The 57671-nt window shown below is 46.0% G+C and carries 53 protein-coding genes and 1 tRNA gene (2 of these 54 cut by a window edge); 32 read left to right on the forward strand and 22 right to left on the reverse strand.

All coding sequences use genetic code 11. From position 1 onward, the window contains the following. The 3 genes from AC5SLM_RS00270 to AC5SLM_RS00280 all read left to right on the forward strand — a co-directional run. Positions 1 to 821: the end of an EAL domain-containing protein gene (locus AC5SLM_RS00270; protein WP_495248917.1), read on the forward strand. The gene continues 1198 nt to the left of window position 1, outside the view; 821 of the gene's 2019 nt are visible here — the last part of the coding sequence; the start codon falls outside the window, past its left edge; its stop codon occupies positions 819 to 821. Continuing rightward, complete coding sequence (locus AC5SLM_RS00275) at positions 818 to 1561, forward strand: substrate-binding periplasmic protein (RefSeq protein WP_495248918.1); 744 nt, start codon at positions 818 to 820, stop codon at positions 1559 to 1561. Before AC5SLM_RS00270 ends, AC5SLM_RS00275 begins: the two co-directional genes overlap by 4 nt. Positions 1562 to 1658: 97 nt before the next feature. Further along, the gene (locus AC5SLM_RS00280; RefSeq protein WP_495248919.1) at positions 1659 to 3026 is read left to right on the forward strand and encodes a class II 3-deoxy-7-phosphoheptulonate synthase; all 1368 of its coding nucleotides are present in this window, start codon (positions 1659 to 1661) and stop codon (positions 3024 to 3026) included. Here the strand turns inward: AC5SLM_RS00280 and AC5SLM_RS00285 are convergent. The 3 genes from AC5SLM_RS00285 to AC5SLM_RS00295 are packed head-to-tail and all read right to left on the reverse strand — an operon-like array spanning position 3023 to position 5863. Continuing rightward, positions 3023 to 4042, reverse strand: a complete 1020-nt coding sequence (locus AC5SLM_RS00285; protein WP_495248920.1) for a mechanosensitive ion channel family protein — start codon at positions 4040 to 4042, stop codon at positions 3023 to 3025. The two genes, AC5SLM_RS00280 and AC5SLM_RS00285, sit on opposite strands and share 4 nt — an antisense overlap. Beyond that, a complete protein-coding gene (locus AC5SLM_RS00290; protein WP_495248921.1) occupies positions 4039 to 4635 on the reverse strand; it encodes an ATP-binding cassette domain-containing protein in 597 nt (198 codons plus the stop codon). The genes AC5SLM_RS00285 and AC5SLM_RS00290 overlap by 4 nt, the downstream gene beginning before the upstream one ends. After that, positions 4610 to 5863 carry a glutamate-5-semialdehyde dehydrogenase gene (locus AC5SLM_RS00295; protein WP_495249386.1) on the reverse strand — a complete coding sequence of 418 codons (1254 nt, stop codon included), beginning with the start codon at positions 5861 to 5863 and terminating at the stop codon, positions 4610 to 4612. The genes AC5SLM_RS00290 and AC5SLM_RS00295 overlap by 26 nt, the downstream gene beginning before the upstream one ends. Positions 5864 to 6094: 231 nt before the next feature. On the opposite strand from AC5SLM_RS00295, the gene AC5SLM_RS00300 reads away from it, so the two are divergent. From AC5SLM_RS00300 to AC5SLM_RS00340, 9 genes are read left to right on the forward strand one after another with little or no spacing between them, the layout of a single operon-like run. After that, a complete protein-coding gene (locus AC5SLM_RS00300; protein ID WP_495248922.1) occupies positions 6095 to 7048 on the forward strand; it encodes an NAD(P)-binding domain-containing protein in 954 nt (317 codons plus the stop codon). A 3-nt stretch (positions 7049 to 7051) separates the two neighbouring features. Next, positions 7052 to 9256, forward strand: coding sequence for a coiled-coil domain-containing protein (locus AC5SLM_RS00305; protein ID WP_495248923.1), 2205 nt, complete (start codon positions 7052 to 7054; stop codon positions 9254 to 9256). Then, positions 9256 to 9945, forward strand: a complete 690-nt coding sequence (locus AC5SLM_RS00310; protein ID WP_495248924.1) for a tRNA1(Val) (adenine(37)-N6)-methyltransferase — start codon at positions 9256 to 9258, stop codon at positions 9943 to 9945. Before AC5SLM_RS00305 ends, AC5SLM_RS00310 begins: the two co-directional genes overlap by 1 nt. Continuing rightward, on the forward strand, positions 9939 to 10319 hold the full coding sequence (locus AC5SLM_RS00315; protein ID WP_495248925.1) for a YkgJ family cysteine cluster protein: 381 nt from the start codon (positions 9939 to 9941) through the stop codon (positions 10317 to 10319). Before AC5SLM_RS00310 ends, AC5SLM_RS00315 begins: the two co-directional genes overlap by 7 nt. Beyond that, positions 10289 to 11560, forward strand: a complete 1272-nt coding sequence (locus AC5SLM_RS00320; protein ID WP_495248926.1) for a tetratricopeptide repeat protein — start codon at positions 10289 to 10291, stop codon at positions 11558 to 11560. The genes AC5SLM_RS00315 and AC5SLM_RS00320 overlap by 31 nt, the downstream gene beginning before the upstream one ends. Continuing rightward, positions 11557 to 12345 carry an indole-3-glycerol phosphate synthase TrpC gene (gene trpC / locus AC5SLM_RS00325; protein WP_495248927.1) on the forward strand — a complete coding sequence of 263 codons (789 nt, stop codon included), beginning with the start codon at positions 11557 to 11559 and terminating at the stop codon, positions 12343 to 12345. The genes AC5SLM_RS00320 and trpC overlap by 4 nt, the downstream gene beginning before the upstream one ends. After that, positions 12345 to 12845 carry an HIT family protein gene (locus AC5SLM_RS00330; protein ID WP_495248928.1) on the forward strand — a complete coding sequence of 167 codons (501 nt, stop codon included), beginning with the start codon at positions 12345 to 12347 and terminating at the stop codon, positions 12843 to 12845. The genes trpC and AC5SLM_RS00330 overlap by 1 nt, the downstream gene beginning before the upstream one ends. Beyond that, a complete protein-coding gene (gene mnmH / locus AC5SLM_RS00335) occupies positions 12845 to 13834 on the forward strand; it encodes a tRNA 2-selenouridine(34) synthase MnmH (protein ID WP_495248929.1) in 990 nt (329 codons plus the stop codon). Before AC5SLM_RS00330 ends, mnmH begins: the two co-directional genes overlap by 1 nt. 6 nt (positions 13835 to 13840) lie before the next feature. After that, entirely contained in the window at positions 13841 to 14590 is a 750-nt protein-coding gene (locus AC5SLM_RS00340) for a pyridoxamine 5'-phosphate oxidase family protein (protein WP_495248930.1), read from the forward strand. Here the strand turns inward: AC5SLM_RS00340 and AC5SLM_RS00345 are convergent. From AC5SLM_RS00345 to AC5SLM_RS00380, 8 genes are all read right to left on the reverse strand, one after another. Then, complete coding sequence (locus AC5SLM_RS00345) at positions 14587 to 15735, reverse strand: TolC family protein (RefSeq protein ID WP_495248931.1); 1149 nt, start codon at positions 15733 to 15735, stop codon at positions 14587 to 14589. The genes AC5SLM_RS00340 and AC5SLM_RS00345 overlap by 4 nt on opposite strands. Next, entirely contained in the window at positions 15732 to 16430 is a 699-nt protein-coding gene (locus AC5SLM_RS00350; protein ID WP_495248932.1) for an efflux RND transporter periplasmic adaptor subunit, read from the reverse strand. The genes AC5SLM_RS00345 and AC5SLM_RS00350 overlap by 4 nt, the downstream gene beginning before the upstream one ends. Before the next feature lie 2 nt (positions 16431 to 16432). Further along, positions 16433 to 19513 carry an efflux RND transporter permease subunit gene (locus AC5SLM_RS00355; protein WP_495248933.1) on the reverse strand — a complete coding sequence of 1027 codons (3081 nt, stop codon included), beginning with the start codon at positions 19511 to 19513 and terminating at the stop codon, positions 16433 to 16435. A 187-nt stretch (positions 19514 to 19700) separates the two neighbouring features. Continuing rightward, positions 19701 to 20150 carry a YaiI/YqxD family protein gene (locus tag AC5SLM_RS00360; RefSeq protein ID WP_495248934.1) on the reverse strand — a complete coding sequence of 150 codons (450 nt, stop codon included), beginning with the start codon at positions 20148 to 20150 and terminating at the stop codon, positions 19701 to 19703. Between the two features lies 1 nt (position 20151). Beyond that, on the reverse strand, positions 20152 to 21393 hold the full coding sequence (locus tag AC5SLM_RS00365) for a DEAD/DEAH box helicase (RefSeq protein WP_495248935.1): 1242 nt from the start codon (positions 21391 to 21393) through the stop codon (positions 20152 to 20154). Between the two features lie 107 nt (positions 21394 to 21500). Further along, complete coding sequence (locus AC5SLM_RS00370) at positions 21501 to 23051, reverse strand: inorganic phosphate transporter (protein WP_495248936.1); 1551 nt, start codon at positions 23049 to 23051, stop codon at positions 21501 to 21503. A gap of 76 nt (positions 23052 to 23127) precedes the next feature. Continuing rightward, the gene (gene pdxA, locus AC5SLM_RS00375) at positions 23128 to 24063 is read right to left on the reverse strand and encodes a 4-hydroxythreonine-4-phosphate dehydrogenase (RefSeq protein ID WP_495248937.1); all 936 of its coding nucleotides are present in this window, start codon (positions 24061 to 24063) and stop codon (positions 23128 to 23130) included. Next, positions 24060 to 24839 (reverse strand): pyridoxine 5'-phosphate synthase, encoded by a 780-nt coding sequence (locus tag AC5SLM_RS00380; protein ID WP_495248938.1) that lies wholly within the window; start codon positions 24837 to 24839, stop codon positions 24060 to 24062. The genes pdxA and AC5SLM_RS00380 overlap by 4 nt, the downstream gene beginning before the upstream one ends. A gap of 65 nt (positions 24840 to 24904) precedes the next feature. Between AC5SLM_RS00380 and AC5SLM_RS00385 the strand changes: the two genes are divergently transcribed. The 5 genes from AC5SLM_RS00385 to AC5SLM_RS00405 all read left to right on the forward strand — a co-directional run bounded on the left by AC5SLM_RS00385 (position 24905) and on the right by AC5SLM_RS00405 (position 29254). Continuing rightward, positions 24905 to 25801 carry a Ppx/GppA phosphatase family protein gene (locus AC5SLM_RS00385; protein ID WP_495248939.1) on the forward strand — a complete coding sequence of 299 codons (897 nt, stop codon included), beginning with the start codon at positions 24905 to 24907 and terminating at the stop codon, positions 25799 to 25801. 94 nt (positions 25802 to 25895) lie between these two features. Then, positions 25896 to 27587, forward strand: coding sequence for an acetolactate synthase large subunit (locus tag AC5SLM_RS00390; protein ID WP_495248940.1), 1692 nt, complete (start codon positions 25896 to 25898; stop codon positions 27585 to 27587). A gap of 2 nt (positions 27588 to 27589) precedes the next feature. Continuing rightward, complete coding sequence (ilvN, locus tag AC5SLM_RS00395; protein WP_495248941.1) at positions 27590 to 28057, forward strand: acetolactate synthase small subunit; 468 nt, start codon at positions 27590 to 27592, stop codon at positions 28055 to 28057. Further along, the gene (gene lpxD, locus AC5SLM_RS00400; RefSeq protein WP_495248942.1) at positions 28058 to 29008 is read left to right on the forward strand and encodes a UDP-3-O-(3-hydroxymyristoyl)glucosamine N-acyltransferase; all 951 of its coding nucleotides are present in this window, start codon (positions 28058 to 28060) and stop codon (positions 29006 to 29008) included. 9 nt (positions 29009 to 29017) lie between these two features. Further along, complete coding sequence (locus AC5SLM_RS00405) at positions 29018 to 29254, forward strand: hypothetical protein (RefSeq protein ID WP_495248943.1); 237 nt, start codon at positions 29018 to 29020, stop codon at positions 29252 to 29254. Between the two features lie 42 nt (positions 29255 to 29296). Here the strand turns inward: AC5SLM_RS00405 and AC5SLM_RS00410 are convergent, their stop codons facing one another. The 11 genes from AC5SLM_RS00410 to murA form a co-directional block, all read right to left on the reverse strand. Continuing rightward, a complete protein-coding gene (locus AC5SLM_RS00410) occupies positions 29297 to 30466 on the reverse strand; it encodes a pyridoxal phosphate-dependent aminotransferase (protein WP_495248944.1) in 1170 nt (389 codons plus the stop codon). Between the two features lie 48 nt (positions 30467 to 30514). Further along, the gene (gene cysE / locus AC5SLM_RS00415) at positions 30515 to 31228 is read right to left on the reverse strand and encodes a serine O-acetyltransferase (RefSeq protein WP_495248945.1); all 714 of its coding nucleotides are present in this window, start codon (positions 31226 to 31228) and stop codon (positions 30515 to 30517) included. Beyond that, positions 31228 to 33078 carry a biosynthetic arginine decarboxylase gene (gene speA / locus AC5SLM_RS00420; protein ID WP_495249387.1) on the reverse strand — a complete coding sequence of 617 codons (1851 nt, stop codon included), beginning with the start codon at positions 33076 to 33078 and terminating at the stop codon, positions 31228 to 31230. Before speA ends, cysE begins: the two co-directional genes overlap by 1 nt. Before the next feature lie 8 nt (positions 33079 to 33086). Continuing rightward, on the reverse strand, positions 33087 to 34295 hold the full coding sequence (hisS, locus tag AC5SLM_RS00425; protein ID WP_495248946.1) for a histidine--tRNA ligase: 1209 nt from the start codon (positions 34293 to 34295) through the stop codon (positions 33087 to 33089). Beyond that, a complete protein-coding gene (gene tmk / locus AC5SLM_RS00430; RefSeq protein ID WP_495248947.1) occupies positions 34292 to 34870 on the reverse strand; it encodes a dTMP kinase in 579 nt (192 codons plus the stop codon). Before tmk ends, hisS begins: the two co-directional genes overlap by 4 nt. Next, positions 34854 to 35351: a pantetheine-phosphate adenylyltransferase gene (gene coaD / locus AC5SLM_RS00435; RefSeq protein ID WP_495248948.1), complete on the reverse strand. Its 498-nt coding sequence runs from the start codon at positions 35349 to 35351 to the stop codon at positions 34854 to 34856. The genes tmk and coaD overlap by 17 nt, the downstream gene beginning before the upstream one ends. After that, positions 35348 to 35872, reverse strand: a complete 525-nt coding sequence (locus AC5SLM_RS00440) for a UbiX family flavin prenyltransferase (protein ID WP_495248949.1) — start codon at positions 35870 to 35872, stop codon at positions 35348 to 35350. The genes coaD and AC5SLM_RS00440 overlap by 4 nt, the downstream gene beginning before the upstream one ends. Continuing rightward, a complete protein-coding gene (flgA, locus tag AC5SLM_RS00445) occupies positions 35869 to 36669 on the reverse strand; it encodes a flagellar basal body P-ring formation chaperone FlgA (RefSeq protein ID WP_495248950.1) in 801 nt (266 codons plus the stop codon). Before flgA ends, AC5SLM_RS00440 begins: the two co-directional genes overlap by 4 nt. Before the next feature lie 83 nt (positions 36670 to 36752). Next, positions 36753 to 36827, reverse strand: a tRNA-Gly gene (locus AC5SLM_RS00450). A gap of 48 nt (positions 36828 to 36875) precedes the next feature. After that, entirely contained in the window at positions 36876 to 38063 is a 1188-nt protein-coding gene (locus AC5SLM_RS00455; protein ID WP_495248951.1) for a molybdopterin molybdotransferase MoeA, read from the reverse strand. Between the two features lie 11 nt (positions 38064 to 38074). Further along, positions 38075 to 39337, reverse strand: coding sequence for a UDP-N-acetylglucosamine 1-carboxyvinyltransferase (murA, locus tag AC5SLM_RS00460; protein ID WP_495248952.1), 1263 nt, complete (start codon positions 39335 to 39337; stop codon positions 38075 to 38077). Between the two features lie 326 nt (positions 39338 to 39663). Between murA and AC5SLM_RS00465 the strand changes: the two genes are divergently transcribed. The 15 genes from AC5SLM_RS00465 to amt form a co-directional block, all read left to right on the forward strand. Beyond that, positions 39664 to 40173: a rhomboid family intramembrane serine protease gene (locus AC5SLM_RS00465; RefSeq protein WP_495248953.1), complete on the forward strand. Its 510-nt coding sequence runs from the start codon at positions 39664 to 39666 to the stop codon at positions 40171 to 40173. Beyond that, positions 40155 to 41972 carry a hypothetical protein gene (locus tag AC5SLM_RS00470; protein ID WP_495248954.1) on the forward strand — a complete coding sequence of 606 codons (1818 nt, stop codon included), beginning with the start codon at positions 40155 to 40157 and terminating at the stop codon, positions 41970 to 41972. The genes AC5SLM_RS00465 and AC5SLM_RS00470 overlap by 19 nt, the downstream gene beginning before the upstream one ends. Next, positions 41972 to 44149, forward strand: coding sequence for a sensor histidine kinase (locus AC5SLM_RS00475; RefSeq protein WP_495248955.1), 2178 nt, complete (start codon positions 41972 to 41974; stop codon positions 44147 to 44149). The genes AC5SLM_RS00470 and AC5SLM_RS00475 overlap by 1 nt, the downstream gene beginning before the upstream one ends. Positions 44150 to 44158: 9 nt before the next feature. Beyond that, positions 44159 to 44803 (forward strand): response regulator transcription factor, encoded by a 645-nt coding sequence (locus tag AC5SLM_RS00480; protein WP_495248956.1) that lies wholly within the window; start codon positions 44159 to 44161, stop codon positions 44801 to 44803. Between the two features lie 95 nt (positions 44804 to 44898). Continuing rightward, entirely contained in the window at positions 44899 to 46002 is a 1104-nt protein-coding gene (locus tag AC5SLM_RS00485) for a M20 family metallopeptidase (protein WP_495248957.1), read from the forward strand. Then, a complete protein-coding gene (locus tag AC5SLM_RS00490; RefSeq protein ID WP_495248958.1) occupies positions 45999 to 46922 on the forward strand; it encodes an ATP-grasp domain-containing protein in 924 nt (307 codons plus the stop codon). Before AC5SLM_RS00485 ends, AC5SLM_RS00490 begins: the two co-directional genes overlap by 4 nt. An 8-nt stretch (positions 46923 to 46930) precedes the next feature. Then, positions 46931 to 48346 (forward strand): ATP-grasp domain-containing protein, encoded by a 1416-nt coding sequence (locus tag AC5SLM_RS00495; RefSeq protein ID WP_495248959.1) that lies wholly within the window; start codon positions 46931 to 46933, stop codon positions 48344 to 48346. A gap of 10 nt (positions 48347 to 48356) precedes the next feature. Then, complete coding sequence (locus AC5SLM_RS00500) at positions 48357 to 50921, forward strand: M14 family zinc carboxypeptidase (protein WP_495248960.1); 2565 nt, start codon at positions 48357 to 48359, stop codon at positions 50919 to 50921. Positions 50922 to 50995: 74 nt separating this feature from the next. After that, entirely contained in the window at positions 50996 to 51811 is an 816-nt protein-coding gene (locus tag AC5SLM_RS00505) for a helix-turn-helix domain-containing protein (RefSeq protein ID WP_495248961.1), read from the forward strand. Between the two features lie 27 nt (positions 51812 to 51838). Continuing rightward, positions 51839 to 52732 (forward strand): DMT family transporter, encoded by an 894-nt coding sequence (locus AC5SLM_RS00510; RefSeq protein WP_495248962.1) that lies wholly within the window; start codon positions 51839 to 51841, stop codon positions 52730 to 52732. A 512-nt stretch (positions 52733 to 53244) separates the two neighbouring features. After that, a complete protein-coding gene (locus AC5SLM_RS00515; RefSeq protein WP_495248963.1) occupies positions 53245 to 53985 on the forward strand; it encodes an ion channel in 741 nt (246 codons plus the stop codon). Between the two features lie 105 nt (positions 53986 to 54090). Continuing rightward, complete coding sequence (locus AC5SLM_RS00520; protein ID WP_495248964.1) at positions 54091 to 56031, forward strand: DUF4365 domain-containing protein; 1941 nt, start codon at positions 54091 to 54093, stop codon at positions 56029 to 56031. 254 nt (positions 56032 to 56285) lie between these two features. Then, positions 56286 to 56597, forward strand: coding sequence for a hypothetical protein (locus AC5SLM_RS00525; RefSeq protein WP_495248965.1), 312 nt, complete (start codon positions 56286 to 56288; stop codon positions 56595 to 56597). 144 nt (positions 56598 to 56741) lie between these two features. Further along, positions 56742 to 57344 (forward strand): pseudouridine synthase, encoded by a 603-nt coding sequence (locus AC5SLM_RS00530; RefSeq protein ID WP_495248966.1) that lies wholly within the window; start codon positions 56742 to 56744, stop codon positions 57342 to 57344. Positions 57345 to 57429: 85 nt separating this feature from the next. Then, positions 57430 to 57671: the beginning of an ammonium transporter gene (amt, locus tag AC5SLM_RS00535; protein WP_495248967.1), read on the forward strand. The gene runs 1585 nt beyond the window's last position; the window shows 242 of its 1827 coding nt (coding positions 1-242); its start codon is at positions 57430 to 57432; its stop codon lies beyond the right edge, outside the window.

Consider the following 57671-nt stretch of genomic DNA (forward strand, 5'->3'; position numbering starts at 1 on the left):
CGATGACAGCACTGGGTTTTGCCAAAAAGACCAAACAAAAATTGGTTATTTTTAGCAAAAATTTACCCGTCATTGAAGAATACGGCACCAACTTAAAAATCACAAAAGTTATCAAACATGCCATAGTGGATGATCTTGTTTTTCCCTATTTTCAACCCATACAATGCCTTCGTCAAGAAAAAGTGGTCAAATACGAAGCGTTGATGCGCATCCAAGATGAAGAAGGAAAACTCTACTATCCCTTGGATTTTTTGGCCATCTCTAAACATACGGGCACCTACGATACCTTATCGAAAACCATTATCCAAAAAGCACTAGAGGCCTTTTGCGACACTGAATTCGATGTAACTATCAACCTCTCCACTAGGGACATTGAGTCTGAATACATCTATGCTTTTTTAGAGGAACTTCAAGCGCGTTACAACGTCATGCATCGGGTTGTTTTTGAAATCACGGAACAAGAGGGGATTTCCAACTTTGAAACGGTGCGCGAGTTTGCACAAAAAGTCAAGAAAATGGGAGCAAAAATTGCCATAGACGACTTTGGAAGCGGGTATTCAAATTTTGAAAATATCATCCATCTTGAGGTGGATTTTTTGAAAATCGACGGCTCACTGATTAAAAATATTCTCACAGACAAAAATGCCCAAATCGTTGTAGAAACCATCGTCTCTTTTGCTAAAAAACTAGGAATCGCAACCATTGCAGAATTTATCAGCTCCGAGGCTATTTACACCAAAGTTAAAGCCATGGGGATTGATTATGCACAAGGGTATTACATCGGGAAACCAGGCGCTTTTCCCTCAAAAAGGCACCCATGAAACTCCTTAGTCTATTCCTCTTGAGCGTTTCTTTGGTGTGTGCTCAAACCATCAAGATGACCTCACTGGAGTGGCCTCCTTATAGTGGAAAAGAGTTACCCGAACAAGGACTTTCTGTGGTGATTGCCAAAAGGGCATTTGCTGCTATGGGATACACCCTTGAGGTAGATTTTTACCCGTGGAGAAGGGCGTTATTGCTTGCAGGAAGTCAAGGAGAATACCACGGCTATTTGCCAGAATACCACGCGCTAGAATTAGACTCCGCGTGTTTTTTTTCTCATTCTATGGGAAAAAGTTTTTTAGGTATGGTTGAACGCAAAAACAAACCTCTTGTTTGGGAAAGTGTCGCTGATTTGGGTCATTATACGATTGGGACGGTGCAAGGATATGTAAATACCCACGCGTTTGACACCATGGCAAACCAAGGCCTCCTTCGCACGGAAGCGTCCGTGAGTGATGTGCTTAATATTAAAAAAGTGCTCTCCGAAAGAATCGATGCTGCCATCATAGACCGCGATGTTTTAGCCTATTTTTTAGCCACAGACAGTACCTTTGCCGACCAAGGCAACCTGCTTCAGTTTCATTCTAAATTACTGGAAGAAAAAGACCTTCATGCTTGTTTTCAAAAAAACGAAAAAGGCCGCCATTTGGCACACATTTTCAATCAAGGGCTGGAAAAAATAGACATCAAAAGCATCACAAAGGAATATTTCATCTCCCTTGGCTTGTCTTGGCCCTAGTGCTACCAAAAACCAATAATCTACCTTTCCTGAGAACTTCTACTCTTAAGTCAAGATTGACTATAATGGGCAAATTTTGACCAAAAGAGGATTGTGTATGAACCAATGGAGCCGCTCATCATGGCGTAATATGCCTATCAAACAGCAACCCACCTACCCCGATTTGGATGCGCTACGCTCCGTCGAAGCAGAGCTTTCCACCATCCCACCCCTTGTATTTGCGGGCGAGGTGCGTAGCCTGAAAGAGCAACTCGCTGACGTGCAAGCAGGTAAAGCGTTTTTACTTCAAGGAGGCGATTGCGCCGAGAGTTTTTCAGACTTTCGTGCCGATACCATTCGCGATATGTTTAAAGTCTTGATGCAAATGGCCGTTGTTTTGACCTTTGCAGGAAGCTGTCCTGTGGTAAAAGTAGGGCGCATGGCAGGCCAGTTTGCTAAGCCACGTTCTTCGGATTTTGAGGAAATAGATGGGGTGAAATTGCCTAGCTACCGTGGTGATATTATCAATAACATCGACTTCACAGAACTAGCGCGCGTCCCTGACCCTTCTCGCATGCTTCGCGCCTACAACCAATCCGCCGCAACACTTAACCTCTTGCGCGCTTTTTCACGGGGTGGTTTGGCGGATTTGCACCAAGTGCACCGCTGGAACATGGGCTTTGTTAAAGAAAGTGCCCTAGGAGACCGTTACGCACACTTGGCCAATCGCATCACAGAAACCCTTGCATTCATGGAAGCGTGTGGCATCACTTCGGCCAATACGCCCAATGTGCACCAAACCGCACTTTACACTTCCCACGAAGCCTTGTTGCTCAACTACGAAGAAGCCCTCACGCGCCAAGACAGTATCACAGGGGATTGGTACAATTGTTCGGCACATATGCTGTGGATTGGTGACCGTACGCGCGATGTGGACGGGGCGCACGTAGAATTTTTACGCGGCGTGAAAAACCCCATCGGCATCAAAGCAGGCCCCACGATGCAAGCAGATGATTTGCTGCGTCTTGCAGACGCGCTTAACCCTGAAAATGAAGCAGGGCGGCTCAATATCATCGTGCGTATGGGAGCAGATAAGATTGAAAAGAAATTCCCTGAACTGTTGCGCGCTATCAAAAAGGAAGGGTGCAATGTGCTGTGGAGTATTGACCCCATGCACGGCAATACCGTTAAAGCTTCTTCCAACTACAAAACCCGCGCTTTTGATCAGATTTTGGCCGAAGTAAAGGGCTTTTTCAATGTTCACAAAGCCGAAGGAACTTACCCCGGTGGCGTGCATTTGGAAATGACAGGGCTAGATGTCACCGAATGTGTGGGTGGGGCGCAAGCCATTACCGAAGAGGGGCTTGGTTCACGCTACGAAACCCAGTGTGACCCTCGCCTTAACGCTGACCAAGCCTTAGAGCTTGCCTTTTTGATTGCCCAATCGTTAAAAGAGGCGCGTCAAAACACTCCGCTTAGCGTTTAATGGGAGGAGAGCTTAGAAACCAGTTCGGCCTTTTTGGCACTGGTTTCTAAGTACATCGAAGCCCCCGTATACATCAAATGAATATCTTCTTCCGCACGCAAACGGCCAATGACTTGTTTGGTCAACTCACTTTTTAGCCGCAAAATCTCCCGATAGGGTGTGACATACCAAACCCCCATCGTGACACCATCGCCCTTAAAACTTGGGTAAAAAACAACTTTTGGGTAATTTGTCATGTTACGTAGTGTGTATTTATCCTTTAGCATATCATACTGACGCTTGGCCATGTCGGTGTATCTTCCGCTGATGGTTTCAACAATTTCAAAGGTAATGGCTTCTGCTTTTTCAATATTGGTATCAAAGGAAAGGTTGATTTCAACGAGGTCAATGATGGTTTTCATAGACAAATGCGTATAATTATACACATCGTGCGTGAGCATGAAATAATTGGGAACAAAGATGATGCGCCCCGCTTTTTTATGGTCCGTGATGGAATCATTCGTAATATTTTCATAGAGCGTGATTTTGGTTAAAGAGATATCAATCACATCACCAATAATAGGCTTCCCGTCCTTGTCAATCTTGATGCGATCCCCCAGACGAATAGACGAACTTGCCATCATCATCATCCATGAAACCATGCTCAGCACCAACTCTTTGAGTACAATGGTCAAACCCGCGCCAATGACCCCAAAAACAGCCATGCCTTGGGCTAGATTTTTCGTATACACAAGGGCGATGATGAGCACAGAAAAGATGACAAAAAGGATGTTTGAAAGTTTTTTAATAGCAAAATAACGTTGGCTTCGCTCTTCATTTTCCACTTGCGTTGCATACCGATAGGCCAAATGGCGCACCAACACCATAAACCCGTAGAGCAAACCAATGGACCCCGCGACCACGAGGGCGCGTTGAAGTTCTTGGGGGTGTGTGGTTATGTGCTTTAAAAGAGGATTTTCCTCGCCCGTTGCTAAAGCGGGAACGCAACACAACGCCGCTATAATGTACTTTTTCATGCCTTTAGCCTTATGATAGAATCGCTACACCACGACGCAAGTGTCTCATCATGGGTAATTAAAAGCAAACCAATCTCATCCAACAACCCCATGAGCAATTGCATCACTTCTAACTGAATGAGGTTGTCCAGTGCTGATGTTGGCTCATCCGCGAGCAAAAGCTTGGGTTTCATCAGTAGAGCCCGAATAATAGAGGCGCGTTGCAATTGCCCGCCGCTAAGTTCATGGGGCTTGCGACGCAAGAGTGCAGGGGAGAGGCGCATAGCGTCGCACAACCGTTCATGGTCTTGGATATCCGCCACTTCCGCCATTTGCTCTAAAAGAGAGTAAGTAGGGTGAAAGGAGGTGTAAGGGTCTTGAAAAATTTGGGAAAAAGCCTTACATGTAAGGCTTCCCGCTTGCGGTTTTAACGCGCCCGTAATGAGCTCAAACAAGGTGGTTTTTCCCGAGCCACTGGGCCCGACAATGCTCACCACTTCGCCTACATGTAAGGTGAGGGAAAAATCCTCATAAAGTGGTACTTCAGGGGTGTAGCCAAAGCGCAACCCTTCGATGCTTAGCACGGGTTCACGCACGCACGTTTCCTTTGCCATAGACCTTATATTTGTACGTGGTGAGCTCATTGATACCCATAGGACCCCTCGCGTGAAGCTTGTTAGTGCTAATGCCCACTTCCGCCCCAAAGCCAAATTCGCCCCCGTCGGTAAAGCGCGTGGAGGCATTCACGTACACGCACGCCGCGTCGACCGCGTTTAAAAACCACTCTGCGGTGGTGTAATTTTCGGTCAAAATCGCCTCAGAATGGGACGAGCCATAGGTGGTGATGTGGTGCAGTGCCTCTTGGACGTCCGCAACCACCTTGATAGACAAAGCATTGCTTAAGTGTTCGGTGTGAAAATCCTCAGGCGTGGCAAGGTCTACATGTATAAACTGTTGCGTTGTGGCGCATCCTTTGACTTTGGCACCCGCTTGGGTGAGTGCGGCGGCGATGCGTGGTATAAAGTCCGAAGCGATTGCCTCATGGACAAGCAACGTTTCAAGGGCATTGCACGCGCTAGGACGCTGGCATTTGGCGTTAAGAACAATCTCTAGGGCTTGGTCAAGATTGGCCTCTTTGTCCACATACGTGTGGCACACGCCTTTGTCGTGTTTAACCACAGCAACGGTGGCGTTTTGGGAGACAAAACGAATCAATCCTTCCCCGCCTCTTGGGATAATCAAGTCCACATAAGCGTCTTGGCGAATAAGTGTGGCAACCCCTTCGCGGGTCTCATCAGGAAGCAAGGATATGCACGCAGGGTCTACGCCGTGCGCCCTAAGGGTGTCTTGGAGTACCTTGGCAATAGCGTGGTTGCTATGGGTGGCTTCTTTGCCCCCTTTGAGAACACAAATATTGCCACTTTTAAAGCACAATGCCGCAGTGTCGCTGGTGACATTGGGGCGGCTTTCGTAAATGATAGCCACGACGCCAATAGGAATGCTCACTTTTTCGATGCGAAGCCCGCTAGGCACCACCCAACCTTCCAATACTCGGCCCACAGGCTCTTTCAGCGCGGCAATCTCGCGCACCGCTTGGGCCATCCCTCGTATGCGTTTGGGGGTGAGCTTAAGACGGTCCAATAGTGCAGCACTTAGGGTGTTTTTGACCCCTTCGTCTATGTCTTTGGCATTGGCCTTCAAGATAGCTTCTTGGTGGGCCTCAAGGGCATCTGCCATCGCTAAAAGGAGGGTATTTTTTTGCTGTGGCTCCATGGTGGCCAAGAAAGAGGTTAAAGATTTGGCCTTTTGCAAGAATGCGTCCACGTTTTCTTCCTTTTTAATGTAAAAGTGGGTAAATTAGGCTTCTTTTATAGCCCTCGAAACATAAAGAGTTTAAACAGAGTGCGTTAATTTTTTACACTCAAAATTGAGTCATAGCCAAAGCTATGGCGATGTTTTTAGTGTGAGAAAGTGACGTGCACTGTCTTGAATCTCTTGTTTCAATGGGTTACAAAAGAAGCCTATTTTATCTTTCTATCGCTTTAGGAGCGATTATAATCCAAGGAGAACCAAATGAATTGCGTGTATGATATGATCGTCATTGGCGGAGGCCCCGGAGGGATTAGCGCGACCGTAGAGGCAAAAATGCGCGGGTTGCAAAGTGTTTTGCTTATCGAAAAAGGGGAAAACCACTCCCAAACCATCCGCAAATTTTACAAAGACAACAAACGGGTGGACAAAGATTACAAAGGGCAGGTCATTGAACTCAAAGGCAGCGTGCAATTCGCGGATGGCTCCAAGGAAAGTACACTGGATTATTTTGACTCGCTGCTAGATAATGGTGAAATCGACACCGCCTTTAACAGTGAAGTGGAAAGCGTCAAAAAAGTAGGGGATTCTTTTCAAGTCGTCACCACCAAAGCGGGCTATGAAGCCAAAAATGTCATCATCGCTATTGGCAAAATGGGTAAACCCAATAAGCCTGATTATACCATCCCACCCTCCATCAAACAATTGGTGAATTTCAACCTTGATAGCTGTTCCCAAGGGGAGAAATTACTCATTGTGGGAGGGGGAAATTCAGCCGCAGAATACGCGTTAGAACTCTCCAAAACCAACACCGTCACCCTCAATTACCGTCGTTCTACCTTTGCCCGTCTTAATGACATCAACGAACAACAGCTCTACGCCTATGACGGCCAAGAATTGTTACGTTTGCGCCTTGGCGTGGACATTGAGAGCCTTGAAAACGCTTCAGGGAAAGTGCGCGTGAATTTTACTGACGGCAACTTTACGGTTTATGACCGCGTTGTTTACGCTATTGGCGGCACAACGCCTGTGGATTTTTTGAAAAAATGCGGCATTACGCTTGATGAAACGGGGCATCCTATTTTTGATGAAAATTATGAAACACAAGTACCCGGGCTTTACATCAGTGGCGATATTGCGGTGAATTCTGGCGGGTCGATTGCCATCGCATTAAACCACAGTTATCACATTATCGAGCACATCTTAGGTCAAAGGTAGTTCATGGAGCAAAAGAGACGTTCTTTGCCCATGCTTGCCCTAGGTGCAGCACTAGGCGGGGTGGTTGTTTTTGGAATAGGGACGGTTTACATGTATAGCCTTCCTGCTGGCGAACCGATTGGCAAAAAGGAGCCCCAGGTTTTTGCACGCTTTGAAGAGTTGCCTGCAACCATTCGGCAAGAGTACGTTCACAAGGATGACATTCAAACCATCGCCTCTTTGGGCGTTGTGCCCTCGCACACCAAAGAACTTGCTGTGGAAATAGAAACACCCATAGAAGGAACCCCTGAAGAATTAAAAGCGCAAGTGCTTACCCTGCGTCAAAAAAACCGCTTTTTATTTCAAGACAATATGGACTTGGCAAATAAAAATTGGGAGCTTGCCATCAAGCTTAATGATGAAAAAAAGGCCCTTGATGAAGAGCGTCAAAAACTCCAAACCCAAAACCTAGAAACCATGAACCAAGCCGAACAACAACACTACCAAAACATCAACGACCTCACCCGTCGCATCAACGACTTGCAACAAGAGTCCATGCGCGCTTCACGGGAGTACGAAACCAAGATTGTAGGGTTGGAAAATTCCTTGTACACGCTCCAAAAAGAGTTGCGCGAAAAATCCATGGAAGTCGACAAAGAAATCAGTGTGGCTACCAAAGAGCAACGCATCAGCAATTCGACCTTGGCAGAAAAAAACCGTTACTTGCTAGAACAACACAAAGCACTGCAAGAGAAGATGAGCGCCTTGCTTGATGAAAAAGAAAAGGCCTTACGCGAGAGCAAGAACGACACGGACCACCTGCGTAACGCACTGCGTGAAAAAGAGGCTGCGCAAAACGTGATTCTCACCAACCATACCCGTGAGATTTTAGCCCAAGAGCGCAAATACAACGAAGCGGTGCAAAAAATATTGCAAGAAATGGGCGCGTTAAAACAAACACACCAACAAGAAATGGCACAAAAAAACAGTGAAGTGGACACCCTGATGGCCACGTACGAGCAAACCCTCAATGGATTGCGCACTGAAGCCATTGAGCTTGAAGGAAAAGTGAGTCAAGAGCGCTTGGTCCGCGAAAAAATTCAAGAAGGGCACAAGGAAGCCTTGGCTCTCTTGCACGGGCAAATCAGCACCCTTGAGGCACAAAAAAAAGAACTCGAGGGAAATATCAAAGAGATTGAACGCATCGCCCAAGAGCGGGTTGCGCAAAAAGACAAAGTGTACGCTAAGGCACTTGAGGAAATCAAATCCCAAAGCTTGAACACCAAAGAGCGGGAAAATACGTACATCAATGAGTTAAAAGAGCAAATCGCAACCCACGCTAAAGCACTAGAAGCAGCGGAAGAAACAGAAAAAGTCTTACATGTAAAGATAGCAACACTGGAAGCTTCCTTGCAAAAAACGGGTGGAAATATTGCCCAAGCTTTGGCAACCAACGAAGACAAGCACGCTAAAAATTACCATACTCTAAATGAAAAAATCATTACCCTAGAGCGTGAGCGTAGCCTCATTATCACCAAAGCGACGACCCATATTGATACCCTTGAGAGCAAGCACCGCCAGCAAATTGCGGCACTAGAGGCGCAGATGGGAGGCTTGAAAAACACCCTAAGGACCCTTGAGGAAGCCCACGGAAAACTCCAAAAAGAAAATGGCACCCTTAAACAAACCCAAGACAAACAACTCTTGGCGCTCAAAGAAGAATTTGAAGTCTTGCAAGAAGAAATCAAGGCGCGCGAGGGGGCTTATGAGGCTAAAATCGCGCAACTCAACGTGGCTTTAGTGCAAGAACAAAAAGAGAGCCAAGCCCTCCTTAAAGACGCCGTGCTTAAAAAACCCGAGCTTTTGGCCTCCCTTGCTTGTGATGATATGGAAAGCGGCACCAACGAGGCCTCTCTTACATGTAAAGCCCGTGTGGAAGAGTTCTTAAGCGGCTACGAAGCTTCGCACTTTTTTGAAGTGCTTCCCATTGTCGATGATGGCGGCTTTGCCACACTCAAACGGGTAGAGCAAGAGACGCGCTTGGGTGTTCCCAGGGATGAAATCAAACGCTTGACACGCCTGTCTAATCTAGGACTTGGAAAAGAACGCGCAGCAACGGGAGGAAAATTGATAGAAACCTATTTTGATGGCCTTGCAAGGGTGAGCTATTCTTCAGATTTGGTCGAGGTGCCAAACAAACGCGGATTTGTGATTCGGGTGTACCGCTAGTGCGTTTGTTGCAACTAAGCCAAGGCTATCGCTACACCAGTGACACCTTAATGCTGTATGATTTTATCTTACGCCAAGGGTGCGGCGGAGAGGTGCTAGACGTGGGGTGCGGGTGTGGGGTTTTAGGACTGCTCATCAAGCGCGAATTTCCAAAATGCACCATGCATGCCATCGATATTCAAGCCCAAAATGTGGCTCTAGCGAGGGAAAATGCGAGGGAAAATGCCCTTGAACTTCACGTTCAAGAAGGAGATTTTCTCTCCCTTGCCCAGCGCCAATGCATGGACGTTATTATCAGCAATCCGCCTTTTTACCATGATGGCACCCAAAAAAGCCCAGACCCACACATGCACACAAGCCGCTATAGCACCCATTTACCCTTGGGGGATTTTTTAGCCCATGCCAAACGGGTGCTAAAACCCCATGGTAAACTGCTTTTTTGCTATGATGCTAAACAATTAGGAGCAATTATGCAGCATTTACACGCTTCACGCCTCACACTCACGGCGATGCAGTGCGTTTACCCCACTGCCTCGAAATCGGCCTCTTTGGTGCTTTTAGAGGCAAAGTGTTCTTCTAAAAGCCTGTGTGAGATTTTGCCGCCGCTGGTGGTTAACGACGTCCAAGGCCCCACGCCTCAAGCCCAGGCTATCTTTAGCAAGGCCGCAACGGTGAGTGTTTCATGCTGATGCAACAAGAGGGGTTTGCTTACGGGTTTAACCCTGAGGCATGCGCTACATGTAAGGGCAATTGCTGTATTGGGGAGAGTGGTTATATTTGGGTGAGTTCTGAGGAAATCCGTACCATCGCCGCGTTTTTGGGATTAGAAGAAGCGGTTTTTGTGGAACAGTATTTGTTTAAAGAGTCGTACCGTTTTAGCATCAAAGAGGTTCCGCACGAAAGTGGGGTGGCCTGTCTTTTTTTTGACAGCCAAAAGCGTGGGTGCAGTATTTACGATGTTCGTCCCAGCCAATGCCGCACCTTTCCTTTTTGGAATTATTTTAAACATCATCTTGATGAAGTGGAGAAAGAATGTCCCGGTATTATTTGTTTATCGCAGTAATTGTTACTCTTTTTTTGGGAGGATGCGCCGTTTCTACGGTTGATACTCCCCCTTCTTCACCACCACGCTACAGTTTTGAAGGGGAAGATTTAATGGCCCTGCGTGCATTGGTTGCCTACCACGAAGGCGATGCAAAAACAGCACTGTACATGTTTGAGGAATTATTTGACCGCACCAACAAACTTGAATACATCAAAGAGGGGCTTAAAATAGGCTTTTCCGCCGCGCTTCCCATCGAAAATTTGCTTCAAAAAGCCCTTGCACACACCCCAGAAGACGGGGACGTGGTGCGTGTACATGTAGGGGTTTTGCTCAACAACAAAGCCTTTGAAGAGGCAAAGGTGCGGATGCTTCGCTTGCTTGAGCGGGAAAAAACCGAACAAAACTTGACGATTTTGGGTTCCATTCACTTTCACCTTAAAGAATACGACCTTGCATTGAAGTATTATGATTCCATTTATGCCGAATCCCAAAGCGAAGAAGCGCTCTTAGCGATTGTGGATTTGCTAGACATTCATTTAGAGCGCACGAGTGAAGCCGTTTCATACCTTGAAACCGTGCGACGAATGAACGGATGCACCAAGCCCATTTGCTACCGTTTGGTGCAAATTTACGGCAAAACAAAAAATATCGATGGGCTTATTTCCACCTATAAAATGCTCTACGAAGGGCAAAAAGAAGACCAATACGCCGCCAAAGTGGTGGAGTTGCTTTTGTTTAAGCGGGATTTTGCAGGAGCTATTGCTTTTTTGAACCAAAGCAACCATGACCCTTTGACGTTGATGGATTTGCACGCCTCGCGCAAAGCGTTTGACAAAGCACACGATGTCGCTAAACGCGCCTATGAAGATTCAGGAGAGCTTAACTACCTCGGAAGAATGGCTATTTACGAATACGAACACCATAAGGGTGCCATCACAAAAGCCTTGCTCTCTTCGGTGTCGGAAAAATTTGAAAGGGTTATTAAAACCCTTGAAGAGCCCTTGTATTTAAACTATTACGGATACTTGCTCATTGACCACGACGTGGATGTTCTCAAAGGGGTGGCTTTGGTTAAACGCGCTTTAGCAAAAGAGCCTGACTCCCCTTATTATATTGATTCTTTGGCGTGGGGGTATTACAAACTGGGACGATGCCAAGAGGCCTACAACCTCATGGTGCCCATCCTTAACACCACGAGTGAGCAAGAAATCAAAGAGCATTATGAAAAAATCAACGCATGCATAAGGAAGAGTGAATGATTTTAGACAAGATTATTAGGCAAACCAAAGAGGATTTGGAGCGCCGCAAGATTGAGTATCCCCTAGAGTGGCTAGGACGCTCTTTGGCCTACAATAACTACCCCCCGCGTGATATTTTCCCTTACCTAAGAGCCACCAAGGAAGAGCCCTATCGCATCATCGCGGAAGTGAAAAAAGCAAGCCCTAGCAAGGGAGTGATTCGAGAAGATTTTGACCCGCTTGTCATCGCCCAAAGTTACGAAAGAGGGGGCGCAAATGCTATCTCGGTACTTACAGAACCGCATTTTTTTCAAGGTAACTTAGAATACCTCACTCAAATTCGCCGCTACGTGGCAACACCGCTACTACGCAAAGATTTTATTGTCGATAAATACCAACTGGTGGAAGCGCTGGTCTACGGGGCAGATTTTGTCTTGCTCATCGCCACAGCACTTAGTCGCAAGGAACTCAAAGAACTTCTTGAATACACCCGCCACCTTGGCATGGAAGCACTCGTAGAGATTCACGACAAAGAAGATTTAACCAAAGCCATTTTTGCAGGTGCGGACATCATCGGCATCAACCACCGCAATCTTGAAACCTTTGAAATGGACATGAACCTCACAGAAAAACTCATGCCCCTTATTCCCAACGGGAAAATCATCGTGGCGGAAAGTGGGGTGGAGTGCAAAGAAACCATTGTCCATTTGAGCAAGGTAGGTGCGGATGCTTTTTTGATTGGGGAACATTTTATGCGTCAAGCAAACATCGAAGAAGCGCTGAGCGCGTTTAAAAAGGTGGATTAATGGAAGGATTGTACGCGCCTTGGCGCAGTGAATATTTTACGACTAGCACGCAAGGCTGCGTGTTTTGCCACATTGCCGACACGCCAGAAGACGACGAGGCACTGGGTGTTTTGTTTCGTGACACACACTGTTTTGGTGTCATGAATCGCTACCCTTACACGCCGGGCCATTTTATGATTATCCCTTATGAACACACCAGTGCCATCGAAAGCCTCGATGAAGTGGTGTGGGATCAAATGAGTGCCCATGTGCGCAGGGGTGTAAAAATGCTCAAAGAAACCTTTGGGGTTTTAGGGGTAAATATCGGGATGAACCTAGGCGAGTGCGCGGGGGCTGGCATTGCTGAGCATGTGCATTACCACTTGGTTCCGCGGTGGCAAAAAGACACCAATTTTATCACTACTATTGGAGAAATACGCGTCCATGGCGTCCCATTTGAGGGCATTTATGAGCGCCTTAAGCAAGCTTCTTTAGAACATTTTAAAATGTCCACTTACTAATGCGTCTCATTGAGCCAGAGGCCTTTTTTGAAACCTACGCGCAGTATGATTTAATCATCGATGCGCGCAGTCCTAGTGAGTTTGCAACTTCGCATTTTCCAACAGCCCACAACCTCTTTGCCCTTGATGATGCCCAACGCCACGAAGTAGGGTGCGTGTACAAACAAGAATCAAAGTTTTACGCAAAAGTCTTGGGTGCGGGGTACATTTGCACCAATGTGTCCTCCCACCTCTCTTTTGTTCACGCCCATGTGCCCCCGGGTGGAAAAATCGCTCTTTATTGCGCCAGAGGAGGGCTGCGTTCGGCTTCTTTTGGCCTTATTTTAGACCAGATTGGCTACCGCGTAGACCGCATCAAAAACGGCTATAAGGGGTTAAGAAATGTTGTCGTTACCTTGCTTGAAAACCCCGTACTTCCTCCTTTTATCACCCTTTTTGGCAACACAGGGTGCGGCAAAACAGAGCTTTTGCAAGGCCTTTCTCCGGCTATTGACCTTGAAGCGTTAGCGCACCACAAGGGGTCGGTGTTTGGAAGCCACACCCAAGGGCAACCTAGCACTAAAATGTTTCAAAACCTTCTTGCTTGCGCCTTAAAAGGCGTCGAGAAAGCCCCTTTTTGTTTTATTGAGGGAGAGAGTAAACGCATTGGCAAGCTTATGTTGCCTTCGCCTTTGTACCACGCCATGTACCAAGGCAAAAAAATACGCATTAGCGCGCCCTTGGAAGAGCGGGTGGCGCGTATTAAAAAAGAGTATGAAACCATAGACGCACCGTTTTTCTACCACGCCCTTGGTAAAATCTCACGCTTTATCTCCAAAGAAACCAAGCAAGCCCTCTCACAGGCCTTTGATAGGGGTGATTTGGACGCCACTATTGCCCTTTTGCTTGTGGAATATTACGACAAAACCTACAAACACCACCACGAAGCCCTAACGCTTGTTAACGACGAAGCCTGCGTGGAAAAACTGCTGGCCATTAGTAAGGAGTAAAAAACCATGAAAGAAACCCTTATTTCCGTTCAACGCTACGCGCTCATGCACAAAATGAGCCAATTTAATGTCATCAAGCGCATCAACAGCGGAACACTTAAAACCGTCGAAAAAGAAGGCAGTGTCTGGATTGTGCTTGCGGAAGAAACCCCCGTATCTCCCTCTTCCTTGCGACGTCAAGAGTTTGCAAGTGCGGACGAGGGGCTCTTTGAGACCTTAATGCAAACCTGTGATTATGGCACCCTCTCTCTTGTGGAGGAGGGCGTGCCTTATGGCGTGCCTGTGAATTTTGCATGGTGGAAGGAGTGTGTGGTCTTTCACGGTGCCAAAGAGGGAAGAAAAATGCGCCTCATTGAAGCAAACCCGCAAGCTTCCTTTAGTGTGGTCAAGCCTTATGCGTTTATTCCTTCTTATGCGACGCACACGACCTTAGCCTGTCCAGCCACCCAATTTTTTGCGAGTGTTATTTTTTACGGAACCCTCCGCATTATCAGTGAGCCCACAGAAAAAGCTGCGGCCCTTAGCGCTTTGATGGCAAAGCACCAGCCTGAGGGCAAACACGAGCCTCTCTCCTCTTTGGGCCATAAGGCGATGCTAGAAAAAACAGCGGTGTTTGCCCTTTTACCCCATGAGCGCACCATGAAGGTCAAATTTGGCCAAAACCTTCCTCGCACGCAACAAGAAAAGATCATCGAAACCTTGCGCGCTAGAAATGGGGTTTTGGACGAAGAGACCCTTAGGATGATGCACGCTTAGAGCATCGAAAAATAAAGACCGAGTTTCTCTTTCTCGATGTAAAGTTGGTACAACGCATCGTCAATCTCGCGGGAGCGTTTGGAGTTTTGCAAGGTTGTTACATCGTCCATTGTTTTATACCCTGCCTCGTACTCTTGAAGGTTCATATCCAAAAGCTCTTGGTATAACGCCGCATCTTCATGGGCCAACGCCTTGCGTGCTGTGTAGCTTTCTATGGTCGCAAGGGCCGTGTCATAGGCAAGTTCTGCTTCGATACGTGTTTGCAAGAGTTCTTGTTGACTTTGCATGTACTCTAACCGACTTTGGGCTATGGTATTAGACGTGGTGTAGCGCAAGGGAAGGGAGACGGCAATCCCATAATTATAATAATCCCCATTGGCAACATTACTACCCCGTTGGTACCCGTAGGTGGTTTGCAAAGAAACTGTAGGCAAGGCTTCGCTTTTTTTGATAGCGTAGAGTGTTTTAGAGACTTGGGCGTTTACGCTTGCTAGGCCAACGCTCAAGGAAGCTTCGACGTATTGGGTTTTAGAGAACAAGGGGACGTTGAGAAGTTCAAGTGCTCTTGCGTCAATCTGGGTGTAGAGTTTGAGGGTATTGATTGCATTTAGCGCACTTAATTCTAGCTCTTTTTTTGTATCGTTTAGGGTATTTTTTGTCATGATGGCATCATTAAGATCACTAATGCCAATCTCCCCTTCTTTGTACGCCGAGTGCTTGTGGCGCACTTCGATGGTACTATTTTCAATGCTTAGGGTATTTTGTTCCAGTTTTAAACGGGCCATTTCGTAATCGATTTTTGCATTGTAAAGGGCTTGTAAATCCTCTTTTTTCTCTTTATCAATTTCCAAAAGTGAAAAGTGGTGCAACTCATCCCCGTAACGCATTTGGGCTTTTATTCCTCCAAAACGAAAAATGTCTTGGCTGAGAGAAAGGGTGTAATCTTGCGTTCCTCTCCCTTCTTCGTCTTTGGTGTAAGAGCTTCCAAGGCTAAGGTCTGAGAGCCAATCGTAGCGGTTGATAATCGCGGTTTCATGGGCTGATTCTTGTTTGAGTTTGATGAGTTCTCGTTTGGTTTCACGCAACACTTCTTCTTGCCCAAAGACAAAGCAAGCACATAAAAGAGTGAGAACAAGGGGCTTCATTGGACAAACTCCACACGAACAGCATGCCCAAAATCACTGCTTTTAAGCGTGAGTTCTACTTTAAAAGCAGAAATAAACGTCTCATCGGGGGTTTTGTCTACCTTATGCAACGTCGCAACCCCCTCTTTGCCATCAACTAAAACCTTTTTTTGTTCAATGTTTGCATAATCCTCTTTGTCTACATATACCGTTACCTTGGCCTTGCTAATATCATATGCCGTGGCAAGTTTCGTCCCCTGAGCAACATAGTCTCGCAGGTTTACCTCAAAAGATTTAATGTACAACCCTTGTGCGTCAATCACTTTCTTAGAAAGGGTGTCTTTGAGCTCGGCGATGGAAATCTCTAATGTGGAGAGCGTTTGTTTGACGTCCAAGAGTTCAAGGTATTTTTCATCTTTTTCGTACTGGCTCTTGCCGGTGATGTTGAGAAATTTTTGATAATTTTTTTCCATGATGGCAAGTTTTTCAAGGTTTAGGGCGTATTGGGTCTCGTACGCTTGTAGGGTTTTTTTGTCTAACGCATCATCCAAGCGAATCAATACCCCTTTAACGGAACGCATTTCATCGTTTTTGTCCAGATGTACCACTTGCCCTGATGTTTGTGCGTAGAGGGAAAAGGTGTCAAAGGGTTCAATGGTTGCCATGTAGCTTTGGGCCATCATAATCCAAGGGATGAAGAGAAAAAGAAAACGCATGGTTACTCCTTAATGTTAAAAAGTGTGGCATACAACGCAGGGATGTACACTAAGTTCAGTACCGTTCCCCAGGCAATACCAAAGCCAAGAGAGACGGCAATAGGTTGCAGCATGACCGATTCGCCCGAGGGGAAAAAGATGAGCGTCGCAAGGCCTAGCATCGTTGTAATAGACGTAATCAAAATAGGGCGCACCCGTTGCTTGGCACGTTTGAAAAAGGCTTCTTTGGTGCGTGTTGCATGGAGAAAATCAAGCATAATAATCCCATCATTAATGACGACTCCTGCAAGGCCTAGCATCCCTATCATGGATTGTGAGTTGATGTCGATACCCATGAGAAAGTGCCCAGCTAATGGCCCAACAAGGGTAAAGGGAATCACCGAAAGGAGCATTAAAGCGCTCTTGAAGGAGGGGAAATTGATGAGCAAGGTAATAAAGATGAGAAACATCGCCACCACAAAAGCTTTTAGCATATCTAGTGCCATTTGCCCGCTTTTTTCGCGCTCACCCCCAAAGCGCACGTCAACCCCTTGGTCTTGAACCAAAGCAAGGGTTGTTTCGAGTTTTTTTAACGCTTCATTAGCGGTTATTTGCGTACTTTCCACATTGGCAAAGACTTTTTTGTACAACACGCCGTCTTCTTTTTCCAAACGTTCAAAGTTGCGCTCTATGCGAAAATCCACAACCTCTTTCAGGGCAACATAGCGTCCATCCTCTAGCGGAACCAAAAAGGCTTTAAAGGCGTCAAGATTATCCTTGTAAAGGGATTGGGTTTTGATTTTTACAATACCCTCCTCATTAAAGGTGTTGGCTTGTTCTTTTTCCATAAAATAGCTCCCAAGAACAGAAGCCAGACCCGCATCACTCAGGCCAAGGGTTCTGCCATAGGCGTTGATTGTGTACTTGTATTCTTGTTGGCCCAATTGTGTATTGTCAGAGACATCCCGCACGCCCTCAATGCCCTCAAGGGCTTTTTTAAGGGTTTGGATACCCTCAAGCAAAGACTGAGTATTAGAGGCGCTTAGCTTAAGCTCAATATCTGTGTTGATAATCCCAATGGTTTGGGCCACGATATTTGAATCCACCACCTTTTCTTCACTGAGTAAAGGGGCTAGTTGGGCCCTGATACGCTGCATCACCACCGCGGTATCTTCTAGCCTTGTTTTATCTTCTCGCTTAAAATCAAAGCTAAGAGACAAGAGGGGGTTGATGTAATTTTCTAAAATATTTTCCTCGCGAAATTCTTCCAACTCAAGGGCTAATGTAAAGCCATTTTCAAGGGTTTGGGAGGTGTTGGCAAGGTCGGTGTAGCGGCCAACGGTTGTGTTGATGTTTTTAATAGACAAAGTAGGGGCATGTTCAAGCAAGACGCGCTCATACTTTTTGGCCACCTTATCGGTTTCTGCTAGCGCAGTGGAATCGTCTAGTTTTACTGAAATGGTGACATTTTGAGAGTCCATTTCGGGAAACATTTGAAAACGGCTTTGCCACAACAACACCGCTGTTAGAAGGGGAATGGTAACAAAAAAGAGAAACAAAAAGCTTTTTTTGTGGGCGATAATACGACGCAACACACGCTCATAAAGATTGTAAAGAGGGGTCCAATCTAACATTTTTTCTCGTGGCTTTAACAAATGCTGGGCATGAAGGGGTAAAAATAAGAATGATTCTATCAAGGAAGCAACAATCAAAACAGAAACCACAATGGGAACAAGCTGAACCAAAAGCCCCATCTCTCCTGAGATTAACAACATGGGCAAAAACGCAAAAATAGTCGTAAGGGCGGCGATGAGCACTGGAGCAATCATCTCTTTTGTCCCTGTTAAAACGGCCTCACGGATGGGGCGCCCTTCATCAAGGTGGCGTTGGATGTTTTCGCTAACGATAATAGCATCATCCACCACAATCCCCAAGGAGATCAACATAGCCATCATGGAAATCATATTTAGGCTATAACCTAGGGTTTCTATGACCAAAAGACCCAAGATAAACGAAAAGGGAATCCCTAGCACAATGACGAGTGAGAGCCTGGGGCTGACTAAAAAATACATGGATAATCCCACTAAAATAAGCCCTAAGGTGATGTTGGAAATAATCGTCGAAATGCGCTCTTGAATAGGCTCAGAGCTGTCTCTGGAGATGCTTAAAGAGACCGCTTCTTGGGAAGATTCAAAGCGCGCAAAGACGTTTTTAACCTCTTTGGCCACGCGCAACGAATCCCCTTCATCGTCTTTATAAATTTGCAGTGCTATGGTAGCCTCACCGTTAAGGCGCGCAATGGTCTCATCGATGGGATAATCAATCACCACCGTGGCAATATCGCCCAAATAGACCTTTTTCCCACTCACGGGAAGGAGGGTGCTTCTCCATGTGGCAACGTCAAATTTATTATTGTCCGCATTAACATACACGTGATTGCCCGCCTCTTCGATAGAGCCTACGGGGTACATGTAAGAAAGTGCTTCGATGGCACTAATGACTTCGGTGCTATCGAGTTGGTGCATGGCGATTTTCTTATGGTCTAGCATGATTAAAATATGCAAATCCGTGTCGCCATACACTTCCACGTCACTGATATTCTCAACCTGTATGATGGCTGTTTTGAGCTTCTTGGAAGCTTCTAAAAGCCCTTGTTTTTCAAGAGTAGGGGAAGAGAGCGAGACGTGCATCAAAGAACCCTGACGTTTTTGACTCGTCGCAGTGGGTTCGGTCATATCACTTGGAAAATACTTTTTTGCAGCACTAATGGCGTCTTTAACCTGATTGAGTATCAATACTTTATCTTGACCCTCTTGGAGTTCTACCTTGATGGAAAAACTCCCATCCGTAAGCGTTGAAGTGACTTTTTTAATCCCAGAAATGCTATCGAGTTCATTTTCAATTTCTGTGACAGCAAAATTATTAAGGCTTGACGCACTCGCCCCTTGGTAACTGCCCGCAATTTGAATCGACTCTAGCGTCACGGTGGGGAACATTTCTTTAGGGATGGAGCGGTAAGCAAAAATACCCATCACCACGATAAAAGCAAGAATCGTATGGTTTAGGCGCGAGTTGGTGAGGAAATAATCAATCAATTTGTTCATAGGGGCACTTTTGTTCAAGATAAGGCAGAATGTTATTCCAATTACATTAATTGAGTGTTAACCATTTCTACATGTAAAGCCAATGCGACTAAAATCATTCAAAAAAGGCGTGTTGTGGGTATTTTTTGGAGTGTTTTGTGTTTCCAAAAGCGAGGGGTGGAACACGTTTAGGCTACAAGGCAGTAAGTTAAACGTGTTTTTTAGCCAACAGTCCATTAAGGCCATCGGCAAATGCCCGTACATCTTTGGGGCCAATAGCACTTGGGCCACCCGTGATTTGCCCACCATCTCGCAGCTCTTGCATGAGATTGCGCATGGCCAACAAGCCTTTGATGTTTTCTTCATCGTACAGGGTGCCGCGCGGGTCAAGGGCGAGGGCACCTTTGGCAATCACGCGGTCGGCTAGGGGAATATCCGCGGTAATAACCACGTCCCTCTCTTCACACAACCCCACGATATAATGGTCCGCTTCATCGGCCCCTTGGGCCACCACCCGCATCTCCACAAAGGGTTCTTTTGGCGTGGAGATGGGTTTGTTGGCCACAAAGATAGTGGGGATCTTGCGCTTTAAAACGGCGCGCAAGAGGACTTCTTTGAGGGCATTGGGAAACGCGTCTGCGTCAACCAAGATTTTCACGTTAGCGTCTTGGTTTGCGTCCCGTTGCGGCAGGACGTTTATTCCCTGAAGAAGGGCGTTGGCCACCACCACGTCCTTGGACGATGGGCTCGGCTTTGATAGAAGGGTCAGGCTCAAATCCTTCGACAACTTCACGCTCAAACACTTTTTTAATCAAACGCTCAATGCCTTTGAGGTAATCAAACTCATCGATACACACCAAAGAAACCGCTTCACCTTCGTTTCCAGCACGTCCCGTGCGGCCGATGCGGTGTACGTAATCTTCGGCAATATTGGGCAATTCAAAGTTCACCACGCGAGGAAGTTGGTCAATATCAAGACCGCGCGCGGCAATGTCAGTGGCCACGAGAATCTTCACCTTGCTTTCTTTAAAATCACTCAAGGCTTTGGTGCGCGCCCCTTGGCTTTTGTTGCCATGAATCGCTGCGGCGCTAATGCCTAGCTTATTGAGATAGTCGCTAACCTTGTTGGCGCGGTGTTTGGTGCGGGTAAAAACCAACACTTGTTTCCATTTTCCCTCTTGGATGAGTTTGCCCAAAAGGGCGGTTTTGCGGGCACAATCTGAAACAATCACCCGTTGGTGCACAAGCTCGCTGGAGGTGTTGCGTCTGGCCACTTCAACGATGGCGGGATTGTGCAAAATGGACTCACACAAGGCTTTGATTTCGTTGGAATAGGTTGCCGAAAAAAGCAGATTTTGACGTTTTTTGGGAAGCAAAGAGATGATGCGACGGATGTCTTTGACAAACCCCATGTCAAGCATTCGGTCTGCCTCGTCAAGCACGAGAGTGTCGATGCTGGCAAAATCAACGCACTGTTGGCCGTGCAAGTCTAGCAGCCGCCCAGGGGTGGCCACTAAAATATCTACGCCCGTTTTCAAGGCTTTGATTTGGGGGTTAATGCCTACGCCGCCAAATACCACGGTGCTTCTAAAAGGCAAATATTTGCCATAAGTTACGACACTCTCAGCCACTTGAGCCGCAAGTTCGCGGGTAGGGGTCAGGATAAGAACACGCAGTTTGGGTTTGCCTTTGTGGTGTTCATGGCGTGTTAATCGTTCTAAAATAGGCAAGGTAAAGCCCGCGGTTTTGCCTGTGCCTGTTTGGGCACCGGCTAGCATGTCGCGTCCTTCTAGGATGGGCGGAATCGCTTGGGCTTGAACGGGAGTAGGGGTGGTATAGCCTTCCTCTGCAACCGCTTTTAAAAGGGCAGGGCAAAGGGAGAGTTGTGAAAATGCTGTCAATAAAATTTCCTTATGATTAGTTAGTGCAGGATGGTAGTGTAGCAAGTCTTGGGTTAAAAAGTCCTACGGGGCAAAAGCGCGCGGTTTTGCCCTTACATGTAAGGGGCTTAAAGCCCCATAACAGCTTTGAGGATAAAAAAGAAAATAGCAGAAGAGATGCCCGCAGCAGGCAAGGTGATAATCCACGCTAGGGCGATAGGACGCATCAATACCCAGTTGGCATCTTTGTTAAGAACCCCGATTCCAAGAACAGCACCAATGAGGATGTGCGTGGAGGAAACAGGAATCCCAAAAGCGGTTGCTAGTAAAATAACCAAGCTCGCCGCCAGTTCCGCCGAAAAGCCAGTCACGGGTAAAATTTCCGCCAAGCGAGTTCCGACAGTTGCGATAACTTCTTTACCCAAAAACCAAAGCCCCACGATGAGCGACACCCCAAAGGTTGCCATGGCGATAAAAGGAACCGGAGCGCTGGCGTTAATCGCGCCTGTTTTTAGCACGTCAAGCACTGCGGCAAAAGGCCCGATGGCATTGGCAATATCATTGGCCCCATGGCTAAAGGCAAAGGCGGAGGCGGTAAAGATTTGGAGCCATGAAAAAATCCGTGTGGTGGTTTTAGACACATCGTTTTTGGCCATAATATTGACAATCGCAAGGCTCACCACAAAGGCAGCCGTGCCAATCAAAAAGATAATCCAAAGGGTTTCTATGGTGCTAATTTCCATTTTGAGGTTATTGAGGCCTTTAAACAGTAACATAGAAGAGACTGAAACTGCCGCAAGAGCGCCTACCATGGGAATATTACGGCGAAGAGGCGCAAAAGGGTCGATTTGATTTTCCCGCTCTTTCATGGCCTTGATGCGTTTTTGGTATTCTGTCTCATCCAAAGGGTTGTTGCTTTCTTCCTCATCATCGTACATAGCCAGATGTTCTAGCTCTCTGATTTGCTCTTCATCGGTCTTGTTTTTTAAGGAGTGGGCGTATTTTTCTTTGTAGGCTTTGCGGCTTTTTTTCATGCGCTTCATCACCTCGGCCGCTTTTTCACTTGGCGTGAGGATTGTTTTTTTGATGTAGTGGTAAACGATGTACGATAAAATGCCTCCAAGCACAGGTGAAATCACCCAACTTGAAGCAATTTGCCCAATCTTTCCCCAACTTACCATCGAAAAAGAACTCTCACCGCTTGTAACTACGTAGCCAAGGGCGATACTTCCCCCCACAATCCCGCCTACAATTGAATGGGTTGTGGACACAGGGAGACCGCGTTTGGAGGCAATCATGAGCCACAAACCCGCGCTTAAGAGGGAAGAGAGCATCACAAGCACAAAAAGAAGGGGGTCAAACTCAGAAACAGGCATCTGGACAATGCCTTGGCGAATAGTCTTGGTAACCTCGCCGCCAGCAAAAATCGCCCCACTAAGCTCAAAAATAGCCGCAATAATAAGGGCTTGCTTGAGGGTGATGGTTTTTGCCCCTACACTGGTGCCAAAGGAGTTGGCCACATCGTTACCGCCGATGTTAAAGGCCATAAACAATCCAAAAAGTGTGGCAACGGTAAAGAGAAGGAAATGGTGAGACGGGATATAATCATACCCCCAAACAAAAAAGCCAACAGTGGAGACAGCAAAAAGAGAGAAGGCGAGAAGATTGTCGCGGGACATGCACATCCTTAGAGGGGTTTTCTTGGTGCGTATTATCCCAAATCTTTACTAAGAAAGAACTGTAACCGTTTCGTAATTAAGTTTCGGTAAAATTTTGCCTTTTTTTCGCGAGCCAAATGGCGCTTTTCACAGCATTGTGGTAACTTTTGCACGAAGGGTTCGCCTCTTTGTAGGCGATGTCGTACGCCGTGCCATGATCCACCGAAGTGCGCACCACGCTAAGTCCTAGGGAGACATTAATACTCTCTTCAAAAAAGAGGGCCTTGAGGGGCGTTAATCCTTGGTCATGGTACAAACACACCAGATGGGAAAACTGCGCTAGTTTCTGAGGCGTAAAGGCCGTATCGGGCACCAATGGCCCCACAAACACCTCTTTTCCTATAGCCTCATTGGCCGCCGCAATCGCCTTGGCAATGACACGCTCTTCCCTGCCAATCACCCCGCCATCGCCCGCGTGGGGGTTAAGTCCTAGCACGCCAATGGGCTTTACATGTAAGGCTTCCCAAAAACGTATCAAAAAACGTGTCAGGTTTTTTTTCTTAATCTGTTTAGCAACGTTTTTTAAGGGGATATGGTGCGTAAAAAGGCCCACAAATAGCTTTTCGCACCCTAGCATCATCATGGCGTCTTCTTTTAAAAGTTTGGCCAGAGCGTCGGTGTGGCCCTTGTAGAGCACCCCCGCCTTGTGCCACGCTTCTTTGTGAATAGGCAAGGTCACCAACGCATCAGCTTTGTTTTCTTGCACCAAAGAAAGGGCTTTTAAAAACGAATAATAAGACGCCTTGCCCGAAGCCTTCGTGGCGCGTCCGGGGGTAATGTCAAACACCTCCCCGCAAGGGTGCACCTGCATGCCTTGGGGGACATCCAAGCCCAACAGTGCCGCGCCCCACGCCAGCATCGTTGGGTCGATGCAATACACCGGTTCGCACCACTGGGCAATCTCCTCGTGGGAGCGCAACGCAATCTCAAGGCCAATCCCGTTTAAATCCCCAAGGCTAATGGCTAGTTTCATCGCACTAACTCCCGCATACGCACAATCGCCTCTTCAAGGCCCGTAAAAACCGAGCGGGCGATGATACTTTGGCCAATGTTTAGCTCTTCGATGGCTCCCATGCGCGCAATCGCTTCCACATTGTGATAATTTAGCCCGTGTCCTGCGGCAACTTTTAACCCCAAGGAAGCGCCCAAAGAAGCCGCGTCTTCAAGTTCTTTAAGGCTAGCTTCCAGGAGGGATTTCAAGGTAGAACGGGGAAGCTCTAAGGCTTTGATGCTGTGGTGAGAGGAGGCGAGGTTGCCATAAAGCATGGCAAAAAGGTTCGCATACGCTCCCGTGTGCAGTTCTATCCATTCTACATGTAAGGCTTGAGAAAGTTTTACCGCCTCTTTGGTGGGGTCAATAAACAGTGACACCTCAATCTCCTGCGCTTGCAGCTGTTTTACCGCCTCTTTAAGCAGGGTAAAATACCCCTTAACGTCCAATCCCCCCTCGGTGGTCACTTCTTCGCGTTTTTCAGGCACCAAGGTGACACGGTGGGGCTTGAGTGTGGTGGCAATCTCTAACATTTGGGGCGCCATGGCACATTCAAGATTCACAGGTAAGGACGAAAGGGCCACAATGCGTTTGGCATCTTCGTCATGAATATGCCGTCTGTCTTCGCGCAAATGGATGGTGATTTGGTCGGCTCCAGCGCGTTTTGCGATGCCAAGCGCGTCTAGGGGGTCGGGGTCATTAATGCGTCTTGCTTCACGCAAGAGAGCGATGTGGTCGATGTTTACACCTAAGAGCATGGGTTTGCCTTTGGGGAGAAATTTGGGGTATTATAGCGAAACTTGAACCTTTAAAAAGGACGCTTATGGGCGAAGTGATTGCGTGTGATTTAGGCTCCAATACCCTGCGTATTGTCCAAATTTCCTGCCAAAATGGCAAACGTGTTAAGGCATTTGAGCGTATTGTGCGTACCGCCGAGGGCCTACACGCCAACGGCTACATTGGCCAAAACGCCCAAAACCGCATCCTAGAGGCACTAGATGAGGCGGCTTTAATCTTTGATTTTAAAAGTCTGCGCGTGCGCTGTGTGACCACAGAAGCCCTAAGGCGCGCTAGCAATGCCACCACGGTACTTCAAAACATTTATACACGCACAGGCCTTGCCTTTGAAATCATCGACGGGAACACGGAAGCCGCCTTAACTCTTCTGGGTGTTCAAAGCGCTTTAACGCGTTTGGGTCAAGGGGCGTTGCCCCTTTGGCTGATGGATTTAGGTGGCGGGTCGTTGGAGCTTACATGTAAAACCCAACATCAAACCTTTTCCCACAGTTTTCCCCTAGGTATTGTCACCCTGACCGAAGGCGATCCTAGTAGCTTGGAAGCGGCGCTAGAAGAGATTAAGCACACGACGCGTTCTTGGCCAAAGGCTTCTCTTTTTGTTGGCACGGCGGGCACACCCACAACCGTGAGTGCGTTTTTACTCGGCATGGGTTACGCTGAGTATGCCCACGAAAAAATCACAGGAACACGCCTTACATGTAAGGATTACGAAACGGCCTTAAAAGGCCTTTTGGCCCTAGAAGAAAAAGCGCGTGAGCAGTGGGTGGGCGTGCGGCGCAGTGATTTGATTGTTACGGGAATAAACATCATCACGTCCCTCATGCAAACCTTGGGGTTTGAGGAGATGCTGGTGGTGGATGATGGGCTTCGCGAGGGCGTAGCCATAGCACTTTGTGAGGCATTGGAAAATGCTTTACGATAGAGGCTGCTTTAATTTACTTTTGCTATAATGACGCACTTTTTACCTATCTACACACTTGTTGGGGCAGGTGAGGGCAACTTTTAAGGAGAACATGATGGAAATGACCGGTTCACAAATGGTGATTGAAGCACTGCGCAACGAAAACGTTGAAGTAGTGTTTGGATACCCCGGCGGAGCAATCATGAACGTGTATGATGAAGTGTATAAGCAAAAATACTTCACGCACATTCTTAGCCGACACGAACAAGCTGCGGTTCACGCAGCCGATGGATACGCACGGGCAAGCGGAAACGTCGGTGTCGCCTTTGTCACCAGCGGACCTGGCTTTACCAATGCCGTCACAGGCATTGCCACGGCGTACATGGACTCCATTCCTATGGTTATCATTAGCGGTCAAGTGCCTATTACGATGATTGGCACTGATGCCTTTCAAGAGATTGATGCGGTAGGTATTTCGCGCCCCTGTGTCAAGCACAACTACCTCGTGCGCCACGTGAGCGAACTGCCACGCATTCTCAAAGAAGCCTTTTACATCGCCCGCACTGGCCGACCAGGCCCTGTGCATGTTGACCTTCCTAAAGATGTCACCGCACAACTTGGCACCTTTGAATACCCCAAAGAAATTGTCATGCAAACCTACAAGCCTACCTACAAAGGCAACGTACGGCAAATCAAAAAAGCGGTTGAGGCTATCGCTGGGGCCAAACGCCCCATCCTTTACCTAGGCGGAGGCATCATCAGCGCAGGGGCTTCGGAACTGGTGCGTGAATTTGCCAAAGTCACGGGTATTCCTGCGGTTGAAACCCTGATGGCTAGAGGCGCATTGCGCCATGATGACCCGTTGCTTTTAGGCATGGTAGGGATGCACGGTTCGTATGCGGCCAACATGGGCATGAGCGAAGCGGACTTGATGATTGCCCTTGGGCCACGCTTTGATGACCGCGTTACGGGAAAACTTAGCGAATTTGCCAAGCACGCTAAGGTCATTCACGTGGACATCGACCCCAGTTCCATTGGAAAGCTTGTGGATGTGGATTATCCTATCGTAGGGGATATGAAAAACGTGCTTGAAGCGATGCTTCCCCGTGCTAAAGAGGAAATTAAAGCAGAAAAATACCAAAACTGGCGCGACTTGCTCTCCCGCTACAATGAAATCCACCCCCTTGGGTACGAAGATTCCAATGAGATTATCAAACCTCAGTGGGTGATTCAGCGCGTGGGGCAACTTTTGGGCGAGAAGGCCGTTATCGTGACAGACGTAGGCCAACACCAAATGTGGGCCGCACAATTTTACCCCTTTACCTACCCGCGCCAATGGGTAACGAGCGGAGGCCTGGGCACCATGGGCTTTGGAATGCCCGCCGCCATGGGCGCAAAATGGGCGCAAAAAGAGCAAATCGCCATCAACATCACCGGCGATGGGTCTATTTTGATGAACATTCAAGAGCTCATGACGGCTGTTGAGAGCAAAATCCCTGTGATAAACATCATCTTAAACAACAATTTTCTTGGCATGGTACGCCAATGGCAAACCTTCTTTTACGACAAACGCTACTCTTCTACAGACCTGCAAATGCAGCCTGATTTTGTTAAACTCGTCGAAGCCTTTGGAGGTTTTGGACGTCGCGTAGAAACCAAGGAAGCGTTTGACAAAGCCCTTGAAGAAGCGATTGCGAGTAAGAGTGTTGCGATGATTGATGTAAAGGTTCACCGCCTAGAAAACGTTCTACCGATGGTTCCATCGGGTGGAACGCTGTACAATATGATGCTAGATTATAAGGATTAATGATGGAAACCAGACGCGTAATTTCAGTCATTGTACTCAATGAACACGGGGTTTTATCACGGATTTCAGGCCTATTTGCAGGACGAGGCTATAACATTGACTCTCTCACTGTTGCGCCCATCCCCAACACCAATCTTTCACGCTTAACCATCGTCACTTCGGGCAATGCCAAAGTCTTGGAACAAATCGTGAAACAGCTGCACAAGCTCATTCCTACCTACAAAGTCATCGAATCGGGTGAATTTGTTGAAAAAGAGATGGCCCTTGTAAAGATTCCATTGAGCGAAAAATTTGACGGCCTTGATGCGATGCTCAAAGCGTACAATGGTACCATTGCAAGCAGTGGTGAAGATTTTATTGTGGCGATGGTTGCGGATGACCCAAGCAGGGTTAGTAATTTTTTAAAAGCCATTAAAAAATACAATCCCACCGAAATTATCCGGGGTGGCTCTGTAGCCTTGGATGTGTAAATGAAACTCTCTTCTCTTGCTACTTTACTCTCCTTGGAACTTTTAGGGGAAGATAAAGAGATTTCTCGCCTCAACACCCTAGAAGACGCACGCGGCGATGAGCTCGCCTACCTTGACCACAGCCGCTACCTTGATGTACTTAAAACCACCAAGGCGGGGGCTGTGTTTGTCTCCAAAGACCATCTTGATGCACTTCCGCAAGGATGCAGTGCCCTGTTGACACCCACTCCTCATCTAAGCATGGCCTATGCGAGTGCTTCTTTCGCCACTCCTCTTGCCTCCATGGCGGGAGAGCCTGCACACATAGACGCCAGTGCACAGATTTTTCCGCATGTTTATTTAGGAAAAGGTGCTATTGTCGAACGTGATGTTACGGTAATGGCAGGGGCATATATTGGGGATGGTGTGTGCGTAGGGGAGGGGTCGATTATCCACCCCAATGCCGTGATTTATGCTGGGTCGCAAGTTGGAAAACGGTGCCATATTTTAGCCAATGCTGTGGTTGGTGCAGATGGTTTTGGCTATGCTCACACAGCACAGGGTGAGCATATCAAGATTTACCATACTGGCAATGTGGTGCTAGAAGATGATGTGGAAATTGGCGCATGCACAACCATTGATCGTGCTGTTTTTGGTACCACACGCATCTGCAAAGGCACCAAAATTGACAATTTAGTACAAATTGGCCACAATTGTGCGCTTGGAGAGGGATGTATTATCGTCGCTCAAACAGGTATTTCAGGTTCAAGCACCCTTGGACACCATGTCATCATGGGGGGGCAAAGTGCTACTTCGGGGCATTTGCACATTGGTGATTTTGCCACCATCGCCGCACGTGGCGGGGTTACAAAATCTTTAGAAGGTGGCAAAACCTACGGGGGATTTCCCCTTGTTTTGCAAAAAGATTGGCTTAAACTACAAGCTAAAATTTTAAAATTTTTTAAACACTAGGAGATTATGATGAGCGGAAAAAATACAATACTAACATCCTTTGCCCTTGCGGGGACACGTAAAGGAACGGTTTCTATCTCACACCTTGAAGAGCCTTATGGCACCGATTCACACCCTGTGGTGAGCATTGGCATTTCTCTTAAAGGCAATACCGAAGAGCCTGACTGGAAAGCACACATTCCCTACGAAAACCTTCAAGAGCTTATCGACGCCCTCGAAGACGCAAAAACAAAATTTAACGCGTAGTGTTATACAAAGAGCAGGAGGGCTTTCCTCCTGCTTTGGGGTTTAGTGTTTGTAGTTTTTTACGAAGGTTGCGATTCTCGCAATCCCTTTTTCAATACTCACTTCATCGGTTGCAAACGAAAAGCGAAAATACCCATCGCAACCAAATCCTGCTCCTGGCACCGTGGCTACCTTTGCCTCGGCTAAGAGGTCTTTACAAAATTGCATAGAATCAGATTCGATTTCTTTGGTGTTGACATAAAGGTAAAACGCACCATCGGGAGAGATGACAGAAAGACCAGGAATGGCATTGAAAAGTGCCACAGCCATGTTTCTGCGCTTCTCAAAAGCTTTTTTCATCATAGCAATATCCTCATCCGCTTGGCCTAAAAGAGCAGGGATGGCAGCTTTTTGCACCAATGAACAGATATTGGAAGTGCTTTGGCTTTGAAGGTTTTTCATGGCATCGTTAAGCGCTTTAATCGGACAGGCAGTATAGCCAAAACGCCATCCTGGCATAGCCGCACACTTGCTTAATCCGTTAATGGTAACAGTGCGACCAAAAAGGTCTTCGCTCACCGAAGCAACCGAGGTGAAAGGCTTACCAAAAACCAATTTTTCATACATCTCATCTGAAGCCACTAAAATCTTTGTCCCCTTAAGTACTTCACCAAGGGCCTCAAGTTCACTGCGTGAGTACACAGCGCCCGTAGGATTGGAGGGGGTATTTAAAATCAGTGCTTTGGTTTTTGACGTGATGGCTGCTTTAAGCTGTGCAGGTGTGATTTTAAACCCATGGTTTTCATCGGTCTCAATCACAACGGGCTTGCCGCCGCTATAAGTAACGATTTCGGGGTACGTTACCCAATAAGGTGCAGGGATAATGACTTCATCGCCCTCATCTAAAATGGCTTGAAAGAGGTTAAACAAGGAGTGTTTTGCTCCAACGTTGGTAATGATTTGGTTGGGTTTGTATTCAAGCCCATGGTCGCGCTTTAGCTTAACACACACGGCCTCAAGCACCTCAGGAGTACCAGGAACTGCCGTGTATTTGGAAAAACCGCTTTGAATCGCCTTAATTGCCGCTTCTTGGCACACTTTTGGTGTGTCAAAATCGGGCTCACCCGCAGAAAAACTAAGCACATCCTCACCCGCAGCTTTTAGCTCTCTAGCTTGTGCGGTGATGGCCATAGTAAGTGATTCAGATAGCACCTGAATACGTTGTGAAAGCATGGTTTTTCCCTTTACATGTAAAATTTCGAAATTATAGCAAAACAGTCGCTAATCTTTGATAGTTTTTATAAAAGATTGATAAATTTCATCTAATTCTTTGTCTTTAGCAATAAGCTCTTTATTGTCTTTAACAATGGCCTCTTCCAAGAGTGCTACACGCTTGACCAAATAGGCAAAAAGCTCTTTGTTGATGTCGGGAATCTTGTTGTGTGCCATGGGGTTTTTGTCACGCCCTTTGTCGATTACCCGTGCGGGAATTCCCACCGCGGTACACTCATCGGGCACATCCCTTACCACAACCGAGTTTGACCCAATACGGCAATTTCTCCCCACGGTAATATTGCCAAGCACTTTCGCGCCAGAACCAATCACCGCGCCGTCTAAGATAGTAGGATGCCGCTTGGTGTCCCGCTCAAGACTCACACCTCCAAGGGTAACCCCTTGGTAAATGAGCACATCGTTGCCAATAATGGCCGTCTCGCCCACTACAATTCCCACAGCATGGTCTAAAAACACCCGTCTTCCCACGGTGGCTCCTGGATGCAAATCTACCCCCGTCACCATCTGCGTAATCCCCATAATCACCCTTGCAAAACGCCGAAAACCCCTTACGTGTAAGGCGTGGGCCACGCGGTAATTGGCCAATGCCCAAACACCAGGGTAGTTAAACACAAGTTCCACGCGCGAGCGAATGGCGGGGTCATTTTTAAGTGGCATGGAAAAATCTTCCCTAATCAACTGCCACAGGCTTGCTTGTTGCATTATTCCCCCTCTTTACCAATGGTTTTCAAGTAGCCGTTATCGTTTAAGAAGAGGTAAATCTCTCCCAAAATATGTTTGCGCTGTTTGTCATCAATGAGTGGCGATTTTTCAATACGTTCGTGCAAATTGTCTTGAATTTCGCGCACATCATAATCCATATCTTCCAAGATATCTTGGATGCATTGAGACTCTAGCAATCCCTCAACCACGTACCCTTTGGGGTCTTTATCATCAATGCGAATCACCGCCTCGGTAGGGTGCGTGAAGAGGTTGTGGTTCATCCCTAGCACCTCTTGGTAGGCCCCCACAAGGAAAAAGCCCAAAAAGTAGTTGCGTTCTGCCACGTCCACGTCGTGCAAGAAAAGCGGGTTGTTAAGATTAAAGCCAATCTCCCCATCGCTATCACAGGTGATATCCCACAAAGAAGCCGAGCGGGTAGGGGTTTCATCCAATCTATCAAGGGGCATTACCGGAAAGCTCTGCCCAATCCCCCAATAATCTGGCAAACTTTGAAACAAGGAAAAGTTCACCAAATAACGCTCTTGCACCCGCTCTTGGATGTCCATAATCTCCGTGAGGTTCTTATCTCCTAGCATACTTACCGCACGCTTGATGACGAGGTTAACCAGCACTTCGGTGTTGGAACGGTCTTGGAGGTCGATGTAGCCTAGGTCAAACAGGGTCAACAACGACTCCATGTGGTCAATGCTATCATGCAAGTACTCTAGCGCATTACCTGGCTTCATGGAGCGGTACAAGTCCAAAAGTTCCGCCACCAAGGGAGGGTTTTTCTCTTTCAAAAAGAGTTTTCCTTCGGTGTATTCTTGAGAAAAGAGTTCCAGTACGGGCGCAATGAGTATCGCGTGGCTTGCGGCAATGTAGCGTCCTGATTCGATAAAAATATCAGGTTCTGGCTCTTGTTTTTGGTTGGCAATGGTTTTAAGTAAAAAGACCACGTCGTTGGCGTACTCAGCAAGGGTGTAGTTGCGGTTGAGGGTATTTTTGTATTGGGAATACTCAATAGCCAAGCCTCCACCTAAGTTAATGGCTTTAAGGCTGTGCGCTCCCATCTTGCGCAGTTCTGCATAAATGTTTCCCGCCTCGCGCAAAGCTTTTTTGAGGGGGTTAATGTCGGTGATTTGAGAGCCGATGTGGAAGTGAATCATCGTAAAATACTCCAAAAGCCCCGCATCTTTAAGCATACTCACCGCCTTAATCAGCTCGGTGGAAGTGAGGCCAAATTTGGAGTTAATCCCCCCGCTTTTTGCCCAAATTCCAATGCCTGAACTGTGCAAGCGAATCCGCAATCCGATGTTGGGTTTGGGTGCAAAACGCTCTCCTGCGGTTTCAATGATGCTCTCAAGTTCGTTGAGGCCTTCGATGGTGAGCGTAATGTTGTGCCCCATCTCCGCCGCGATAAACCCGATGTTAATCATTTCCTTGTCTTTAAAACCATTAACCGTAATGGGCGCATCGTCGTTGTTGTAACTCATGGCCAGCAACAACTCCGCTTTACTGCCCGCTTCCAAGCCATAGCCATAGGGCTTTCCAATCTCCACCAAGTTTTTCACAAAGCCAGGGTATTGGTTGACTTTTAATGGATATACCGCATTAAATTCACCGTTGTAATGAAACTCGACTTTTGCTTTGCGAAAACTGTTGTATACCGTGTCGATTTGTTTTTTGATTAAGTGGGGAAACCGAAGCAAAATAGGGCCACGAATGTCCCCTTTTCGTATCTCTTCGACGATGTCGTACAAGGCAGGTTTCATCCCTTTATTGATGCACACCTTTCCGTTTTCGATGACAAAATTATTGCTACCCCAAATGTTTAATCCGTAATTTCCCATTGCCATGCTTAAAAGTCCTTTAGTGGAATACGCGTTTCCGTTTTTGTCATGAGATTCTTAACCCAAACCATGCCCTCTTTTAACTCATCTTCCCCGATACACGCAAAGATAGCCGCCTCTTTTTTATCCGCAAGTTTTAGGTGGGCTTTGAGGCTTTTAGCTTGATACTCCACCATCACCTTCTCACTGGCGCGTTTCTGGATGGCCAGCGCATAAACAGGACCAATTGCCTCTTCGCACAAGGCACCAAGGTACAACCCTTCGCGGGAAGCCTCTGGCATCACCACAAGCTCCAAAAGCCGCTCAATCCCCATGGCAAACCCAATGCCAGGCGTGGGCTTGCCGTCTAAAAATTCTACCAAGCGGTCATACCGTCCACCCCCAGCGATGGAACTTTGGGCCCCGATTTCATCGCTCACAAATTCAAAGGCTGTTTTAGAGTAATAATCAAGCCCACGCACCAAGGAGCTGTCTACCTCAAAAGGGACGTTAAAGCCCTTTAGCAGCTCTTGCAATGCGCTAAATTCTTCTTTACATGTAAGGCAAAGGTTATCCGTAATGCGCGGTGCTGGGGCCAAAAGGGTTTGGCAATGTGCGTTTTTACAGTCTAACACGCGGATAGGATTGGTATTTTTACGGCGCAAGCAATCCTCGCATAAGCCTTCTTGGGCGTCCAAAAAAGCGATGAGTTTTTCCCGATAAGGCGGCATACATGTAGGGCATCCTAGGGAATTAAGCTTTAGGGTTGCTTTGATGCCAAGGGCGCGAAGGATTTCTGCTAAGAGCAAAATCACCGACGCGTCTTCTTTGACGTCTGATTCCCCAAAGGATTCTACGCCAAATTGGTGAAATTGACGAAGCCGTCCTTTTTGGGGACGCTCATAGCGGTACATGGGGCCGTGGTAAAAAAAGCGTTTCACGCCGCCTGCTTTGTCCATTTTGTGTTGCACAAAGGCGCGCACCACGCCAGCGGTGCCCTCAGGGCGCATGCACACGTCGTTCTCCCCTTTGTCGGTAAATTGGTACATCTCTTTACCCACAATGTCGCTACTCTCACCCACGCTGCGTTTAAACAAGGCGGTTTCTTCTAAAATCGGTGTTTCAATCAGCTCAAACCCGTAATTTTTTGCCAAGCGCACGCATTCGTTAATCACAAAGGTGTAGACGGTATTTTCTGGACTCAGGGTATCTTTCATCCCACGCAATGCAGTTATCATACAAGAAATCCTTCAATGGTTTGTTCAATCTTTTCCTCACTCCACCCCGCATCAACTGTGCACACAGGAAGTTCAAGGCGTTTTAAAATCTCTTCCATGAGGTGTTGCACATGTAACAAATAGCCAACGCCGCGCGCTTCGATGCTGTCGTGGTGCTTTTGCCCTAGGCGTTCTAAAATCAAGGCTTCGTTGGTTTTAAAAAAGACAATCTTATCGGCAAAATTCCCCCCAAGGGCAAGGCGATTAAGGGTTAAAAGCAAGGGCAAATCTAGGCTTTTTTGATTTGCCATCGCATACGCCATCCCTGAAACAAACCCTCGGTCGCTGACAATAAGCTTGTCCGCATGTGCCGCAACAACATTGCGGTAATGTTGGGCACGGTCAGCTAAAAACAAAAACATTTCTGCCGTTTCATCCACAGGTTCGGTCTTTTCCAAGACCATGCGGCGAATCTCTATGCCTAAGTTCGTCCCGCCTGGTTCTTTGGTGATGATGGCTTGGGGCAAACGGGTTTTGAGGCGCGCAATCTGGGTCGACTTTCCCGATGTATCTACCCCTTCAAAGATCACATACATAGATACTATCCTTTAAAAAAGCTGCATTTTCAGGGGGAACCAAATGGCTCACATCACCCTTGTGTTTTAAGATGGAACGCACAATAGAAGAGCTAATAAACGCGTTGTGAAGGCTTGGCATGAGGTACATGGTTTCTACTTCTTTCCACAACGAAGCATTAGCGTACCCAATTTGCAGTTCGTATTCAAAATCACTCACCGCCCGAAGCCCACGGATAATCATCCGAGACTCAATCTCTTTAGCAAAATCCACCAGCAAGGTATCAAAGGGCATTACATGTACACCCTTCATCCCCTTTGTAGCAGCCTTCACCATAGCCACGCGTGCCTCAATGTCAAACATGGGGCGTTTTTCTTGGGAGATAGCCACGCCCACGGTGACCTCTTCAAACACACTCTTAGCACGTCGAATGATGTCCATGTGGCCATTAGTAATAGGGTCAAATGTTCCAGGATAGACCGCTCTTGTAATCAAATTCATCCTTCCCACCTTTGGTACAGTGTGTGGGGAATGCCCAGTAGATCAAACCACTTGCCAATCAAAAACTCTTCCATCTTCTCTAGCGACTCAGGTTTTGCATAATACCCAAGCACGGGCGGGGCGATAACAACGCCCAAGGAAGAGAGTTTGTGCATGTTTTCAAGAGCAATCGTGCCAAAAGGCATCTCCCTTGGCGCAAGGACAAGAGGGCGTTTTTCTTTGAGCATCACCGAAGCCGTGCGGGTCAACAAGGTGTCGGCAATCCCGCAAGAGATTTTTGCAAGGGTGTTCATACTGCAAGGCACAACAATCATGCCATCGGTTTGAAAAGACCCCGAAGCCGTAGGCGCGCCAATGTCTTCATCGTCCAACATTTGCACATTTTCTTCGCGCTTAAAGACGATTTTAGCGTGTTCGGAGAGAATCACATACACTTGAATCTCCAAAGGAAGCAGTTCCACAAAACGCTTTCCCAACGCCACCCCACTTGCACCGCTAATCCCTACAATAAGTCGTTTCATTCTTTGATTATCACCTTATGTTTAGAAAGGATACGTGCATTAAAAATTTTCCCTTCGCTTGTACGGATGCGAATGGTATCCCCTTCGTTTCCGCCCTCAAGCGCTTGGGCACGCACACCAATGACGAGTCCCCCATCTTGCATCAACGCTTCAACAGAGTTTCGCCGTTGCACGAGCAATCTTACGTCAAATTGACGCTCCAACAGCAAGGTTTCCTCGCGCACGTATTGTTTGACAACCAATGTATCTGGCTTTACCTCTTGTAAGGGCAAGGAGGGGAGCGATTCGAGCGCAAACCGCACAGGCTCAATGTCACTAAGGGTTAGGATTTTACCGTTTGGGAGATTATGTTTCGCTTTAAAACCTGTCAATGTCGCCTTAACGTGAAACCTAAAATAAAGCGTACGGCGCAATCCCCGTCCGTCTGTAAACGTAGCAGAAAAGGTACCTTGAGAATTGCGGACATTAGCCCCAGAGAGGCGTATGTGTGCCAAGGTATAGTCTTTAAAATCTGAAGGTAAAACAGATTGGGGAACGAGGGTAATGTTGTGAATGAAAATAACCTGATACGCCTCTTCAAAGGCTTCTTTTATTTTTTGTTTCAAAAAACCAATATCGTGCGTAATATCGCAATGGCGACGCAAGGTGATAAGGCCTCCTGAGCGATCAACGCTTGTGATGTTATGCTCTTTCAAGAGGGCTTCAAGGCGCAAAAATGGGATTTGAAAGGTAGAACTACTGGGTAAGCGCATCAACGGCATGGCTTCAAAGGAAGGGGAAATGTGAGAAAGCAACAATTGCTCTCCTTCGACGCAATACTCAGAGACAATCTCTAGCGGCTTAGCTAACATGAAAAAAGGGAGAAAAAAGAAGAAAAAAATGGAGCGGGAAACGAGGTTCGAACTCGCGACCCCAACCTTGGCAAGGTTGTGCTCTACCACTGAGCTATTCCCGCAAAAATGAGAGTGAGATTCTAGCAAATTCACCCTCGCTTGTCAAGAGACTAAGGGAGCAAGACACATGAAACCTCACACCCTGCGTCCATATGTTTCTCAGCGACCCCGCTCACCACCACTGCGTTGCTCTCCAAAAGGGGCGTAAGCATCCCTGAACCGTATTTGTTGTTGCGCGTTACACTAAATGTGCCCGCTTCGTACCATCCAAGCACCAATTCATTGCGCCCGCCTTTACATGTAAAGGGGGTGACATTGGTGGCGCGCAAGAGTGGTGGGGTGATGGTTTTCATGCCAGCGAGTTTTTTTAAGGCGGGCAGGGCAAGCAAAAAAGCGTTCAAAAAAGCGGCCATGGGGTTACCAGGCAGTGAAATCACAAGGGTTTTTCCCATGCGTCCCACCATCGTTGGGCGACCAGGTTTGATGTTGATACCATGAAAGGCGGCTTCAAAGCCATTGGCCTCCAAGCCTGCGCGCACGAAATCCGCTTCCCCCATGCTAATGCCACCACTGGAAATCACCATATCATACGCCCGCAAGGAAGCGATAAACCGCTTGGATTCTTCTAGCGCATCGGGAATCACCCCCGAATAATCCGCCTCAAACCCTGCACTTTGAAGCAATGCTACTAACGCGTAAGAGTTGCAGTTATGAATCTCATCTTCCCCACTTTGCTCCCACGGCTCTTTAAGCTCATCTCCCGTGGAGACAATGGCTACTTTGGGGCGCGTTACCACGGGCACATGGGTGATGCCCTGTGTGGCTAGCATGGCAATGTGCGAAGGCGTCAAGGTCGTGTTTGCCTCCATGAGCATGTTGCCAAAGGCTTGTTCTTCTCCCTTGTGGCGAAAAGCATTCCCTTTTTTAACCAAAGCAGGAAGGGTGACGTGGGTTGCGTCGTAGCCTAGGGTATCTTCAAAAGCAACGATAGTGTCCGCATCTTCAGGCACCTTCGCTCCTGTCATAATCTTATAACACTCACCCGCTTCAAGCACAGGTGCTTGCACCATACCTGCATAAATCGTCGCTTTAATGCGCAGTTTTTCAGGGTGTCCTGCGTGGGAAAAGGCAAAGCCATCAAGGGCGGCATTGTTGTAAGAGGGAAGGTTTTTTTGGCACACAATCCCTTGGGATGTTGTGCGCCCAAGGGCGGAAGTTAATGGCACAAAGGTGGTGTGCTCTAAGGGCACCACCAAGGAGAGCAACACCTCTCTAGCGTCGTACAATCCTAGTTCCATCGCCAAGCTCCTTATTCGCTTAGTCGGGTGATTTTTGCACCCAATTTAGCCAGTTTTCCCTCAAGGTCTTCGTAGCCCCTATCAAGGTGGTAAATGCGGTGAATCCGCGTGGTGCCTTGGGCAACAAGGGCTGCTAAGACAAGGGCCGAACTTGCACGCAAATCCGTTGCCATCACGTCCGCGCCCGTCAAGGAACACTCTCCTTGAACCGTCGCGCTGTGGCCTTTAAGGCGAATCTGCGCACCCATGCGGGTAAGTTCACTCACGTGCATAAAACGGTTTTCAAACAACCGCTCATCAATCACACTCGTGCCCTTAGCTTGGGTAGCAAGGGCCATGAATTGGGCTTGCATGTCCGTGGGAAAGCCTGGGTATTCGGTAGTTTCAATGTCCACACTCAGTACGGTTTTTGCCGGTGTAAGGGAGAGGGTATCTTTGGTTTCACTCACGCCAAAGCCCATTTTTAAGAGTTTGCGGGTCAGAGCACGTAAGTGGTCAGGGCGTACCTGCGTGAGGGTGATGGGGCTATTGGTAATCGCGCCCGCGCACAGATAGGTTCCCGCCTCAATACGGTCTGGGATCACACGCACACTAGGAAAAGTAAGGAGGGCTTGGCCCGAGCCTTGGATGCGAAGTTCGTTGCTTCCAAGCCCTTCAATAGGCACTCCTGCGGCTATTAGCACTTCGCACAATTGCACCACTTCGGGCTCTTGGGCGACGTTTACCAAGGTAGAAGTTCCATGGGCTAAAGCGGCAGCCATAATGATATTTTCACTGCCTGTGACGGTTACTTTATCAAACACAATAGTGGTGCCTTTTAACCCTTCAAGGGCTGTAGCAACCACGTACCCTTGCTTAATCTCAATCGTCGCACCCATTTGTTCAAGGGCCTTAAGGTGCAAGTCAATGGGCCGTTGGCCAATAGCACAGCCTCCGGGCAGGGAAACTTCACACTGGCCAAAACGCGCCAAGAGCGGGCCTAGGGTTAAGATAGACGCGCGCATTTTACGGACGATGTCGTAGTTAGCACACGTGGAATTCACGGTCGAAGCGTCGATGATGGCTTGGTTGTTTTCAAAGGTGCACGAAGCACCCAAATGTTCCAAAAGTTTCATAAAGGTTTGCACATCTGCGACCTTAGGGACATTTTCCAAGGTAACAGGCGTGGCACAAAGCAAGGTGGAGGCCAAAAGGGGAAGGGCGGCATTTTTTGCGCCAGAGATGGCGACTTCGCCGTGAAGGGGGTAGCGTCCTTCGATTTGCAAATAGTACATGTAAATCCTCTTTTTTAGTCGAGCTCTTTACGAACTCTAAATACGTTCCAAGCAAAGCTTAAAAACGACAGCAGCACGGGGTGGCCTAGGCAAAAAGCCCGCCTACCTTTGGTGCTTTTGCTTCTTGCAAAAGCAGTTTTACAAGAAGGGTGATGGTAAAATTTTATGATATTTTCGTGCCAGAAGCCCAAACTGAAAGTTATTGTAGTACAAAGATGTTTAGAGGGAACTTTTTGGACATTTTCCAAGGGCGATGGTGTAATATTTTTGCTGTTTGTTAGGTTCTTTGTATTATCATAAGCCCATTTGAAGGAAAAAGGAGAGGGATGAACAGTGTGGTTTTGCTCATTGGCGCTAACATTGTTTGCTTTTTTCTCCAAAGTCTTATTCCTTACGCGCATGGGTATTTTGGACTTAACCGCTTGTTTATTGACGCCTTATTTTTGTGGCAACCCCTTACAAGCATGTTTATGCACGGAGGACTAACCCATTTGGCCATGAATATGGTGGTTTTGTTTCAGTTTGGCACCTTACTAGAGCGTGCCATTGGCGCCAAATCTTTCCTACTGCTCTACCTCTTGGGCGGCATTATAACGTCACTGTTGAGCTTTTTCTTTTTGTATTCTTTGGGACTTAACCATGTGCTAGTAGGGGCCTCAGGCGCCATTTCGGTGCTGATTGGGTGGATTGCTAGGCACGACCCTTATAACCGTAAAGGCTTGGTGGTTGCACTCTTGCTCATCTCCTTTGCCCCCTTGCTTTTAGGGATGAACATTGCGTGGTATGCCCACTTGTTTGGCTTTGGGGTAGGATGGTTTTGGAGAAAGCAACCATGAACGCACCCCTAACGCTGTGCCACCTTTATTTTGAGAAAACAGCCCTAAGCGCCCTAGAAACAACGCCATTGTTTAAAACCACTTCTTTGTGCGTCTCCAAGGAAACTTCTTTTCCAAAGGCGTGGATTTACCTCATCGAGTTTGACACCCTTACCAAAGAAAAATTAGCCCTCTTGGGCGTGTTGGCTAAGCGCCACAAAGCTTCGCATCTCTACCTTCTTGTGCCCAAGGAGTTGCATCAGGTTAATGTGTACAAATACGCCTTACATGTAGGCGTCAAAGAAATCTTTTCTCCTTTTGAAACCCCCGATGCTTTAGTGGAAGCTCTTGAAAAAATGCACCGACGTTTGATGGCGGAACTCTCCCACAAAAAGTTTTGTGACCTTGGCACTATCTTTGAACACCATATTCCTTTTGTTCACTACACCCATAAAAACCCTGTATTTGTTAGTAACGCGGCTAAAGCCTTTTTAGGCGAGAGTGTTCCTGCCCTAGAGACACTTCTGGCCGAGCCTTTTCAACTGCTCCTTGATGCCAACAACCAACCGTGGGAAACTTTTTGCCATGGCTTTATTCAAAAAAACGATGGGTTTATGTTCTTCTTTCCCTACGAAAAACAGATAACACCCTCCCACGTTGTGCGCTTGCACGCCAAAGAAGAGGCCTTGGGATGGCTTAAACTCCGCCTTGAGAAAAAAGAGAGTGCCTTGCCTAGCTTTGTGATGGTAGCTATTGACAATGAGGCAAGCCTTCGCAAGGAGCTCATGGAAGCAGAATACACAGCAGCACAGCAGCGCTTAGAGGAAAAACTCTCCCACTTGTGCGCCAACTTGGGCTTGTTTGCCCAATGGGAAGAGGGTGTCTACCTTCTTGTTTTTGAAAACCATACCGCCGAAGCACTCAAAACCTGCATGGAGTCTTTTTACACAACCTGTGAAGAGGAGCCAAGTTTAGCCTCTTTTGTTTTTAGCACCACCTTGTGGCATGGGGTGAAAGAAACACCCGCGTCCGCCATTGCTATGCTTGAATCCATGGCGCGCAAGAGTCTTGAGAGCAAGGAAATTGCAGCCCTTGATATTTGCATTTTACCTTCTTGCGGGGAATCTCTTAAGGAATTTCACCAGATTTTGCGCACCTTTTACACCTTCATGGTAAACAAAACCCCACTAAAACTCCAAAATATTTACAAAGGCTTGTGTATCAACACGGCTTCAAAAATCATAAAAATCAAAGACAAAATGGTCTATTTTGAGTGTCAAACCCTTCAAGGATACGCGGCCACTGAGTCAAAAAAAGTGACTATTTTAAGCGCCGAACTTCCCTTTGACATCCACGGCAGTGTCAAATTTGTCAATTTTGAAGAAAAATACCTCATCGCAGACTCTTTTTATTTTCTCCCCGATAGTGCCAACAGTCGCGAATACACAAGGGTGCAACCCAGTTTTAGAAACCCGCTTTACCTCAAACAAGGGCGCGTGCAAATCCAAGGAGATATCTTGGACGTTTCGCTTAAGTCCATCGCCTTTTCCACGCGTCAAGCGGTCACATCGCTGGTGCAAAACCAAACCTGCGTCCTTACATGTAAGCTTCCAGACGCCACCATGGAAGAGGGTTTTGTCGAAATCCGCGCCACAGGCAAAGTCGCCTCCCAACGCCCACTCACAGACACTAGCACAAAAATCGTGTTGCTTCTCACCCTAAAAGACCCCTACGATGCCCACTTATTGCGTTACATGTACATGCGTCAAAAAGAACTCATCAACGAACTCAAACAATTCACTAAAAACGGACAACGCTAATGCGCTTTTTGCTTCTTCTTTGCCTTTTTCTCTCCTTGCATGCGCAAGCCACTTACGATAAAGAGATTTTGTTACTACAGTCTTATAACAAAGGGCTTAAGTGGACCGATGGGATTTCCAAGGGCGTGGAAACCGTATTTCAAGACTACCCTGAGTATGAGATTACCACCGAGTACATGGACAGTAAAAAAATCGACTCGCCGGAGTATTTTCAAACGGTTTTAGAGCTTTACCGCAAAAAATTTGCTAATCGCCACTACGAAGCCATCATTGTGGCGGACAATTTTGCTTTTGAATTTGCCCTAGAACATGGCGACATCCTCTTTCCCAATACGCCTATTGTATTTTGCGGGGTTGAAAATTTTGACCCTGTGCAAATCCAAATCCATCAAGCAAGCTACAAAACAACTGGCGTGGTGGAGTACAAAGAGGTAGACAAAAGCTTTGAACTCATCGCCTCCCTTGTTCCTAACCTCCAAAAAGTCTACATCATCAGCGACAAAGCCTACTCCTCAAGACGTATTAAAGAACAGATTTTTGAAGCCAAGGAAAAATACAGCGACCGTTTTGAAATCATCTACGACAATGATATTTTGCTTGAAACCTTGCCTGAAAAACTCGCAAACTTACCCTTGCGTTCTGCCGTGCTTTTTACGAGTCTTTACCGCGATACCAACGAAGTATACGTGCCGTATTCTAAAGTTAAAAACTTTTTTCATACGACCAATTTGCCCATTTTTGCACTCACTTCCATCCACCTCAACGAAGGCGTTGTGGGGGGTATCATGGTTGACCCCTTTGTGCAAGGAAGCGAAGCGGCGAAAAAAACACTTAAGATTCTTGAGGGCACTCCCCTTGCAGACATCCCCATCTCCGCGCCTGAGGCCCAACCCATGTTTGACATGGAAATGCTCATGAAGCACTCCTTACTCATCGAAGCCTTGCCTAAAGAGTCCTTGCTTGTCAACATGCCCGTTGGATTTTTTGAGCGCAACAGAGAACTTGTCAACAGCGTGTTTACCCTCTCTCCTTTGTTGGTTTTTTTCACCATTGCCTTGCTTTTTGGGTTGTATAAAAAAACCGTGCTTGAAGAACAACTTCGCGCCCAAAGTGAGCTAGATAGCGTCCTTTTAAATACCATCCAAAGCCCCATTTTCTGGCGTTCACACGAGGGGGTTTTGCTAGGCTGTAACCGCGCGTTATGCGCTCTTTTAAACAAGCCCAAAAAAGAGCTCATCGGCCACCATATCACCCAAGTGATGCCTATTTTTTGCGAACATATTCGCGAAGAAGAGGGGGATTTTAAAACCGATATTGAACTTTCATACCTCGATATTGATGGCAAGCAACGGGACCTCATGGTGCGCCGAAAACGCTTTGAGCGGGGTGTTGTCACCATTGTCACCGACGTGACGCAAAAACGCCAAATAGAGCTCGAATACAAACGCCATGAGCAGTTTGTCTTGCAACGTTCTAAGCAATCCGAAGTAGGAGAAATGCTCGCTTCCATCGCCCACCAGTGGAAAACGCCGCTCATCGAAATCTCCGCCATCGCCCAATCCTTGGTCTATGCACGCAAAAAGCATGCTATCTCCCAAGAAGAAGCCAAAGGCTTTTCCAATGACATCATGGAGCAAGTCTCCTACATGACCCAAACCATCGATGATTTTCGCTCGTTTATCAAGCCTTCCACCAAGGCTGTCATGTTCAGTGTCAAAGACGCGGTGGAAGATATCTTGAAAATCCTCAGCCACACGCTAAAGTACAATTACATCGCCACCACCTTTACATGTAAAGATACCGATTCTGACCTAAGCACCTACGGCTATCCCAATGAATTTAAACAAACCTTGCTCAACATCATCAATAACGCCAAAGACGCCATCATCAAGCAGCGCATTTTAGGCAAAACGGCCGAGGAAATCCGCATCTCCCTCTCCCAAACAGCCCACAACACGATTTTGAGCATCGAGGATGATGGAGGCGGGGTAGAACCTGAGAGTTTACCCCACGTGTTTGACCCCTTTTACAGCACCAAAGAACACGGCGATGGCTTTGGGCTATACATGGCCAAACTCATCATCGAAGACAAAATGCAAGGGCGTATTGTGGCAAGCAACACAGACACGGGGGCAAAAATCAGCATCTATCTTGCAAAAAATGCGTCAAATGGTTAAAATTGCCCCATGAAAATACTCCTCCTTGAAGACAACGAACGCTTAAGTGCTTTAATCATCGAAGCGTTGGACCAATCCCGTTACCACGTAGACGCCTTTTGTGATGGCAAACAAGCCCTTGAGGCCATTGATGATGGGTACGATTGTTTCATCCTTGACATCAACGTGCCGGGCATGGATGGGCTTACACTCTTAAAAGAGATTCGCTTTTTGGACAACCAAACCCCTGCCATTATCATCAGTGCCAATATTGAGCTTGAAACCATTAAAGAAGCCTATTGCGATGGGTGCGATGAATACCTCAAAAAGCCTTTTTACGTGGATGAGCTTGTCTTTAAAGTAGACAAACTGTGCAAGCCTACCCACACCAAACTGCGCTTCTCAGAAAGCATTCTTTTTGATACGCACACCCAGCTTTTGTACGAAAATGGCGAAGAGATTAAACTAGCCAAAAAAGAGATTTTACTCCTTAATCTCATGGCAAAACACATTGATAAAATCGTCACCTTTGAAATGATTGAATGTTACGTTTGGGAAGGGGAGCTTACCAGCCTTGAAAACGTCCGCGCCCTCGTCAAACGCTTGCGCAAAAAACTCCCTCCAGAGACACTACTCTCTCAAGGTGGAATGGGTTACAAACTGCGTTACATGTAAAAGGTATTGCTGTAGATTTTTTAAACATAGACCTGCGTCGTTTTTAATCCAATGAGGTTATAATGTGACCCTATTTTGTCACAAAAAGGGTCCTCATGCGCTACCTTCAAGACCTAGAAACCCTGTGCTGTATCAATTCCTACACCAAAAATAAAGCGGGTGTAGATAAGGTGGGCCAACACATGCAAGCGTGGCTTGTCCCTTTGGGATTTAACGTGACCACCTTTGCAAGAGAAACCCTAGGAAACCATCTCTTGTTTCAAACCCCCCATAAAGAGGGGGCAAAAATCTTGCTTTTGGGCCACAACGACACGGTCTTTCCGCCGCAAACCTTTGAAACCTTTGCCCACGATGACGCATGGGTCTATGGCCCAGGGGTTTGTGACATGAAAGGGGGCAATATCGTCGCTCTTGAAGCCTTGCGAGAAACCCACAAGCGCTTTGGTACCCTTTACAATGTGGATTTTTTCCTTGTGAGTGATGAAGAAACAGGCAGTGATGATAGCAAGGCGTTGACCTTGGAGTTGGCTAAAAACTATGATTATTGCTTTGTGTTTGAAGCAGCGGGCAAAAACCTCGAAGTGGTCACAGGCAGAAAAGGGGTGGGAACATACACCTTACATGTAAAAGGCAAAGCCGCCCACGCAGGGGTGCGTTACACTGAGGGCATTAACGCCAACCTAGAAGCCGCTTACAAACTCCAAGCCCTCACCGCCCTTACGAACCTAGAAGAGGGCACAACGGTCAATGTGGGCACTATCCAAGGGGGCGTTGGCGCCAACACCATCAGTCCCCATTGCGAGATGCTCCTTGAAATCCGCTTTTCCAATGAAAAAGAAAAACAGCGCTTGCTCCACGCCCTAGAAGAGATCACCAACCATGCCTTTGTGCCAGGGACAAGCGCTACATGTAAAGGACTCATTCAGCGTGACGTGATGGAGCCAAATGCTGCGCAAGCGGCCTTTATCCAAACCCTCGAAACCCTTTGCCAACATCCTATCCCCACCGAAAAACGCGGAGGCGTGAGCGATGCGAACCACGTGGCTTCTTGCGGCGTGGTGACACTGGATGGCATGGGGCCTTTTGGAGATGGGGACCACACGGTACACGAACGGGCTCTAAAATCAAGTTTTGACCAACGCATCACCATGATGAGTCACATCCTCGCATGGCACCAAGAACATCAGGAGTTCAAATGAAAACGCGCACTATTGGCATGTGGCTTTACCAAAACAGCGGCGGCGAAGCCATTCAGAAAAAATTGGTCAAACAACTCAAAGAGCGGGGAATCGAAGTCATCACGGGACTGAACCTGCGCAATGCTGTTGCAAAAAACGGCACCATTTACTGCAACAGCGATAATGGCAAAGGAAAAGCGGTCAAAATGAACAAACTTGACCTCTTTTTCTCCTATAATGCCGGAGAGCAAACCCAGTATCAAATGTTTCTCTACAAAGCCCTTAACCGCATCATGCCTACTATCAACAATTACGAAGCCTTTGAACTCACTGAGGATAAATTTCAAACCTCTTTTTTACTGCGCAACCACGGGGTTTTGACCGCTGATTACAGGCTCTGCCACCGCGATGATGGGCGTTTTTTGTCAAAAATTCTCAAAAAATGGGACAAGATGGTCTACAAACCCACCGACGGCTGGGGTGGAGTAGGGCTGACGAAGATTGAAAATGAGGCCAGTTTGGACATGCTAATGCCCTTTTTAAATCAAATGGATTTGCGCTTTTTTTACGTGGAAAAGTTTATTGACTACGACAGGACCGATTACCGCGTGGACATCGTGGACAATGCCTTTGTGGGATGCTACGGGCGAAAAGCCGGCGGAAACGATTGGCGCACCAACATTAGCAGTGGCGGGAGCGTCTTTTTGCGCGAGCCTGAACCTGCCGTAATCGAACTGGCACTAAAAGCCGCTAAAATTACGGGGCTAGAAATCGCGGGAGTAGACATCATCTATGACCGCAAAAAAGAAGAGTACGTGGTGCTAGAAGTCAACGGTATCCCTGCTTTTGCTACTCCTGAGCAAGAAAAGGTAGGGTTGGATTTTAATGGCAAAAAAATTGAACTCCTTGTTGAACTTATCGACAAAAAAACACAACACTAGGAAAACGCATGGCACGCAACAGTAAATTACCAACGCTTGGGCTTTTGTATTTGGATTATGTTTTACAGTTTTTCGACACCTCCAACTTCAAAGGCTGGCCCGATAAAATCGAAAAAGTCACCTACCATTGGGGAAATGATAAAGAGCGTCTTATTGCGGAGATTAAACGCAAAAAAATCGACGTGCTCATCGGCAACATCCCCGCGACTGCCTATGAAACCTTTCGCGACATTAGCCTCGCACTTCCCAATGTGCGTTTTGTGCCCTCTTTGGATACACAATTTGCCAACAAATCCAAAGAAAACGTCACGCGTTTTGCGTGGAAGTACAAGATTCCCGTGCCTAAAACCCGCATCTTTTACAACCCCGAAGAAGGTGAGGCGTTTTTGAAAAAAACCCACTACCCCAAAATCATTAAAAAATCCTACGGGCCTTCTAATTATGGTGGGTATTTTGTCCACAAGGTTGACAACGTTGACGAGGCCATGCACCTTTTAAAAACTAAAAAATACTACCCCATGTATATTCAAGACTTTATCCCCATGGAAGCAGACATTCGCGTGATGCTCATCGGACACAAGCCTGTGTGTGCCTTTTGGCGGCGTCCACCTGAGGGAAAATGGCTCACCAACACCTCCCAAGGAGGCACGATGGACTACCACGACGTGCCCAAAAAAGTCCTTGATTTAGCGGTACGCGTCAGTAAAGCGGCCAAGGCAGAATACTGGGCATGTGATGTGGCTTACGGAAAAGACGGGAAAGTGCGCATCCTTGAGTGTGCCACGGCTTTTGCGGCCTTTCCTTACATCCGCGATTGGATTGGGCAGTATTTGATGTGGAAATTTAGCAAGGGGCGTTTCCCTAAGCCTCACATTCCAGTGTACAACTGGGAAGAACTTAGCAAAATCAACAAATCTTTGCTGCGCACCATGCGCCACATCACCTTTGGCACCTACAGCCCTAGTTATGACGGGGAGTACTTTGGGCAACAGAAAAAAGCCCTTGTGGATGGCGAATACTACTTGCACGCCCTTGATGAGCGCTACACTATGCAAGACACTCCCGAAACGGGAACGCAGGAGTGGCCTAGCCAAACGTGGAACTACCAAGGTAAATTTACCCTTAAAACCACACACTCCACAGAAGTTGTCTCTAGCGTAATCAAGCGCAGCGATGAAGCCCAAGAATCACCCCTTTTGCCCAAAAAAATACTGGGCAAAAAAGCCCTCAAAAAATTGCTCACCTCCATCGAAGGGGTAGGGGAGAAAAAATTTAACCGCATCCTAGACGCCTATGGCAGTCCTGAAGCAGTAGCCGAAGCCCTCAACCAAGGGGGCACCTCTCTTGAACACATTAAGGGATTAACCACTAAAATACAAAAGAAAATTCTTACCCTTTGGGAAGAGTGGCACCAGAAAGGCTAACCTAAACTTAATGAAAAAACAGTACCGATCTTACGAACAAACCTGTGAATTTTTAAAAGAATGTGTACGACGCTATCCTAGCTTAATCTCCCTAGAATCCCTGGGTAAAACCTGGGAAAATCGTGATATTATCTTGGCTAAAGTTACTTTACATGTAGAGCATGCGGATTTAAAACCCGCCTTGCTTTACACGGGCACTATTCACGCTAGAGAGTGGATAGGCAACGAGTTGGGGGTGAGTTTCATTGAGTACTTGCTAGGCCACTACGACACCAACCCCATGGTCTTAGAAGTGCTCACTAAAAACACCCTTTACATCGTGCCCTGTCTTAATCCCGATGGGTTTGAGTACAGCCGCAAGCACTTCTCCTTTTGGCGCAAAAACCGCCGCAACAACGGAGATGGTACCTTTGGGGTGGATTTGAACCGCAACTTTAGTGTGGGGTTTCAAAAAGTCTCCGACACTTCCTCTAACGTCTACAGCGGCCCTGCACCCTTTTCAGAGCCTGAAACGCAGGCCATCAAAGCCTTTGTAGATGCCCATGAAAACATCACCATTGCCCTTGATTATCACTCCCAAGGAAACGTCTTTTTTCCTGCGCACAAGTTCAACCACGAAGCCGAAATCGAAGGCACAGACTTAAACACCCTGTGCGCGAACATGAACTACCACATCCGCAAAGCAACAGGGCGAAAATACGGCATCCACCGGGGAAAACCGCCCAAAAAACTCATCAGTGGGAGTGGGCGAGAGTACTATTACAGCAAAGGCATCATCGCTACGGTGGTGGAAGTAGGCACGCGCAATATTCCTGATTTTATGCAAAACATGCGCGAGAGCATTCACGAAAACATCCCCGCACTCCTTTACGCCCTAAGTGAGGCGCACAACTACTCCGCCAACGCCCCAAGGCGGCCTGAGAATTTTTTGCTTCAGCACAAAACCTCCCAAGAAGTCACGCTGGCGTGGGAATACCCCTGTAAAAAAGATATCTATTTTCAACTTTTTCGCAACACCGAAAACAAAGAAGCCTGCAATGAAAGCTCCCTTGTCGGGGTGACCAAAAACCACCATTTTACAGACATTGAACTCTCCAGTGGGACGAATTATTTTTACTACATTCGCGCGGTGGATAACATCACGGGCGTCAAGTCGGCTTTTGCCCCCAAAATGCGGGTGCAAACCTTGCTTGATTCCACGGAATTTCACCGCACCATCTTCCCCACTCCTAGCGACGTGGGCTACACGGCAGAATTTACCAAAGAGCAAAACCGTGCCCATTTTGGACGCAATTCGCTTTTTATCGGCATCAACGAAACCAAGGGCATTAGCTACGGGGTGATTGATTTTAAGCTTGACACCTTGCCGCAAAACGCCATCATCAAAGAGGCCTACCTTTCCCTCTACCCCCTTAACCGCGTCAATGCCAAGATAGAAAAATTTGGCGAGTGGTCGGTTTCTCTCATCGACCGCGAGAGCGTTGGGGACATCACCGACTTTGACCACATCAGCCAAAGCACCGTGATTCAAACCATCGGCACCACGATGCCCTCAGAAACACTCACCCAGGGCATCTGGAGCCATTGGAAATTTAACGAATACGAACGTCGCTTGCTAGAAGTGCAACTTCAAGCCCATAACGCCCTTTTACTCAAAATCAGCGGACCTACCAAACTCCCCTTGGGGCGGGATTCGCAGATGATGATGTTTGACTTGGGGTATGGAAATTTTGGCGGCGGAATTCACTACCGTCCTAACCTGTTTATCAAGTACACTTTGCCAAGCCAGTCCCTTCAGATTCCCGCAAGCACCCTTGCTACGGTGGGCTCAGACTGCCTAGACACCCAGCAGCTTTCCTGCGGATTTGACAAAGAAAGCCACAAGATTTACGGTTACATGGAATTTAGCCTAGAGACCCTTCCTGAGCCCGACCAAACCGTCATCACGGGAGCGTACATTAGCATCAAGAGCCGCAACCGAACACGCACCAAAGAAGACATCCGCTACAACGTGGAGTTTGTGGACATCGAAGAATTAACCCATGCTAACATCAAAGCCAGAGAGCGCATCGAATTTATCGGTTATGAGGTGAGCCGAGCCGATTTACAAAAAGACAAGTGTCACCATTTCATCTTCGATAGCTATTCGCGCCAAAGTTTAGAAGAGATGCACCGCCAAGGCCAAAAAAGCAAATTTGTCATCAAGCCCACCTCGGCTATCATCAAAAACCACCTTGTCATGTGGGACAAAGACGTCACCTTGACGGTCGAATACATCCCGCGCCGCAAAAGCCCGCCACCCATGGCCACCGACCTCAAAGTTTCTAACGAAGGCGGCAAGATTAAGCTTACATGGACAAACCCCAAAGAAGAGGGGTTTGTAGGCGTTTACGTGGTGCGCAATCGCTTCCACCCCCCGACCAATCCCTCCGATGGGGACAAGCTCTACGCGGGTAAGGACAACTACACCTACGACACCTTTGGCACACCGCAAATAGCAAAATATTTTGCCATTTTTAGCTACGACGATGTGCCAAACTACAGCGAACCGCTTCGGGGAGAGTGGCACATCTAAGAAGACAAACCCTTTACATGTAAAGCGCAATTTTGTTCTATTTCTAAGAGCAAGATTGCGCTATAATGCGCGCCATGAGAGCCTCACTACTCAACAACACGGTTTTTGAAAACATCACCGACTCCAACGGCGCTTTTACGCGCCATTTTCACAACACGTACACCATCGGGCTCACGCACGCGGGGCTGTTTAAGTCTACCAAAGAGCGCACGTCTTGCAACGCCTACGCTTACTCTACGCGCATCATCAACCCCCAAGAAGTCCACTGCGGTGACTCTTACGCGTGGCAATACACCAACTTCTACCCCCAAGCGGAGTTACTTGTGGACATGTACGCGCAACTGTACGGAGAGCGAAAACTCCCCTTGTTTGCCCAACACATCGTGCAAGATGCGCACCTGTACACGCTGCTTAAAGCCTTTTTTCACAGTGTGTACGCCTACGAAGCGCCCATGGAGAGCGAAACCAAGCTCATCCGTGCCCTTTCGTACCTCATCCGCACTTACGCGCATGTGAGCGTGGCAGAAGTGCCAAACCCAGGCGATAAAACCGCCATCCACACAGCAAAAACCTACATCCAAGACAACCTTAGCGAAGAGATTTCTTTGGATGACCTTTCCACGCAAACGCACCTGAGTAAGTACCATTTTTTACGCGTGTTTGCCAAAGACACGGGCCTCACGCCCCATCAGTACATCATCATGGAACGGGTTTCTCGCGCTAAAGAGCTCGCCTTGGGCGGTCACTCCTTGGGACTTGCAAGCGTGGAAGCGGGCTTTAGCGACCAGTCGCACTTCATCCGCAGTTTTCGCAAGATGTACGGTTACTCGCCCAAAGAACTTTACAACAAGCGCAATTTTATTCTATACCCTCCGCACCATTCTCGCTAAACTGCGCCCAAAAACAAGGAACTGTATATGGAACAAAAAAACACCCTCTATGGCTTGCTTTTTCTCGCCATGATTTGTTGGGGCGGGTCGTGGGTAAACATCAAAGTCTTAAGCGGGTACATCGGCGCGTACGATGTGGTCTTTTTTCGCTACTTTATCACCGCACTTAGCATGGTGCCCATCATCTTATACTTGAAAAAATCTTTTGCCATCGACCTTAAGAGTTTTGGCCTTGTGGTGCTCACCTCGCTCACACTCATCGCCTACATGAACTACTTTTTTTTAGGCACCAAGTACGGCACCGCGTCCCTTGGCGGGGCGATGGTGACCTCACTCATCCCCATCAACACTTTTCTCATTCTCGCACTTTTGCGGGTGCGCACCATCACTAAAAAAGACCTCTTTGCCCTCATCTTAGGCGCTGTTGGCGTACTCACTATGCTCGATGTGTGGCACTTTGACATGGCGCAACTTAGCGCGGTGCACAACCTTTACTTTCTCATCGCTTCACTGTTGTGGCCTGTGCTTACCATCCTTAGCTCCAAGGCGACCAAGATTTCGCCCATTGTTTTTACCTTTTACATGTACGTCATCACCACGGCGGTGGATTGGGTGTTTTTTGTGGACGTGGGTGCCCTTGATTTTTCCACTTATGATGGGATTTTTTGGCTCAACATGCTCTTCATCGCCTTTGGCGCTTCGACCTTTGCCAATACGATTTATTTCCTCGGCATCGAACGCTTGGGCGCTAGGGAAGTAAGCTCCTTCATCTTCCTCGTCCCCTTCGCCGCCATTAGCCTGAGCATCCTTTTCCTAGGCGAATCCATCAGCCTCTCACTCGTCATCGGCACGGTGCTAACGCTCTTTGCGGTGAAGCTGTTGAATAACATCAGCTTACGACGGAAGAGAGTGAAGGGGTGAAGAGGCTTTACATGTAAGGCTAAATTTAAACCATTTGATACTCATCTTGTCTTTTTGTGGGGTATCGGGTGGTTTTTTCTTCGTTATTGACTTCTTGAATTAAACGACACAATGACCATTTAATACTTTTTTTAGCTACTTAAACGACAATGTGTTCAAATAACGCCCTGAACGTTTTTAAATGGTCATCGAAATTTTGATATTTTTAATAGATTTGGGCAAAAAATTAGTCAAAATATTGCGTTTTGAACTATTTATGAAAATAAACGAACATTTTTTATGCTCATTTATTTGAGTATATTGGGCTGTTTTATATATAATGTTCGTTGAATAAATAGTTATCTCGGACGCTACGCATCCGAGATAACGGTGGCGCGGGCTGAACACCCGCTTGTTATCTGCTGCTTCGCACCAGATAACAAGCGGGTGAAACGAGCACCCAAACAAAAAATTAAAATTTTTTATTCGGCTGTCGTTTACCCGCGCCACCGTTAGTATAGAAAGGAACAAAATTGATAACTAAACTTAAAAAGTCGGTACATATATTTTTTAAATCATCATTAAATTTTTTAAGCTATACTTTTAAGACATTAAAATTATTATTATCTAATATTTTTTTAATATTTAATACAAAAACTTTATTGTCAAACCATTTAAAAAGCTACAAAAACTTAAATGAAATTACCGAAAAGTCTGTAGAACAAGTTTATAGCAGATATACAACATACCTAATATTATTATTTATAAGTATTATAATGTCTGGTATATTTACTATTTTTTCTTTTTATACAATTGGCATAATCTTTTTTATGATATTTATGATACTTATTATATTTGTTCCAAGTTTATTTATTTTTCACAGTTCTCTTTTAAGTTCATCAAGACTTTTGCTGTTAGTTATATCTTACTTATTTACAGTAATATCATTTGCCTTAATTTTTTATATTATACAAATGTTAAGTATAGATAATATTCAGGATCCAACATTAGTTGCATTTAAAATTCCAAACTATGAAACATTGGAAGAGATTAAAAATTTTAATAATCCTTTCTCATTTTTATACTTCAGCATAGTTACTATTACAACACTTGGATATGGAGATATTACGCCGCTTTCGATTACAGCCAAAATTGCTTCATCACTTGAGGTAATCCTAGGTATCACATATGCCGTATTTGGTGTTGCCACATTATTTTCTAATAAAGAGAATGATAAAGAAATTGCAAGGCATATAGAAAAAATAATTGGCTGAAAAAAATACTAACAATTACTAGTTGAGAAATATTTGACCCTGCGGCTCAAATATTTCTCAACTCAAACGTTATGTATCTAAATGTACTTAAAAATAGGATATTAAGTGAAAAGACCTGATCAACATATTACAGAAACAAAGTCACAAAGAATATTTGAAAGCATTGTACCTATTGATTGGGTATGTCGAGATATTAAACCAGATTACGGAATCGATTATTTAGTTGAAATATTTGAAAATGATGAATCCACAGGAAAAACATTTTTTGTCCAACTTAAAGGTTCAACACAAGCTATAAGTAATAATACTTTTGAAAAACAATTTACAATAGATAATCTTAAATATTACAACTCATTAACGCTTCCAGTACTTATTGTATGTGTATCTGTTAATACTCAACAAGTATGGGGAATATGGTCAAATAATTTATTAGATTCTAAAAAAATAAAAGATGATCAAAAAACACTTACTCTTTCACTAGATGAAAAATTTATCATAGATGAGATATTTTTCCAAAATATCTCAAGTAAGTTAGATACTTTAAATAATGTTGGTATTCTAGTTAATACTAATGACGAAAAAGGAAAACTTTTAAATAATAATATATTAAGTTGGATAGATGAGTTCTATTCTGATACAGTATCAACTACATTTAATAATTTACCAAATCATTTAGAAATAGATTATTCTATTAGTGAGAGTGATAAAATCAACATTAATATTATTATAGATGCTTCTTCTAAAAAAATAATAGTAGAAAATATCACTATTGATGAACCATTTCTACATAAACCGAAATTTGATAAAAGTATTGTAAATGATTTTAATAAAGATATATTATTTGCGATTGCAATAGGATTAGCAAAATATGACATCAAAGGCTCATTAGGTATTCTAATCCATATTATAGATAAACTAGATTTTAGTAATCACGATAAATATTTTATGTTAGATCCATTAGGTTTATTGGCATTATCTAATGCAAAAAATGAATTATTTTTATTTAACAATCTTGTGAAAAAAATCATAGAGCTAGATTTATATGATTTATTTTTCTTTTTTGATTTATCCTATTTTACTATTAAATCACCAATATTATTAAATTATAGAATTGAAAATCTGAATAGTATTATTGATAAAAAAATTGAAAATGGTTTAACTGGTACTTGTCATTATAATTTAGGCAATATTTATAGAGGTATGACAAAACAAAATGAAGCAATTTATCATTATTTCAAAGCAAGAAAAATATACCCAGAATATTTAAAAAGAAATTATTGGTGGAAAGAAGTTGCTGGGTTATTATTTTCAAAAAGACATTACTATTGGTCTGAGTTATTTTATAAAAAATCTTTAGAATCCTTTACTAAATTAGATAAAGATAGCTATGTAAGGATGGAACGAGATACTTCACAAGAATTACATTTAGTAAAAGCACTAATTGGTGATTGCTTATTCTTTCAAAGTAAGTTTAAAGAAGCTAACATTTTTTTTGAAGAATATTTAAAGTCCAATAAAAATCATTCCGAGGAATGGGTACTTAAAAATATAACTTGTATTGAATTAATGGATAGTGAGCTTAATAATATTAAATTTGATAGAAAAGGTTCTATGAGATTATTTGAAAATGGTTATAAAGAACTAGATACTAAAAAAGTTATAGACATATATGAAAATGCATTAAAATTAAATCCACTTAATGGACTAGTATGGTTTAATCTAGGCAGTGCATTAAACAAAGAAAACAAATTAGATGGAGCTTTATTTGCATATTTAATCACTGGATTAATACAAGAAGGGGATACAGAGGCTCTATTTAATGCCTTAATGATAGCTATGAGTATTAATCAATATGCTTTAATGCAATCTATTTTAATATATCTGACCGAAAGATACGGTGACTTGATAGTCAATGACTTCTCTGATTATATAATGAATAATGGGTTATCCTTATCATCAGGGATTATGTCTATTGACGATAAAAAGTATTTAATTGATATGATTAATAAAATGTTTGAGATAACTAAAAGTATAAAAAGTACATAACAAAACGATAAAAAAGGTGACAGGCTACTTTTAAACCAAAAAATAAAAAAGGTGACAGGCTACTTTTAAACCAAATTAACACATCTGCCTACGTGAAAAGAAAAACATAGTTTATTTTTTGGGGTAAAAGATAACAAGCTACCTTTAGCCCAAGCCTTACATGTAAACATTCCCAACCAAATCACACATAAATCAGTGAAATTATATGGCAAATTAACTATAATATTTGCATGTAAATTCACAAAGGATTTAAGATGATAGTAAAATACGCTCCTGATGAGCTTTTGTCTGTTACGGACTTTACAAAGAAAATCGCCACTGTTTTAAAGGGAATAAAAAACCAATCAATGGAAAAAATTGGGATTTTAAAAAACAATAAACTCGAAGCCGTTGTCATCTCTACCGACGAATACGAAAGACTCAAATCACTGGAGGAACTTTTTGACCTAATCGAACACAAAGAAATCTACGAAGCCATTAAATCGCGCCAAAATACACCCACAGCATCCTACGCCTCCCTCAATGAAGTGGCTCGCAAGTTCAACATTGACACGAAAAAGCTTTGATGAGAGATGGAAGTCTATAAAGACGCTCTAAAGAGAATTTAAAAAAAGCAACAAACTCCTTTTAACCAAAAAAAGCCCAAAGAAGCCTTACATGTAAAGGTTGCTATAATCCAAAAAACCTTTACATGTAAAGCGAGAGAGACGATGGATATTGGCACTAAACAGGTAAATCCATCGGTTCACACTTCCGCAAAACTGCTCGCGCTCAACAAACCCAAAGGCTACCTAGTCACACGTTCGGATGACCTTGGGCGAAAAACGGTCTATGACCTTTTGCCCTCATGGGCGTATGCGCAAGGGTGGATGCCCATCGGTCGCCTTGACTTGGAGTCTAGGGGGCTTTTGCTCTTTACGACCGAGGGGAAAATCAACAACGCCCTGACTAAGCCAGGAAGTTGCATGAAGGTGTATGAAATCTGGGTCAGAGGCCACGTGAGCGACGCACACATAGCGCAGGCTTTACAAGGCGTAGAGACCCCGCAAGGCTTACTCAAAGCACTTGAAGTTGAAAAAATAGGCACAGGCGGCGCAAAAACAAAGCTCCGAGTGAAAATCGACGAGGGTAAAAACCGCCACATCCGTCGGCTTTTTGGCGCGCTTTGTGATGCCAAATTTGGAACACCTCTAAAAGTCATCGCCCTTGAGCGCGTGAATATTGGGAGTTTGACGCTTGATCTTGAGCTTGGCAAATGGCGTTTTCTTTTGCCTGAAGAAGAAAAGGCGCTCCTAAAAAACCTTTACATGTAAACCCTTTCCACCACCAACTTTTTCTGCATAAATTTTATACAATTCACTGTTCTATTTTGTTTCAGATGCTACTAAAATAGCTGACATGGAAACAATGGAAAATATCAACCTACTTTGGATCATTGTTAGCGCATTCTTGGTTTTTCAAATGCAGCTTGGCTTTGCCTTGATAGAAACAGGCATGGTGCGGGTAAAAAACACCATCAATGTGGCCATGAAAAACCTCATAGACACCGTTTTTGGGCTTATGTTTTTCTGGCTTATTGGCTACGGGCTTATGTTTGGTTCTGATTTTTCTGGCCTTATTGGCACAGACCGCTTTATGAT

The sequence above is a fragment of the Sulfurospirillum sp. HTRB-L1 genome, assembly GCF_059415125.1.

What these genes read in the sequence shown, in the direction of transcription:
- pdxA (WP_495248937.1), bottom strand. Translation starts at nt 24,063, where the DNA reads ATGAAACTAGCCATTAGCCTTGGGGATTTAAACGGGATTGGCCTTGAG.
- speA (WP_495249387.1), bottom strand. Translation starts at nt 33,078, where the DNA reads ATGGGAAATTACGGATTAAACATTTGGGGTAGCAATAATTTTGTCATC.
- AC5SLM_RS00340 (WP_495248930.1), top strand. Translation starts at nt 13,841, where the DNA reads ATGAAAGAAACCCTTATTTCCGTTCAACGCTACGCGCTCATGCACAAA.
- AC5SLM_RS00410 (WP_495248944.1), bottom strand. Translation starts at nt 30,466, where the DNA reads ATGCTTTCACAACGTATTCAGGTGCTATCTGAATCACTTACTATGGCC.
- AC5SLM_RS00505 (WP_495248961.1), top strand. Translation starts at nt 50,996, where the DNA reads ATGAGAGCCTCACTACTCAACAACACGGTTTTTGAAAACATCACCGAC.
- AC5SLM_RS00480 (WP_495248956.1), top strand. Translation starts at nt 44,159, where the DNA reads ATGAAAATACTCCTCCTTGAAGACAACGAACGCTTAAGTGCTTTAATC.
- AC5SLM_RS00315 (WP_495248925.1), top strand. Translation starts at nt 9,939, where the DNA reads ATGCTGATGCAACAAGAGGGGTTTGCTTACGGGTTTAACCCTGAGGCA.
- coaD (WP_495248948.1), bottom strand. Translation starts at nt 35,351, where the DNA reads ATGAATTTGATTACAAGAGCGGTCTATCCTGGAACATTTGACCCTATT.
- AC5SLM_RS00530 (WP_495248966.1), top strand. Translation starts at nt 56,742, where the DNA reads ATGGATATTGGCACTAAACAGGTAAATCCATCGGTTCACACTTCCGCA.
- AC5SLM_RS00370 (WP_495248936.1), bottom strand. Translation starts at nt 23,051, where the DNA reads ATGTCCCGCGACAATCTTCTCGCCTTCTCTCTTTTTGCTGTCTCCACT.
- AC5SLM_RS00465 (WP_495248953.1), top strand. Translation starts at nt 39,664, where the DNA reads ATGAACAGTGTGGTTTTGCTCATTGGCGCTAACATTGTTTGCTTTTTT.
- AC5SLM_RS00285 (WP_495248920.1), bottom strand. Translation starts at nt 4,042, where the DNA reads ATGAAAAAGTACATTATAGCGGCGTTGTGTTGCGTTCCCGCTTTAGCA.
- AC5SLM_RS00385 (WP_495248939.1), top strand. Translation starts at nt 24,905, where the DNA reads ATGGGCGAAGTGATTGCGTGTGATTTAGGCTCCAATACCCTGCGTATT.
- AC5SLM_RS00290 (WP_495248921.1), bottom strand. Translation starts at nt 4,635, where the DNA reads ATGGCAAAGGAAACGTGCGTGCGTGAACCCGTGCTAAGCATCGAAGGG.
- AC5SLM_RS00440 (WP_495248949.1), bottom strand. Translation starts at nt 35,872, where the DNA reads ATGAAACGACTTATTGTAGGGATTAGCGGTGCAAGTGGGGTGGCGTTG.
- AC5SLM_RS00455 (WP_495248951.1), bottom strand. Translation starts at nt 38,063, where the DNA reads ATGGAACTAGGATTGTACGACGCTAGAGAGGTGTTGCTCTCCTTGGTG.
- AC5SLM_RS00485 (WP_495248957.1), top strand. Translation starts at nt 44,899, where the DNA reads ATGCGCTACCTTCAAGACCTAGAAACCCTGTGCTGTATCAATTCCTAC.
- trpC (WP_495248927.1), top strand. Translation starts at nt 11,557, where the DNA reads ATGATTTTAGACAAGATTATTAGGCAAACCAAAGAGGATTTGGAGCGC.
- mnmH (WP_495248929.1), top strand. Translation starts at nt 12,845, where the DNA reads ATGCGTCTCATTGAGCCAGAGGCCTTTTTTGAAACCTACGCGCAGTAT.
- ilvN (WP_495248941.1), top strand. Translation starts at nt 27,590, where the DNA reads ATGGAAACCAGACGCGTAATTTCAGTCATTGTACTCAATGAACACGGG.
- lpxD (WP_495248942.1), top strand. Translation starts at nt 28,058, where the DNA reads ATGAAACTCTCTTCTCTTGCTACTTTACTCTCCTTGGAACTTTTAGGG.
- AC5SLM_RS00320 (WP_495248926.1), top strand. Translation starts at nt 10,289, where the DNA reads ATGTCCCGGTATTATTTGTTTATCGCAGTAATTGTTACTCTTTTTTTG.
- AC5SLM_RS00490 (WP_495248958.1), top strand. Translation starts at nt 45,999, where the DNA reads ATGAAAACGCGCACTATTGGCATGTGGCTTTACCAAAACAGCGGCGGC.
- AC5SLM_RS00345 (WP_495248931.1), bottom strand. Translation starts at nt 15,735, where the DNA reads ATGAAGCCCCTTGTTCTCACTCTTTTATGTGCTTGCTTTGTCTTTGGG.
- AC5SLM_RS00380 (WP_495248938.1), bottom strand. Translation starts at nt 24,839, where the DNA reads ATGCTCTTAGGTGTAAACATCGACCACATCGCTCTCTTGCGTGAAGCA.
- AC5SLM_RS00305 (WP_495248923.1), top strand. Translation starts at nt 7,052, where the DNA reads ATGGAGCAAAAGAGACGTTCTTTGCCCATGCTTGCCCTAGGTGCAGCA.
- AC5SLM_RS00275 (WP_495248918.1), top strand. Translation starts at nt 818, where the DNA reads ATGAAACTCCTTAGTCTATTCCTCTTGAGCGTTTCTTTGGTGTGTGCT.
- AC5SLM_RS00500 (WP_495248960.1), top strand. Translation starts at nt 48,357, where the DNA reads ATGAAAAAACAGTACCGATCTTACGAACAAACCTGTGAATTTTTAAAA.
- hisS (WP_495248946.1), bottom strand. Translation starts at nt 34,295, where the DNA reads ATGATAACTGCATTGCGTGGGATGAAAGATACCCTGAGTCCAGAAAAT.
- AC5SLM_RS00525 (WP_495248965.1), top strand. Translation starts at nt 56,286, where the DNA reads ATGATAGTAAAATACGCTCCTGATGAGCTTTTGTCTGTTACGGACTTT.
- tmk (WP_495248947.1), bottom strand. Translation starts at nt 34,870, where the DNA reads ATGTATGTGATCTTTGAAGGGGTAGATACATCGGGAAAGTCGACCCAG.
- AC5SLM_RS00330 (WP_495248928.1), top strand. Translation starts at nt 12,345, where the DNA reads ATGGAAGGATTGTACGCGCCTTGGCGCAGTGAATATTTTACGACTAGC.
- AC5SLM_RS00390 (WP_495248940.1), top strand. Translation starts at nt 25,896, where the DNA reads ATGGAAATGACCGGTTCACAAATGGTGATTGAAGCACTGCGCAACGAA.
- AC5SLM_RS00280 (WP_495248919.1), top strand. Translation starts at nt 1,659, where the DNA reads ATGAACCAATGGAGCCGCTCATCATGGCGTAATATGCCTATCAAACAG.
- AC5SLM_RS00300 (WP_495248922.1), top strand. Translation starts at nt 6,095, where the DNA reads ATGAATTGCGTGTATGATATGATCGTCATTGGCGGAGGCCCCGGAGGG.
- AC5SLM_RS00510 (WP_495248962.1), top strand. Translation starts at nt 51,839, where the DNA reads ATGGAACAAAAAAACACCCTCTATGGCTTGCTTTTTCTCGCCATGATT.
- AC5SLM_RS00405 (WP_495248943.1), top strand. Translation starts at nt 29,018, where the DNA reads ATGAGCGGAAAAAATACAATACTAACATCCTTTGCCCTTGCGGGGACA.
- AC5SLM_RS00350 (WP_495248932.1), bottom strand. Translation starts at nt 16,430, where the DNA reads ATGCGTTTTCTTTTTCTCTTCATCCCTTGGATTATGATGGCCCAAAGC.
- cysE (WP_495248945.1), bottom strand. Translation starts at nt 31,228, where the DNA reads ATGCAACAAGCAAGCCTGTGGCAGTTGATTAGGGAAGATTTTTCCATG.
- AC5SLM_RS00475 (WP_495248955.1), top strand. Translation starts at nt 41,972, where the DNA reads ATGCGCTTTTTGCTTCTTCTTTGCCTTTTTCTCTCCTTGCATGCGCAA.
- murA (WP_495248952.1), bottom strand. Translation starts at nt 39,337, where the DNA reads ATGTACTATTTGCAAATCGAAGGACGCTACCCCCTTCACGGCGAAGTC.
- AC5SLM_RS00495 (WP_495248959.1), top strand. Translation starts at nt 46,931, where the DNA reads ATGGCACGCAACAGTAAATTACCAACGCTTGGGCTTTTGTATTTGGAT.
- AC5SLM_RS00355 (WP_495248933.1), bottom strand. Translation starts at nt 19,513, where the DNA reads ATGAACAAATTGATTGATTATTTCCTCACCAACTCGCGCCTAAACCAT.